A 54,334-nucleotide genomic window follows, 5' to 3' on the forward strand; every position below is an offset into this window, starting at 1 on the left:
CGTCCCACGTGGCGCTGTTGTAGGTGTAGTTGGTGCGCTTCTCGTAGTCGAAGCTGAGCAGGGAGGTGTCGTCGACGTCGAGAACGATCGCGGGCTTCTTGGCCTTCCCGGGCTTCCCGGCCTTCTTGCCGTGCGCGGCTGCGGCCTTCCTGATGTCCTTCTTCGCCTTCGCCTGGATGCGCGCCAGATCCTTGGCGTACGGGCTGTCGGGCGAGGAGCGCCAGACGCCGTCGGCATCCTCGTAGGCGCCGTAGTAGTCGTCGATCTCGCCGACGAGCAGGCCGATGTTCTGGGGTTCGGCGGTGTGCCGCGCCGGGGCGTTGTCGGCGGTGGCCGCGCCGGTGCCGTACAGCGCGGCGCCGGCGACGGCACAGGCGGTGGCGATGCCGGCCACTCGAAGGGACTTGCGCATAGGTCGATATCTCCGGATCAGAGTCTGTGCGAGGGCATGTGTTCAAGCAGGTCAAGGCCTGTCTACGCGCACTGTCTACGCGCATCACACGCCACCCCGCGAGACCCTTTACCCGATCAATACCTGATCCGGGGAAAGCCTGGAGGGGCTGGGGGCTGGGGGCTGGGGTCTGGGGGCCCGAGGGGTCAGGCTCCGGGCGTCCACCCCGGGTCGCGGCCGCTGAGGCCGATCACGCGGTCGAGGAGAGGGGCGTCGTCCGGCACCGGGACCGGGGGCCCGAACGGGCTGTCCTCGGAGGTGTCACCCTCCTGGGGCGTGAGCAACTCCCGCGCCACCGCCAGGCTCGCCTCGTCAGGTGCGTACGCCTGACCCGTCGCACGCGCCAAGTCCCATCCATGGACGACGAGTTCGTCCATGGCCACGGCTCCGGCGACGGCTCCCGGAAGGTCGATGCCGCCCGCCCTCGTCATGCCCTCGTACGCTGCCGGGTCGCGCCATGCCTCCACCAACTCGTCCAGCAGCTTGGGCAGTTCGGCGCGCCAGCCGGGGCCGATGTCAGGAAGGGAATCCCCCGGGTTCTGGTCGAGCTGCGGTCCGAGGTTCTTGCGCCCGGCGTCCCGGAACGCGCCCGCGAGACCGATCAGGTGGCCCAGCAGATGGCGTACTTGATACTCCGGACAGGGGGTGGGCCCCGCGAGCTGCTCGTCGGTGACCCCTTCCGCGACGGCCGCCACCAGCCGGGTCTGCCGCTCGAAGTCGACGATCTTCGTCATGAATCCTCCCGAATCTCGGCGGCCCTGCCCCGCGGACCGTGCTCCTCCCCTGTAGACCGGACGGACCCCCGAAACTCATCGCCGGGAAGGGCCGGACGTACGGACGACGAGGACCACATCGACCGCACCTGCCCTATGCATGACCGGGGCCCTTGGAACCACCATCACCTGCTTCGCCCGCTGGTCCCGGCGTTGCCGCATTCCTGCTCACGCCCGCCCCACGGCGGGCTACTTCACGTCGGCCCAGCGCTTGACGTGCCCGATGGCCTCCGCGAGCTCGGCGGGCGGCAGCTTCTCGATGGCGTTGCCGTGGTGGGCGCCGGGCGCGACATAGCGGTACGAGTCACGCTTGCCGGGCGTGAACCTCTCGGCGCTCCAGGGGTCGTTCTCGGCGTAGATGAAGAGCATCCGCTCGCCCTTGGTCCTCACCCAGCGGTCGACGTCGGCGACGGTCCTGCCCTCGTAGGTTCCGCCGCGCATGGCGGCGGGGAGCGAGGCGTCGGGATGCCGCAGGCCCGGGTACCGGCGCAGACCGTCGAGGTGGCTCAGCTTCAGGTCCGCCCAGCCGAGCTGCGTGGCGGCTTGTCGGTCGTGGGGGCCGCCGCCGTGGGTGCCCAGGACCTCGTCCTGGAACATGCCCATGCCGTTCTTCCTGGACCACGAGTACAGCTCGTCGTCCGTGGCCTTCTTCGCGTCGGGCACGGTGGGACATTTCTCGATCCCGCCGCTCTGCCAGAAGCCCCAGACCTGTTCGAGCACGCCGCGCTCGAAGGCGCGGTCCGCGGTGCCGAGGACCTCCTCGAACGTGGCACCTTCCTTCTGCGCCTCCGCCTCGAACTTGGGGAGCAGCGTGTCCCGCCGCAGGAGCATCTCGCGCTGCACGGCGTTCAGGGCGTCGCGGCACTCGCGCGTCCCGACGGTCCTGAAGAAGCGCTCGTAGGCCCTGTCATCCTTGTTGTCGGTGTCGTTCGGTGCGACGACCGCGACGACCCCGTCCAGGTCGTCGGGGTAGTAGCGCTCGTGGTACGTCGCCGTCATACCGCCCTTGCTGGCGCCGACGCCGATCCACTTGCCCTTCTCGATGCCGCGCAGCGCCTGGGTCAGCCGGTGTTCGTCGGCTGCCTCCTGCTGCACGGTGAGCTTCGACCAGTCTTCGCCCGCGGGCCCGGAGGGGCGTGACTTCTCGAAGTAGCGGTGCTCCACGCTCACTTGGTTGGCGTCGAGGATGTCGGTGAGTGGTGTGACGTCGGAGAAGAGGTCGTAGCCCGGGGTGAAGAGGACCGTCGGCTTGTCCGTGGCCTTGTGCCACAGGGTGAGGCGCTGGGTGAAGGTCCCGGCGCCCGGGTCGCGGTGGTCGACGGGCTGCGCGTAGGTGAGCGCGTACTGGGGGTACCCGCGCACGTCCTGCACGCCGGTGACCGTCATGCCCGGGATGCCCTCCAGGCGTTCGCGGAAGTCCTCGGCCTGGACCTCCGCCCCGCCCGCGGACGTCCGCGCCGCCGCGGGCGCGGCCCCGGCCAGTACGGCCGAGCCCGCCAGCATGCCCGCGCACAGCAGCGCGGTCACCCCTTTGACGCCGTCGATCCCCTTGTTCCGCACGCGCCCCAACCCCCTCTGCATGCCCACCACTTCACAGTGACCCAGCACTTGATCGTAGCGACGGCCTTCGTCTGGTCCGCGGCCGGGAGCCTGGCGCTGGACAGGGTCTATGTGAGGCGCGCCAAGGCAGCCGTCACGTGGGCGAGATCCGCGTCGGACGCCAACCCGGCGTGGTAGAGCCGCAGTTCGTCCGCGCCCAGTGTGAGCGCGTTCTCGGCGTCCGCGGCGAGGGTGGCGGGGCTGCCGCCCATGCCGGAGACGACGGTGAGGTTCGCGGCGAGGGTGGTGCGAGCGGTGCGGTGCGCGTCGAAGGGCGTCAGAGCCTGGGCACCCCCCGTGCAGGGCACGACCACGCCGTCGGCCACGGAGAGGATGTGCCCGGGGTCGACTCCGGCGTTGGCGCCGCAGTGGTACGCCACCGGATCGGCGTGCAGCAGCACTTGGAAGCCGTCCGGGGCGGCGGCGCGCACGGCCTCGATCGCCGCCTCCTGGAGCGTGCGGGCGGTTTCCTCGCGCCACGCGCGCGTGGCGGCCGCCGTCTCCGCACCCAGGAGCTTCTCCACCGCCTCCCAGCCCCCGGCAGGCTCCTCGCCGCGCCACACGGGCTCCAGAGCACTGCGCACGCCGGCCGCCAACTCCTCGGGGGCGAGCCCTTGCCCGGCGTACCCCGCACGGCAGTCCGCGCAGAAGCACAGGGACATCAGGTACTGCCCGGCCTCCCCGAGCGGCACTCCCGCGATCTTGTCGTGGGCGTGCAGATGCGCGAGGCCGTACCAGCCGAGGGACTCCAGCTCGGTGCCGCGCGCGCCCGGCCGGACGGCGGCCTCCGCGGCGAGATCGACGAGGTACGCGCGCGTGGCGGGCCGCGCGATGCAGGGCGCCCAGGGGTAGCGGTCTCCGTAGGCGTTGACCACGGAGGTGTCCGGATGCTCGGCGCCCATACGGGAGTTGTGGGCGAGGACGACCCAGGTGTGCACGTCGAGCCCGGCCGCCGCAAGGGCTTCGGCGGCCTCTCCGTAGGCATCGCCCGGGGCCCAGCTCCCCGCCGCATACGGGCGCAGGGCGCGCCCCTCCCACCGGTCGTCCGGCTCGTACAGGACCGCCGCGTGCTCGGCGGTGACGATGCGGTGGCGCGGGTGGCGGGGGGTGAGCGCGCGGGTGGAGTGGTAGGCGGAGGCCAGGGTGACCTGCTGGACGCCGAGACCGGCGACGCGCGCGGGCGCCGCGGGGTCGCCGACGACGTCCCAGGGGTACAGGAAGGCGGAGGTCCGCACGCGCTCTCCTCCGGTCCTCACGCGCTCCTCTCCGGCCCTCACGCGCTCTCCTCCAGCAGCAGGGCGCGCCCGCGCTCGGTCAGCTCGGCGAGGCGCTTGATGTGCTCGTCGGCGGGTTCGTGCAGCGGCGACCGCACCCCGCCGACGTCCAGCCCGGCCAGGCGTACGCCCGCCTTGACGAGGGAGACCGCGTATCCCCTGCCCTCGGCGCGCAGCTCCACGAAGGGGCGGTAGAAGCCGTCGATGAGGCGGTTCACGGTGGCGTCGCCCTCGGCGGTCCGGGCGTTGAAGGCCCGGTGGAAGGCGAGCGCGATGTCGGGCGCGAAGCAGAAGACGGCCGACGAGTAGAGCGACACGCCGATGCCTCGGTAGGCGAGCCCGGTCAGCTCGGCGGTGGGCAGGCCGTTGAAGTAGAGGAACTCCTCCGGGACTTCCGTGCGTACGGCGCTGACGATGCGCTGCATCAGGTCCATGTCGCCGAGGCCGTCCTTGAACCCGATGATGCCCTCGGTGCGGGCGAGCCCGACCACGGTCTCCGGGGTGAACACGGCGTTGTCGCGCTGGTAGACGATGACTTCGAGGGAGGTGGCCGCGGCCAGTTCGGCGTAGTGCCGAAGCAGGCCCTCCTGCCCGGCCACGACGAGGTAGGGAGGCATCGCGAGCAGCCCGTCGGCACCCGCGTCCTCGGCGAGCCGCGCGTACCTGACGGCGAGCGCGGTGCCGTAGCCCGCGCCCGCGACCACCGGCACGCGGCCCGCCGTCTCCTCGACGGCGGCGGCGACGCACGCCCGGAACTCCTCGGGCGTCAGGGCGTGGAACTCGCCCGTGCCGCAGCACGCGAACACGGCCGCCGCACCTGCCTCGACGCCCGCGCGCACGTGCGCGCGGAAGACGTCGAGGTCGACGGAGCCGTCCGGCGCGTAGGCGGTGACCGGGAAGAACAGCGGCCCGCTGGGGATGTCGAGTCGAGCGGCGAGGGGTGCTGACGTCACGGGCTCTCCCTTAGCGTGCACGTTGTGCGATCCACGTTTCTGATTCACGTCCATATTTCTGAACAGCTCCACGCTAAGGCGCCCGCCGAGCCCCGGTCAAGCGTCAAGGTCGCCAAGAGAACCGCGATTTGAGAGCGATTCGAGAGCGGATGACCCGCCTCCGTACGACACTTGACGCGGCGAGCCGTCGATCTTTAGCGTGTCCACAGATGTGAATGCTGTACGTACACATACACAGGAGACCTCCTCATGCCCGCTCCCCGCACCGTCCTGCTCACCGGCGCCGCAGGCGGCCTCGGCACCCTGATGCGGGGGCTGCTCCCGGCCCACGGCCACGACCTGCGGCTGTTCGACGTGCGGCCCGTCGAGGGCGAGCCGGACGCGATCACGGCGGACCTCGCCGACAAGAAGGCGCTGCGGGAGGCCGTGCGGGGTGTCGACGCGGTCATCCATCTCGCGGGCATCTCCCTGGAGTCCTCCTTCGACAAGATCCTGCGGGCGAACATCGAGGGGACGTACAACCTCTACGAGGCGGCGCGCGAGGAGGGCGTCCGCCGGATCGTCTTCGCCTCGTCGAACCACGCGGTGGGGTTCACGCCGCGGCCCGTCGGCGACGATCCGCTGATCGCGGTGGACACGCCGCGCCGCCCCGACACGTTCTACGGCCTGTCGAAGTCCTTCGGCGAGGATCTCGCCCAGTTCTACTGGGACAAGCACGGCATGGAGACCGTCTCGGTGCGGATCGGCTCGTGCTTCCCGGAGCCGACGAGCGTGCGGATGCTGTCGGTCTGGATGAGCCCCGGGGACGGCGCCCGGCTCTTCGACGCGGCGCTGACCGCTCCCGCGGTGGGGCACACGGTGGTGTACGGCTCGTCCGCCAACACGCGGTTGTGGTGGGACCTTTCGTCGGCGCGTGCGCTGGGCTACTCGCCGGAGGACGACTCCGAGCGGTACGCGGCGAAGCTGGTCGCGGAGCAGGGAGAACTGGACCCCGCGAACCCGGACCACGCGAACCTGGGGGGCCACTTCTGCACGAACCCGCCGGTGTGGCCGTACTGAAGGATTTAGTCCCCAACCCCACCCCTTCCCGAAAACCCGCTGCGCGGGGGCGTCCTCAAACGCCGGACGGCTGAAAGACATGTCCGGACCGGCGTGAGATCTCAGCCCGTCCGGCGTTTGAGGACGAACTCGGCGGAGCCGGTGATGAGGTCCGCCAAGGCCCCCGCGCCAGAGCGGGTTTTCGGGAAGGGGCGGGGTTGGGGAAGAAAGGCCTTGAACCCCCAAGCGGGCAGCGAACGGGCACCCCCGCCCCCCGAACGGGCACCCCTCAAGCCCGAAGCAGAGGCCAGAGCGCCGCCAAGCGGGCAGAGACGGGCACCATCACCCCCGCTCCGAGCCTGTTCACACACCCCGCCCCGCTGTAGAACTTTCCCCCAGGGCCCGAACGGGCACGGCGAGGGAAGGGAGGCGGTGGCCATGACCGCGGAAGAGCGCCAGCGAAAAATCGTCCGGGCCGCGAGGACCTCCGGCTCCGTGGACGTCACCGCCCTCGCCACCGAACTGGGCGTCGCCAAGGAGACCGTCCGCCGTGACCTCCGCGCCCTGGAGGACCACGGCCTGGTCCGCCGCACCCACGGCGGCGCCTACCCCGTGGAGAGCGCCGGTTTCGAGACGACCCTCGCCTTCCGCACGACCATGCACGTCCCGGAGAAGCGCAGGATCGCCACCGCCGCCGCCGACCTCCTCGGCGACGCCGAAACCGTCTTCGTGGACGAGGGCTTCACCCCGCAGCTCATCGCCGAGGCTCTCCCCGAGGCCGCCAAGGGCCGCCCGCTGACCGTGGTCACCGCCTCCCTGGCCACCGCCGGCGCCCTCGCCGAGGCCGACAACATGTCCGTGCTGCTCCTCGGCGGCCGCGTCCGCCCCGGCACCCTCGCGACCGTCGACCACTGGACGACGCGCATGCTGGCCGGGTTCGTGCTCGACCTCGCCTACATCGGGGCGAACGGCATCTCCCGTGAGCACGGCTTGACCACGCCCGACCCCGCGGTCAGCGAGGTCAAGACGCAGGCCATCCGCGCGTCACGGCGCACCGTGTTCGCGGGCGTGCACACCAAGTTCGGGGCGACGAGCTTCTGCCGGTTCGGGCACGTCGGCGAGCTGGAGGCGATCGTCACGAGCACGCAGTTGCCCGCCTCCGAGGCACACCGCTACTCGCTCCAGGGGCCCCAAGTCATCCGCGTCTGACACCCCCGCTCGCTCTCCCCCATTGACCCGCCCCACTCACCTCCCGCACCTTTCGTGATCCCGCACGCCCTCACCCACCCCGACCCACCCCCATAAGTCCCCATAAGTCCAGGAGCATTCATGCGAACCCAGAGCCGACGGAGGTCGCGCGCACTCGCCGCGGCAGCCGCAGGGACGCTGCTTGCCCCGCTGCTGTCCGGCTGCTGGGCCGGGGCGGGCGGGACCGGTTCAGGCGGCGACTCCATCAACGTACTGATGGTGAACAACCCGCAGATGGTCGAACTGCAGAAGCTCACCGCCGCCCACTTCACCAAGGAAACGGGCATCAAGGTGAACTTCACGGTCCTGCCCGAGAACGACGTCCGCGACAAGATCAGCCAGGACTTCGCCAACCAGGCGGGCCAGTACGACGTCGCCACGCTCAGCAACTACGAGATCCCGATCTACGCCAAGAACGACTGGCTGCACGAACTCGGCTCGTACACGCGCAAGGACACGGCGTACGACGAGAAGGACGTACTGCCGTCGATGCGCCAGTCCCTCACCGGGGACGACGGCAAGCTCTACGGACAGCCCTTCTACGGGGAGTCGTCCTTCCTGATGTACCGCAAGGACGTCTTCGAGAAGGCCGGTCTCACCATGCCGAAGAAGCCCACCTGGCAGCAGGTGGCGAAGCTCGCGGGCGACGTAGAGGGCGCCGGCGTCGAGTCCGGGATGAAGGGCATCTGTCTGCGCGGGCTCCCGGGCTGGGGCGAGCTGATCGCGCCCCTGACGACGGTGGTGAACACCTTCGGAGGGACGTGGTTCGACAAGGGGTGGAAGGCGCGCCTCGACTCCCCCGAGTTCAAGAAGGCGACACAGTTCTACGTGGACCTCGTCCGCGAGCACGGCGAGTCCGGGGCCGCCCAGTCCGGCTACGCCGAGTGCCTGAACAATCTCACCCAGGGCAAGACCGCCATGTGGTACGACGCCACGGCCGCCGCCGGGTCGCTGGAATCCGCCAAGTCCCCGGTCAAGGGCAAAATCGGCTACGTACCGGCGCCCGTCGAGAAGACCGAGAGCTCCGGGTGGCTCTACACCTGGGCCTGGGGCCTGCAGAAGGCGTCGCGCAACCCGGACAAGGCCTGGAAGTTCGTCTCCTGGGCGTCCAGCAAGGAGTACGAGGAACTGGTCGGCGAGGAGATCGGCTGGTCCAACGTCCCCGCGGGCAAGCGCGCCTCCACGTACGACAACCCCGAGTACCGCGAGGAAGCCGCCGCCTTCCAGGACGTCACCCGTGCCGCCATCGAGGGCGCGAAACCGCGTGACCCGGGCGTACAGCCCCGGCCCGCGCCCGGCATCCAGTTCGTCGGCATCCCCGAGTTCACCGACCTCGGCACGAAGGTCTCCCAGGAGATCAGCGCGGCCATCGCCGGACGCCAGTCCGTCGAATCGGCCCTCAAGAAGTCACAGAAGCTCGCCGAGAAGATCGCCGAGGAGTACGAGGGACGATGACCGCCACCGCGAGTACCCCCGCCGTCGCGCCCACGAAGGCGCGCGTGTCCCCGCCCAGGAAGCCGGGAGGCAGGCTGCGCGCCTGGGCCACCAGGGCTCCGCTGCTGCCCGCCCTGATCTTCATGGTCGTGGTGACCCAGCTGCCGTTCGTGGCCACGCTGGTGATCTCCTTCTTCGACTGGAACGCGCTCTACCCCGACGCCCGCAGCTTCGCCGGGCTCGACAACTACTCCGAGGTCCTCACCGACCCGGACCTGCGCAAGTCCGTCCTGACGACCATCGTGCTCACGGCCACCGTGGTGCTCGCGAGCCTCGTCATCGGCCTCGGTCTCGCCCTGCTCCTCGACCGGAAGTTCCGGGGGCGCGGTCTGGTGCGTACGTTGCTCATCGCGCCGTTCCTGCTTGTGCCGGTGGCCGCCGCGCTGCTGTGGAAGCACGTGCTCTACAACCCCGAGTACGGCCTCTTCAACGGCCTGCTGCACTGGGTGGGCGGTGACGGCGCGGCGCAGCCCGACTGGGTGTCCAACACCCCGCTGATCGCCATCGAGGCCTCCCTGATCTGGCAGTGGACGCCGTTCATGATGCTGATCCTGCTCGCGGGCCTGCAGAGCCGCGACAGCGAGCTCATCGAGGCGGCCCGGATGGACGGCGCGGGCAACTGGCAGGTGTTCCGGTATCTGACGCTGCCGCATCTGCGGCGCTATCTGGAGCTGGGGGCGCTGCTCGGCTCGATCTACATCGTGCAGAACTTCGACGCCGTCTTCACGATCACCTCGGGCGGTCTGGGCACGGCCAACCTGCCCTACACCGTCTACCAGAGCTTCTACCAGGCCCACGAGAACGGCCTGGCGTCCGCCGCCGGTGTCCTCGTCGTCATCGGTTCCATCATCATCGCGACCTTCGCGCTGCGGGTCGTCTCGTCCCTGTTCCGTGAGGCGTCCCGCGCATGAGCACCGTCGCGACGCAGACACGTCCCCCAGCACAGTCACAGCCCGGCGGCCGGTTCCGTGTCCGGGGCTCCGCGGGCCTCGGCCTCGCCGCCTGGCTGGCCGGCATCCTGTTCTTCCTGCCCATCGCCTGGATGACGCTGACCTCCTTCCACTCGGAGGAGGACGCGGCGACCAATCCGCCCTCGGTCGCCGCCTCCCTCACCCTGGACGGCTACCGCGAGTTCTTCGGCGCGGGCGGCGGCGCGAGCCCCTGGCCCGCGCTCATCAACTCGACGGTCGCTTCGGTGGCCTCGACCCTGCTCGTGCTGATCCTGGCGCTGCCCGCCGCGTACGCCCTGTCCATCAGGCCGGTGAAGAAGTGGACGGACGTCCTGTTCTTCTTCCTGTCGACGAAGATGCTGCCGGTCGTGGCCGGTCTGCTTCCGATCTATCTCTTCGCCAAGAACGCCGAGATGCTCGACAACATCTGGCTCCTCGTCATCCTCTACACGTCGATGAACCTGCCGATCGCGGTGTGGATGATGCAGTCCTTCCTCGCCGAGGTGCCGGTCGCGATCATCGAGGCCGCGCAGATCGACGGGGCGCGGCTGCCCACCATCCTCACGCGCGTGGTGGCCCCCATCGCGCTGCCGGGCATCGCGGCGACCTCCCTGATCTGCTTCATCTTCAGCTGGAACGAACTGCTCTTCGCGCGGGTCCTGACGGGCGTCGTCGCCCAGACCGCACCCGTGTTCCTGACCGGCTTCATCACCAGCCAGGGCCTGTTCCTGGCGAAGGTGTGCGCCGCGTCGCTCGTGATCTCCCTGCCGGTGCTCGCCGCGGGGTTCGCCGCCCAGGACAAGCTGGTCCAGGGCCTGTCGTTGGGAGCCGTCAAGTGAAGGCCGCCATCATCGAGTCCGTCGGCAAGGCCGTCGTCGGCGAGGTGCCCGACCCCACCCCGGGGCCGCGCGAGGTCGTCGTCGAGGTCGCCGCGTGCGGTCTGTGCGGAACCGATCTGCACATCCTGCAGGGCGAGTTCGCGCCCACGCTGCCGGTGGTGCCGGGGCACGAGTTCGCCGGGGAGGTGGTGGGGCTCGGCCGGGAGGTCACGGAGCTCGCGGTCGGCGACCGGGTCGCCGTCGATCCGTCGCTGTACTGCCACGAGTGCCGCTACTGCCGGACCGGCCACAACAACCTCTGCGAGCGCTGGGCCGCGATCGGCGTCACCACGGCGGGCGGCGCGGCCCAGTACGCGGTCGCGCCCGTCGCCAACTGCGTGCGGCTCCCCGAGCACGTACGCACCCAGGACGCGGCCCTCATCGAGCCGCTGTCCTGCGCGGTGCGCGGCTACGACGTGCTGCGTGCCCGGCTCGGCGCCCACGTCCTGATCTACGGCTCCGGGACGATGGGCCTGATGATGCTGGAGCTCGCCAAGCGGACGGGGGCGGCGAGCGTGGACATCGTGGACCTCAACCCGGACCGCCTCGCCACGGCCCGGCAGTTGGGTGTCTCGGGGTCGGCCGCGGGCGCCGACGAACTTGACCGGCCGCAGGGCTGGGACATCGTGGTCGACGCCACGGGCAACGCGAACGCGATCCAGGACGGCATCGGACGTGTCGCGAAGGCCGGGACATTCCTGCAGTTCGGGGTCGCCGATTACGCGACACGGGTCAGCATCGACCCGTACCGCATCTACAACCAGGAAATCACCATCACCGGGTCGATGGCGGTCCTGCACAGCTATGAGCGGGCGGCGGAGCTGTTCGCCGGGGGTGTTCTCGACCCGGACGTCTTCATCAGCGACAGGCTGCCCCTGGACACCTATCCCCAGGCGCTGGAGCGGTTCGCCTCGGGTCTGGGCCGGAAGATCGTGGTGGTCCCCTAGGAAGGGCCGCCGGGGGGCGGAGAGAGAAACTTCCGCGGGTAAGGGAACGGCAAAGCCGGGACGTTCGTTACCCCGGACATGACCGCTATGACACCCGGCTCGAACATCCCTCTCTCCGCCACCCGCGTGGCGGTTGACGTCGCCGCTCCGGTGCGGCTCGACGTGTCGGGCCTGCTGCTCACCGCCGACGGCAAGGTGCGCTCCGACGACGACTTCATCTTCTTCAACCAGCCCTCGGGCCCCGGTGTGACCTACCAGTCGGGCGGCGGCACCACGCCCGACAAGATCACGGTGGACACCAGCGCCGTGCCCGCAGGCATCGAGAAGATCGTCGTCACCGCGAGTCCGGACGCGGCGGGCCAGTCCTTCCAGGGCATCGAGCCCACCGCCACCATCCGCAACGCGGACGACGGAACCGTCCTCGCCTCGTTCACGCCTCCGCAGCTCGGCGGCGAGACCGCCCTGGTGATCGTCGAGGTCTATCTGCGCAACGGCGCGTGGAAGGCGCGCGCCGTCGGCCAGGGGTACTCGAACGGCCTGGCGGGCATCGCGACGGACTTCGGTGTCTCGGTCGAGGAGCCCGCCGCCCCGGCCGCCCCGGCACCCGCCGCGCCGATGGCGCCCCCGTCCGGCGCCCCCGTCCAGGGCCCGCCCCCGCCGGTCGCGGACCCCCGCCTCGCCGCGCCCGCCGCCCCCGCCGCTCCCCCGGCGCCCGCGGCCCCCGCGCCCGGCGCCGGGAAGATCAACCTGGACAAGGGCCGGGTCAGCCTCCAGAAGAACCAGACCGTGTCCCTGGTCAAGGGCGGCAAGCCGCTCCTCTCGCAGGTCAAGATGGGCCTCGGCTGGGAGCCCGCGTACGGCGGCAAGGACATCGACCTGGACGCCTCCGTCATCGCGTACGGCCCGCAGCGCAACCACGTGGACAGCTGCTACTTCGGCAAGCTGTCGATCGTGAACGGCGCGATCAAGCACTCCGGCGACAACCTCACGGGCGAGGGCGGCGGTGACGACGAGGTGATCGTCGTGGACCTGGGCCGGCTGCCGCAGGACGTGACGGGTCTCGTCTTCACGGTGAACTCGTTCTCGGGCCAGAAGTTCACGCAGGTCGCCAAGGCGTACTGCCGCCTGCTCGACGCGGCGACGGGCGAGGAGCTGGTCCGCTTCGACCTCACGAACGCGGAGGCGCAGACGGGTGTGATGATGGCGAAGCTGATCAAGCAGTTCACCGGTGAGTGGGAAATGACCGCCATGGGTGACTTCGTCAAGTCACGCACCGTGCGCGGAATGGTGAAGCCGGCGGCGCAGGCGCTGTAGCCGCCGCGCGTCCTGGGACGGCCGTGAGGGGCCGTCGCGGGACGCGTCAGGCCGCTGAAGGCAAGCGCAGGGGCGGCCGGCGGGAAGGGATGAACCTTCCCCGTCGGCCGCCCCTTGTCGTACATGGGGACGCGCGCGCAGGCGTACGTCAGATCAGAGCTTGGCCAGCTTGGGATAGGGGCTCAGGAACCTTCCCTGGCGGCCTGCGAAGTCGATGACCACTGCTTCCTCGCCTTCCACTCCGACGATCCGTCCGAGTCCGTACTGATCGTGGGAGACCCGGTCGCCCACGGCGAACTGCTCGATGGGCGGGGCGGGGGGCGGCGGAACGTTGAAAGGGCTGTTCGGCAGGTGGCGTCGGGTACCGGGGGGCCTCGTCATGTTCTGAGTATGCGCCCTCCGGACCCCGGCGCACCATGCTCCGAGCTCACACGGTCCTCACATCGGCATCAAACCGACACACAACTGCACGTTCCTCGTAGCGGTACGTAGTTGTTCCGTGGCACCACGCGCACGACGCGCACATACGTGCCCCACGGACCTCGGCCGGGCCCTTGATCCACCGGAGGGGACAGGGGGGATCAGAACAGGGCACTGTAGGCATTCAGGGCGGGCTGCCCGCCGAGGTGGGCGTACAGGACGGTCGCGTCGCGCGCGATCTCTCCCCTGTCCACCAGGTCGATCATCCCGGCCATCGACTTCCCCTCGTAGACCGGGTCGGTCACCATGCCCTCCGTGCGGGCAGCCAGCCGCATCGCGTCGAGGGTGGCCTCGTCGGGGACTCCGTAGGTGCCCGCGTGATAGCGCGCGTCCAGCTCGATGTCGGCGTCCTTGACCTCTGCCTGTACGCCGATGAGTTCGGCGGTCCCGCGGGTGATCCTGGCGATCTGCTCGCGGGTGCGGACGGGATCGGCGGAGGCGTCGATGCCGAGGACGCGCCGGGGGCGCGCGCCCTCCTCGGCGAGCGCGGCGAAACCGGCGACCATGCCCGCCTGCGTGGACCCGGTCACCGAGCAGACCACGACGGTGTCGAAGAACACCCCCAACTCCTCCTCCTGCTCGGCCACTTCGTACGCCCAGCGCGCGAACCCCAGGCCGCCGAGCCGGTGCTCGGAGCAGCCCGCCGGAATCGCGTACGGCTTGCCGCCCGCCTCCTCGACCTCGCGCACCGCCTGTTCCCAGCTCTCCTTGATGCCGATGCCGAACCCGGCGCGCACGAGGCGCACGTCGGCGCCCGCGAGCCTGCTGACGAGGATGTTGCCGACCTTGTCGTAGACGGAATCGGGCCAGTCGACCCAGCTCTCCTGGATCAGCACGCACTTGAGTCCGGCGCGGGCGGCGACGGCCGCGACCTGGCGGGTGTGGTTGGACTGGACGCCGCCGATCGACACGAGGGTGTCGCAGCCCTGCGCGAGCGCGTCGGCCACCAGGAACTCCAGTTTGCGGGTCTTGTTGCCGCCGTAGGCGATCCCGGAGTTGCAGTCCTCGCGCTTGGCCCAGAGCGCGGCGCCGCCGAGGTGGTGGGTGAGACGGTCCAGGGGGTGGACGGGCGAGGGGCCGAAGAGGAGGGGGTAGCGGGAGTACGAGTCGAGAGGTGTGGACACGTGGGCCTCCGGCCGGTTCAGGGCTTCAGGGGTGGGCGAGTTCTTCCAGGACGCGCCAGATCTCCGTGGTGACGGCCGCCGCGGCCTCCGGGGCGCCGTCCGCGCACGCGTCGATGAGACGCTCGTGCAGTGCGGCTGAGCCGCAGGCCACGCCCTCGCCGAAGCGCTGCCTCTCCAGGCGGCGGATGAGGGGGGTGTAGCGGGCGATGGTGGCCGCGGCGGCGCCGTTGCCGCAGGCCTCGACGAGGACGCCGTGCACCTCGTCGTCGGCCCGCAGCGCACCCTCCACGTCGCCGGACGCCACGGCCGCCGCGAACCGCCGGTTGGCCTCCCGCATCGCGTGCAGGTGCGCGGGCTCCAGGCGGGGCACGGCGCTGCGGGCGGCGAGTTCGTGCATGGCGCGGACGACGGCGGCCGCGTCCCGTACGTCGGCCGCGTCCAGCGGCGTCACACGGGTGTGGCTCTGCGGTTTCGTCTCCAGGAGCCCTTCGTCGACGAGCCGCGAGAACGCCTCACGGACGGGCGCGCGCGACAGGCCGAGCGACGCGGCGAGATCGGCGTCCCGCACGACACTGCCCGGCGCGATGTCCCCACCGACGATCGCGTCACGGATCGACACGTACGCCTGATCCCTGAGGAGGGTCCGACGCACCGGTTGCATGGCTCCCATGCACTGAAATGTTAGATGTCAACTCGCCGTACGGGCAATGCCCTTGGGCGCACGCATCCACGGCCAGTCGCTCGAGGCGCCCGTCTCGAGCAACTGCACCAGCCGGAAAGCCGCGTCCGAGAGCCCGCCGAACACATGGCGGTTGCCCGTGCCCGACGCGCCGTGACCCACCTGGTGGCCCGCGAGGTTCCAGGTGTAGACCGGGACGTGCGCCGGGACCTGCTCGGTCGGGTCGCCGTGGTAGTTGTACGTCGCCTGCTCGTCGGTGACGATCAGGACCCGGTCGTGCTTCTTGTAGAAGCGGCGCACCGCCTCGGTGGTGTTCGTGCCGCCGAGGCTGCCGAAGCGCTCGAGCACCTTCAGGACGGACTCGCCCCTGCCGTACGACACCCGTGCGCTGGTCGTGCCGAACTCGACCAGATCCGCCTCGGCCGCCCGCATCGCGAGCGCCGTGCCGAAGACCGCCGCGGCGTCCGCGCGATTGAGCTGCGAGCGGTCCGAGAGCGGCGACCACATCGAGCCCGAGCGGTCGACGAGGATGAGCGAACGTCCGGGCAGCGAGGGCACGTTGGCCAGCGAGTGGCCGAGTGCCTGCTCCAGCGGGTACGCCCAGCGCAGCGACGGCGCGTGCTGGTACGCGGCGAGATAGCGGAAGGGGAACTGCCGCGACCTGGCGACCTGAGCCGGGTCCGCGATCTTCGCCGCGACGACGGCCGCCACCTCGTCCGAGACACCTGCCTCGTCGAAGTTGCGGAGGTTGCGCACCAGCGCCATCGCGCCCATGGACGGGATGACCGCCTCCCAGGCCGCCTTGTCCATCGGCCCCTGCAGCCAGCCCGCGAGCGCCTCCCAGGTCATGCCCGCCGCGGCGAGCCGCTCGGCCCCGCCCGCCCCGGTGAGCACCGCGCGCCGCTCGGCGACCGGCACGGCCATCAGCGCACGGTGCGCGGCCAGGACGCGGGCGGACTCGGGCGGCACGGCGGTCTCGGGGTGGTGGCGACGGTCGAGCGCGTACTGGAAGAGGGCGCCCTGCCACGGCTTGTCCGCGTCGGGCGCGGCGTGCACGAGGTTGAGGATGTCGCCGAAGCGGTATCCCTTGGACGCCGTGTCGTACTTCAGCAGCGCCTTCTCGCCGTACAGGCGGGCCACCGCGTCGGCGATGCCACGCTTGACGGGCTTGGGGACGTTGCGGCCGTACGTCGCCGTCCAGTACCCGAGCAGCTCGCCGGGCTCGTCCGGGCGGCGCAGCACGGAGCCGACGACCCGGCGGTTGGCGGGGCCTTCGGTGACACCCGCGTCGAGGCGCGCCTTGACGTACTCGGCGGCGCCGACGAGCGAGGCCGTGCGCATGTTGCCGTCGCCCCGCAGCCAGCCGAGCAGACCCGCGGTCCACTCCGGGTCCTCGACGGCGAGGCGCCGGACGAGCGCGGAGAAGCGGTCGTCGCGGTCGCCCCCGTCCTCGTAAAAGGTCCGCTGGGTCACGAAATGTGCCACCGCGAGCAGAAAGAGCTCGGAGCGCGGGTCACGCAGGTGACCTCGACCGCCCTCGTGGGTCGGCGCGATGCGCCCGGTCGACTTCACGGCGGAAGTGACGAGCGCCTTCGCGGCCTTGGTGTTGAAGCGTGCCATGTGAATTCCCCCGAATTCGCTTTACTGGGGAAGACGGCACGGCACGTCCGGGTGTCCAGAGATCCCATTCGGCTGAACTGACGATGGTGCTCTAACCCCTGAGCTACTCCGGCCTGTTGGTGCCGGAGACGGGACTCGAACCCGTCCGCTCCCCATTATGAGTGGAAGTAAGTCCTGCCTTCGCACCTGGACGAGTCTCACTTTAGGAGAGTGAACTCAGGGGACGCCAATGCTTTTTCGGCGTGGCAGGTGGCCCGCGGTCAGCCGCGCCGACGCCGCCACGGGCCCGTAATGGCCAGCAGGATGCCGGGGGTCTGAATGCTCGCGTAGAGGGTTTTTCCGTCCGGGGAGAACGTGACGCCGGTGAATTCGCTGTAGGAGGGCTTTTCGGGGGTTCCCGCGTTGAGTTCATTGCGTGCGATCGGGTAGGTGCGGCCGCGCTCGGTCGCCCCGAAGAGGTGCTGGACGCCGTCGCCGTCCTCGGCGATGACGAGGCCGCCGTACGGGGAGACGGTGATGTTGTCCGGCCCGTCGAAGGCGCCGTCCTTGGCAGGGTCGGGATTGACGCCGAGGAGGACCTTCAGGGTGAGGGTGCGGCGCGAGGGGTGGTAGAACCACACCTGCCCGTCGTGCGCCACGGGGCTCTCGTCACGGGCGAACGAGGCCACGATGTAGACGCCGCCGTCACCCCACCACATGCCTTCGAGCTTGCGGGCGCGCGTGATGTCGCCGTCGTCGAACTGCTCGCGCACCGGGACCGTACGGGCGTCGCGGTCGGGGACCTCCACCCAGTCCACGCCGTACACGGTGCCGATCCTGGTGGCGCGGGACAGGTCGTCCACGAAGCGGCCGCCGGAGTCGAAGCACTTGGGCGCCTTCAGGACGCCCGCGTCGTCGGCGAGCTTGCGCAGCTTGCCGCGGCCGTGCTCGAAGCCCTGCGGCGGGGTCCAGCGGTAGAGCAGGCCGTTGGGGCCCGACGCGTCCTCGGTGAGGTAGAGGTGGCCGCGTCTGGGGTCGACGACGACGGCCTCGTGGGCGTAGCGGCCGAGGGCCTTGATCGGCTTGGGGGCGCGGTTGGCACGCCGGTCGTAGGGGTCGACCTCGAAGACGTAGCCGTGGTCCTTGGTCATGCCGTTCTGGCCGGCCCGGTCCTCGGTCTCCTCGCAGGTAAGCCAGGTGCCCCAGGGAGTGCTGCCGCCCGCGCAGTTGGTGGCGGTGCCCGCGATGCCGACCCATTCGGCGACGTGTCCGCCGCGGCGGACCTCGACGACGGTGCAGCCGCCGGCCGCGGCCGGGTCGTAGACGAGGCCCTCGGTCAGCGGGACCGGGTGCGCCCACTTGGAGCGGGGTCCGCCGAGCTCGTGGTTGTTGACGAGCAGCGTGACGCCGCGCGGGCCCTCGAAGGTGGCCGTGCCGTCGTGGTTGGACGGCGTGAACTCGCCGGTCTCCAGCTTCGTCTTCCCGCTGTGCGTGAGGACGCGGTACGAGAATCCGGCGGGCAGCGCGAGCAGGCCCTTCGGGTCGGGGACGAGGGGGCCGTAGCCGGGGTCGCGGCCCAGCCGGTCGGCCCCGCCCTCCGTCGTCTCCTCGGCGGCGAGCGCGCCCGGTGCGGTGGCGAGCGCGCCGACGCTGCCGGTCAGCGCGACCCCCGCTCCGGTGATCGCGGAGCGTCTGGCGAAGTCCCTGCGGGTGAGCGACATGATGTCTCCTGGGGCGGGTTCCGGCCGGGCTGCTGTCGGCGTCACGTTCCCGCTCACGTATAAACGGCGGTTGAACGCCGTCCGACGTCAAGGGGCTTCCTTCCATGAACCTGCCAGGCACCGACCGCCGCGTCCTGATCAGCGGCGCCTCCCGAGGCCTGGGCAGAGCCCTCGCCCGGGCCTTCGCGGCGAACGGCGACCGCGTCGCGGTGCACTTCGGCTCGCGCGAGGACGACGCGCGCGCGACGCTCGCCTCGCTCACGGGCGAGGGCCACGTCCTGGTGGGCGGCGACCTGTCCGATCCGGCGGGCGCGGCGGACGTCGCGGAGCGGGCCGCCGACGCGCTCGGCGGCCTTGACGTGCTGGTCAACAACGCCGCCGTGAACCTGCCGCACCCCCTCGCCGACACGTCGTACGAGGACTGGGCGGCGCTCTGGCAGCGGCACGTGTCGGTGAACCTTCTCGCGACGGCCAACCTCAGTCATCTGGCCGCGCGCCGGATGATCGACCAGGGCACGGGCGGCCGGATCGTGAACATCGGCTCGCGCGGCGCGTTCCGCGGGGAGCCCGACCACCCGGCGTACGGGGCGACCAAGGCGGCCGTGCACGCGCTCGGCCAGTCCCTCGCGGTATCGCTCGCGCCGCACGGGATCGCGGTGGCGTCGGTGGCCCCCGGGTTCTTCGAGACCGAACGGGTGGCCCACCGGCTGAGCGGTGACGAGGGCGCGGCGATCCGCGCGCAGAGTCCGTTCGGCCGCGCGGGCACGGCGGACGAGATCGCCGCGGCGGTGCTGTGGCTGGCCTCTCCGGTCGCGGAGTGGGCATCGGGCACGGTCCTCGACCTGAACGGCGCCTCGCATCTGCGTACGTGAACCGAAGGTTCGCCTGTCCGAGCCAGTGGTCGGAAGAATCTTCGTAAACAAGGTCAACAGGAGCAGATCACCCGGAAAGCCAAGATTTCGTGCGGAACGCCTTGACCCGCCCTCCACACGGCAATAGACATCCCCTACCTGCATCACCCGTTGGGGGAGGCGAGCCGCGTGGACGCATCGCAGGCACGCAGCCTCCATGAGGACCGGCTGATGAAGCTGGCCAATGTCAACGGCGTCGGCATCGGCAAGGACGAGCGCTCGGGAACGGACGTGATCGTCGTGTTCGTGACCCGCAAGGTGCCCCGTGACCGGCTCCGGGACGAAGACGTGGTTCCGGCGGTGCTGGAAGGCGTCCCCGTACGCGTACTCGCCATCGGTGAGCCCGCGGCGCAGTAGGACGACCCGCACGAGCCGACCGGAACTCCACCCTTTGACCAAGGGGAAGAGGTGGTCTGGCGTGGTGAGCCAGCCCGAATTGATGCGAGGACCCACCGGCGGTCAGCTCAGCGACAGCTCACGCCGGCAGGCGGCGGGGGACTTCCTGGGCTCCCAGACGTCCCTGTCCAACGTCGTCGGCTTCGGCCACGGCGTGAAGTGGATCGAGGGAGAGCCCACCGGCGAACCCGCGGTCATCGTGTTCGTGACCCAGAAGGTCCCGGAGTCCATGCTGCCGGAGCGGGACGTCATCCCCTCCCAGATGGACGACGGCACCCCCACCGACGTCGTGGCCGTCGGCCACGTCGCCGCGCAGCGCCAGCAGCGCAAGGCGGGGCGCGCCGACGACCGCTCGGCGGCGTTCGGCCCCGACGGCGGCCTGAGCGGGCAGTTCGCGGGTATTTCGCAGCCCATGCTCGAAGAGCTCTCCGGGCTCGGCGCGTTCGAGCCGCAGCTCCTCAAGCGCCGGATGCGCCCGTGCCCCTCCGGCGCCTCGGTCGGCAACGTACGCGTGACGGCCGGCACGCTCGGCAGCGTGGTCTACGACTTCCTGCCCGGCGCCTCGGTCGACCCGCCGGGCCCCGGCCTCGGCATACCGGCGAAGTTCTACATCCTCTCCAACAACCACGTGCTCGCCGACTCCAACCGCGCCCAGCTGGGCAGCGCGATCGTGCAGCCGGGTGTCTTCGACGGCGGCCAGGACCCGGCCGACCGCATCGCGACACTGGAGCGCTTCATCACGATCCAGTTCGCCCCGCAGATCCCGCTGGAGCGGCACAACAACGTCGTCGACGCGGCGCTCGGCAGCGTCGACTTCCAGGACGCGACCCGCGAGACGTACTTCAGCGGAGCCCCGCGCGCCTGGCGCCGCAAGGCGAACGTCGCGGTCGGCGACCTGGTGAAGAAGACCGGCCGTACGACCAACATCTCCTTCGGCCGGATCATCGCCGTCGACGCCACCATCGACGTCAACTACGGCACGGCGGGCACGGCCCGCTTCAAGGACCAGATCCTGACGACGAACATCTCGGCGGGCGGCGACTCGGGGTCCCTGGTGACCTCGCTCGACAACGTCGCGCTCGGCCTGCTGTTCGCCGGTTCCTCGACCGTCACCGTGCTCAACCACTTCGAGAACGTCCGCACGCTGCTGCGGGTCGAGGTCTCCGAACAGCTGGCCTGACCGGTCGCACCACGAGAGGAGGGCTTCCATGACCACTCAGGCACGCAAGCAGAAGGGCCAGGCCCGCGCGGAGCACCGCTTCCACAATCCGCAGGGCGCCGAGGTCAAGACGCGCGACGAGGCGTTCTCCGCCACCCAGGAGGTGTCCGCCGAGGCGGTTGCCACCACCTCGAAGCTGGAGCTGCACAACGGCGCGGTCACCTTCGCGATGGAGGTGAAGTTCAACCCGAACACCTACCCGCACGTGGTCCTCGGCGGGCAGATCACCTCCGGCATCTGCGGCGCTCCGTGGGACATCACGGGCGGATTCATCGGGGACACCATCCGGCTGGACGCCAAGCGCGCCGGCCAGGGTCCCTGCGCCAACACGATCACGATCGTCGGCGAGTACCAGAACCCTCCGGCGTACCGGGGGACGTACGGCTTCAACGGCGCGACGTCGTCGTTCAAGCACACGACGCTGTATCAGTGCTGAGCTGAACCGGACGGCCGCCGGGCCGGGAGCTCCGGCCCGGCGGCTGCCTGCATCACATCCCTTGCTGCGAACGGGCCTTGAAGGCCGCCTTGCGGGCTTCCTTGGCCACCTTCTTGTCGGGGTGCAGCCGCCCCATCGCCTCCAGGACGTCCGCGGTGGCGGGGTGTTCGACCCGCCAGGCCGCGGCGAAGAAGCCGCTGTGCTGCTCCGAGAGGCCCTCCACGAGGCCCTGCAGCTCGTCCGAGTTGCCCTCGGCCGCGAGCTGCGCGGCGATCGTGTCGATGGTCAGCCAGAAGACCAGCGCCTCGGAGGGCGCGGGCACGTCGGCCGCCCCGTGCTCGGCCAGCCACACCCGGGCGAGCCCGCCGAGCTCGGCGTCGTCGAGCACCTCCCGCAGGGCGGGCTCCGCCTCGCCGCCGACCAGCGAGAGCGCCTGCTGGCACCGGAGCCGCCGCAGCGGCGCACCCTCGTCCCCGCCCCGTGCGGCGGCCAGCAACTCCCGTGCCGCGCCGAGCGGTTCGTGCCGGGCGAGCCACTGCTCGATTTCGGCCTGCGCGGCGGCCTGCGGGAAGCCGGCCGTCCCTTCGAGCAGCGCGTCGGCGCCCTTGTCCGCGAGGTCGCCGACCGCGGGGGCGTCCACGCCCGCCTCCAGCATCCGCGCCCGGATGCCGTACACGCCGAGCGGGGTCAGCTTGACCATGCCGTACCGCGTGACGTCCTCGTCGTCGTCCGGCAGCGGTGCCTCGGCCTCGTCGATGTCCACCATGAGGGCCTCGTCGACCGGCTGGTACTCGACGAGCCCGAGCGGCTCGAAGAGCCGGAACTGGTCGTCGAGCTTCATCATCGCGTCCGACACCTGCTCCAGGATGTCGTCGGTCGGCTCCCCCATGTCGTCGGGCACGATCATCGACGCGGCGAGCGCGGGCAGCGGCACCGGGCCCTCGCCCGCCCCGGCCTCGCCCGCGGTGAGCAGGTAGAGGTTGCCGAGCACGCCGTCCAGGAAGTCCGCCTCGGCCTGCGGGTCCCAGCCGAGCTCCTCGAAGTCGACCTCGCCCTTCTCCTCCAGGACGTCGAGGAGGTTGTCCATGTCGGGCACGGTCGCGTCCGAGTAGACGGTGTCCAGGGCGCCGAGCCAGACGGCCAGGATGTCCTGCGGGCTGCCGGAGGTGAGCGCGGCGAGGTCCTCGCCCGCGGCCACCGTGCCCGGCGCGTCCTCACCCTCCGACTCGTCCGCGTCCGTGACGTCCACCAGGCCGGTGTCGACGGCCACGCGCCAGGCCTCGCTCGCGTACGCGGCGGCGTCCGGGTCGTCCGCGGCGAGGCCCAGCTCGGCCGCGGCGGCCGGCAGCTGCTCCTCGACGAGCTCACCGCCCGCCCCGACACGCGTCTCGGGGCCCGCCCAGCGGGCGAGCCGCGCGGCGCGGGAGAGCAGCGGCGTGGCGAGCGCGGCCCGCGCGAGTTCCGCTTCGGAGTGCAGCAGCACCGGCGGCAGGGTGGCGGGACTTACGGACATCGGCTGGTTCTCCTCCGAAGGATGGGGCGTCCCCTGCTCGGGCGGGGCCGAGCACCCGGGGAAAGGTCTGCTGGACCGAAGCCTAGACGGATTTCGACCCATGCCGCCCGGTTCATGTCCCTGTCAGGAGACATACATGGTGAGAACACCCGCCGAACCTTGACAACTCCCCTGGGCACGCAAGAGATTGACGCGCGTAGAGCGCTGGGTGCCCACCGGCCCGTCCCGCTCGCTCTCACCCTCGTCATACGACCTCACCCTCATCCGGAGTTCCTCGATGCCGCACATATCCCGTGCCACCCGGCCCGCCGTGAGATCCGCCGCCGTCTCCACCGTCGTGGCCACCGCCCTGGCCGCCGGTCTGCTCGCCGTGAGCACCTCCTCCGCGTCCGCCGCCGAGGTGCGCGTCCACGACATCCAGGGCACCACCCGCCTCTCGCCCCTCGCGGGGCAGCAGGTCACGGACGTGACGGGCATCGTGACCGGCGTCCGTACGTACGGCTCGAAGGGCTTCTGGATCCAGGACCCGAAGGCCGACGCCGACCCCGCGACCAGCGAGGGTGTCTTCGTCTACACCGGTTCGGCCGCGCTGACCGTGCGGGCCGGTGACGCGGTCCGCGTCTCCGGGACCGTCGGCGAGTACGTCCCCGGCGGCGAGGCGTCCGGGAACCAGTCCCTGACCCAGCTCACGAAGCCGACGGTGACGGTCGAGTCGTCCGGCAACAAGCTGCCCGCGCCCGTCACGGTGACCGCCAAGTCGGTGCCCTCCGCGTACGCGCCCGACGGCGACCCCGCTGCCGGCGGCGACATCAGCGCGCTGCCCCTGAAGCCCCGGTCGTACGCCCTGGACCTGTACGAGTCCCTGGAGGGCATGAACGTGCGCGTCGGCACCTCGCGCGTGGTCGGCGCCACCGATCCGTACTCGGAGCTGTGGGTCACCGTGAAGCCGCACGAGAACGCCAACCGGCGCGGCGGCACGGTGTACGGGTCCTACGACGACCAGAACACCGGGCGTCTGCAGATCCAGCAGCTGGCTCCGGTCTCCGAGCGTCCCTTCCCGAAGGCGAACGTCGGCGACTCGCTGTCCGGTGGCGCCGAAGGGCCCCTGGACTTCAACCAGTTCGGCGGCTACACACTGGTCGCGCGGACGCTCGGCGAGGTCGAGGACAAGGGGCTCGTACGGGAGAAGACGCGGCGCCAGGCCAAGGGTGAGCTCGCCGTCGCGACGTACAACGTCGAGAATCTCGACCCCTCCGATCCGCAGACGAAGTTCGACGCGCTGGCCGGGGCCGTCGTCACGAATCTCGCCTCGCCCGACATCCTCGCCCTGGAGGAGATCCAGGACGACAACGGCGCGAAGAACGACGGGACCGTCTCGGCGGAGGCGACCCTGAAGAAGTTCACGGACGCGATCGTCGCCGCGGGCGGGCCGCGCTACGCGTGGCGGTCCATCGACCCGGAGAACAACAAGGACGGCGGGGAGCCGGGCGGCAACATCCGCCAGGTGTTCCTCTTCAACCCCGAGCGGGTCTCCTTCACGGACCGCGGCGCGGGTGACGCGACGACGGGCACGGGGGTCGTACGGTCCTCCGGGCGCGCCGCGCTGACGCTCTCCCCCGGGCGCGTCGACCCGGCGAACACCGCGTGGGCGGACAGCCGCAAGCCGCTGGCCGGGGAGTTCCGCTTCCGGGGGCGCAGCGTGATCGTGGTCGCGAACCACTTCGGGTCGAAGGGCGGCGACGAGGGTCTCACCTCTCGGCACCAGCCGCCGGTGCGCTCCTCGGAGGCCAAGCGGCTGCGGCAGGCGCAGTCCGTGAACTCCTTCGTGCGGGACGTGCGCAAGGCCGAGAAGAACGCGGACGTGGTGGCCGTCGGTGACGTGAACGACTTCGAGTTCTCGGCGACGACGGCCGCGCTCGAAGCGGGCGGCGCACTGAGGTCCGCCGCCAAGTCCCTTCCCCGCTCGGAGCGTTACTCGTACGTCTACCAGGGCAACTCGCAGGTCCTCGACCAGATCCTGACCAGCCCGGGAGTGGGGCGTGCGGGGTCGAAGGGCTTCTCCTACGACAGCGTGCACATCAACGCGGAGTTCGCCGAGCAGAACAGTGACCACGACCCGCAGGTGCTGAGGTTCAAGCCGTAGCCAGGGTCACGCGTAGAGCCTGAGCAGCCAGTCCCGCCATGCCATCTCGGTGCCCTTGGCGTCCGCCTGCGGCGCGAAGTCGTGGATGCTGATGCCCACCGGGGCACCGAAGTGGTTGCGGCCGAAGAAGCGGTAGAGCGCGGTGTCCGTGCGCAGGCCGATGAAGTGCCTGCTGCGGAAGTCGACCATCGCGTCGAGGGCTTCGCCGGGGGCGTCCACCCGTACGCGGGCGCCCTCGGACGCGTCGTCGGGCAGACCGAGGCGGCGGCCCAGCTTGACGAAGGCGTGCGGGGCGGTGGAGGGGGCGGGCCCGTCGAGGGTGGTGAAGGTGAGGGGCAGGCCCATGAAGTACGTCAGGTACTGGCGCAGGGTGTGCAGGTAGAAGTCGGTGTGCTTGCTGGCTCCCTCGTACTGGTTGTCCCAGTCGTCGGTGAGGATGCCGCTGTGCACATAGCGGACCCAGGAGCGGCGGCCGCCGTCGCGGGGCTCGATGACGCGGTCGAGCCGGTTGACGGTCTGGCCGGGCGGGAGACCCTCGGGGTCGTCGACGCGGTCGGTGAGGCGGTGCGGTGGCTCCCAGTGGGTGACGATGCCGCCGTGCGGGGCGGCTCCGCCCTCGCGGGGTTCGTACTCCACCAGGGGCCACAACCAGCCGCCGGTGCCGGTGGTGAACGCGTCCCAGACCTCGGCGGGAGAGGCATCGACCTCGAACTCCCGCTCGATCTCAAACTCCTTGCCTGCGGTCATGGCGGCCCCCTGACGTCCCGAATCGCTTCAACATCCCACCGGCACCCCTCCCCGTCCAGGGCACCGGTGGGGCCGGGGAAGGGGCGTGCGACAACCGGGCAGGGAGTGCGTGGTGGGCGAGAAATCGCCATCCTCGGGGCGTACGGCCACGAGGATCAGCGGGGCTCGATCGCGTACGCCAGGCGGTAGGTGCCCTCGTCGGGCAGCTCTTCGCCGCTCTCCCACTCCTCATAGCGGATCACCCGGCCGCCGTCCGTCGTCACGTGGAAGTGGGCGGAGATCAGGCCCGGCGCCGCCTGCGCCCCCGCTTCCCCCTCGGCGATCACGACCACCCGGGCCACCCGGTCGTCACCGGCCGCCCGCGCCGTCCCGTCCCGCAGCCGCGTCTTGTGCAGCCCCAGCCGTTCGATGCCCGGCACCGCCTCGTCGATCTCGCCGTTCCGCTCGTCCCTGCCGTTCGCGAAGAAGTCCTGGTACGCCTCGTCGTCCCGCCAGTGCGAGCGGTGCGCCACCGTCGAGCCGTCCGCCCCGGCGTACACGGTGTACGAGAGCAGGCCCTCGTGCGGCCACGGGCGGCTCCCCCAGGCCGTGGCGATCGCCTCGACGGTCGCCCGCTGCCGCTCCGGCGCACCCGTGCTCCAGGTGCTGAGGAAGACGAGGCCGTCGTTCGCGCGGGCCGGGTCGGGGAGGGTGGTGGCGTCGACGTGTGCCTTCATGGCCTGCTCCTTCAGTGTGTGGCCGGGCCCCGCTCGGCCCGTTGCCCCACAGCCTGTGACCTCAAGCAACCTTGAGGTCAAGCCCGTTCAGGAGAACCGGTGACCGGTCCGAGCTCGGGACGCTTCGCCGCACGCCCGTCGCCCGACGAGCGCCCCCGGACGCGTCGCCACAGCCACGGGCCCATGAACCCCGCGAACCACGCCGTCTCCGCCGCCACCGCACGCAGCGCGGAGACCGGGGGCGGCGGGGGCAGCAGCGGCCGCACCCAGTCCTCGTGGCCGGGGACGCCCAGCGCGTCCGCCATGCCCGCGGCGATCCGGGCGTGCCCCAGCGGGCTCGCGTGCAGCCGGTCGGTGCTCCACAGCCGCGGGTCCGTGGTGACCCGGTGCGGGAACGTGTCGAGGACGACGACTCCGTGGCGGTCAGCGGCCGCGCGGATACGGGCGTTCAGGTCGAGCACGCGGGGCAGCGCCCGGCGCGCGAGCGGCGAGATCCGACCGAGGTCGGGGAAGGTCACGGTGGCCACGCGCGCGCCCGCCGCGGTCAGCGCGGTGAACATGTCCTCGATGTCACCGGCCACCCGCGCCGCGTCGAAGCCGGGGCGCACCAGGTCGTTCATGCCCGCCATGACCGTGACCAGGTCGGGGCGCAGCGCGAGGGCCGGGGCCAGCTGCTCGGCCTTGATGCGGGCCGTCAGCCTGCCCCGCACGGCGAGGTTCGCGTATCCGAACCCCGGGTTCCCCTCGGCCAGGATTTCGGCGAGCCGGTCGGCCCAACCGCGGTACCCGTGCACCTCGTCACCGTCGCCGACCCCTTCCGTCTGGCTGTCACCGATCGCGACGTAACGGGTGTACACATGCGTCGTCATGGCCAGAGCTTCCCCGCGGAGTCGGGGAACGTCAACGCGGCGATGACGCGCCGGTCACAGGAGGTGGCCGCCGCCGTCCACCAGAAGGATCTCGCCGGTGATGTACGAGGCGTTCACCAGGTCGAAGACGGCGTCCGCGATGTCCTGGGGCCGGCCGACGCGGCGCAGCGGGAGCCGCGCCGCCGTCTCCTCCATCGCGGACTCGATGCCCTCCACGCCGTCGAACCACGGGGTGTCGATCATGCCGGGCGCGACCGCGTTGACCCGTACGTCCGGGCCGAGCGTCTTGGCGAGCAGTTTCGTCATGTGGTTCACGGCGGCCTTGCTGACCGAGTACGGGATCGAGCTGCCGCCGGGACGTACGCCCGCCTGCGAGGAGATGGTGACGACGCTGCCCGTGCCGCTCGCCCTGAGGTGGGGGACGGCGGCGGTGATCGTCTGCCAGACGCCGATGACGTTGATGTCGTACAGGTCGCGCCAGACCTGGGGGTTCGCGGACTCGAGGTCGTCGTGGGGGATGAAGCGCGTGGCTCCCGCGCAGTTGACCAGGATGTCCAGACGTCCGTAGGCCTCGACCACGGACCGGACCAGGCGCTTGGCGTCGTCCTCGTCGGCGACGTCCGCCCGGACGTAGCGGGCGTCGGGGAGTTCGGCGGCCAGTTTCTCGCCTGCCTCGACCGAGCGGGCGGAGTTGAGCACCACGCGGATCCCCGCAGCGGCGAGGCGTCTGGCCACCTCGGCTCCGATGCCCGACGAGGAGCCCGTCACCAGCGCCACGCGCGTCTCCGGCGCCGGCCCCGTCCGGTTGTCGTTCGCTGTCCCCGCGTGGTCGTCGTTCTTGTTCATCAAGCCTCATGCCTTCGTCATGTCGGCCTGTCGCACCCCGCGCCGATCATGCCAGAGGCTCTACGGGGGCCTACTCCCGCCCGTCCCCGGCCAGCCGGGCCAGCTCGCCCTGGAACACGTCGAGCCGGGCCTGCAGCAGCGCGGCCTCCGCTATCAGCTCGGGCACCCCCATGGCCTCGGAGGGCGACCCCGGCACGGACTCGGGGCCCTCTGCGGTGACCGTGAGGCCCTCCCCGGCGCGGCGGGCGAACTCCGCGAGGCGCATCGACGTGCGCCTGCCCACGCACACCGCGCACACCCCCTCGACCACCCGCCACCCCGGCCTGCCCCACCCCGCGTCCGCGAGGACCGAGGCGCGCGCCCCGCAGCGGCAGGGCTGCACCGTCACGTCGCGCACCCGTTGGCGCGCGTACCGGAAGCCCCGCTCGAAGCGGATGTACGCGCCGAGCACCGTGACCCGCAGCAGCGCCGCCCCGCGGTGTTCGGCGGTGCACAGGAAGGCCTGGGCCGTGGCGCGTTCGTGGACGCAGTGGAACCCGCAGTCGCAGCGGCGGTGCGGGGCCGCGTGCCGCCGCCCGTAGACGCAGCCTGCCTCGTCGAGCACGCCGTAGGGCAGGGCCGCGCCCAGGGAGACGCCGGTGAAGCCCGCCCGCGCGCCGTCCTGGGACAGCGCGAGGCGGGCGATCTTGTATCCGGTCGGCGGCTCCTTCGGGCGTTCCGCGGGGAGCCGCAGCCTCACCGGGCCGCCGGGACCTCGGCCGCCTGCTCCGTGGCCATCGACGTCGGCGCCGGTTCGGGCTCGGACTCCACGTGCTGCTCAAGGTCTTTCTGCCGCAGCCGCTCCTGCGGGTCTTCCTCGGCGATCCCGGTGGCGAGTGCTTTGCCCAGCCTCATGACGCCTCCTGTGGCCGACCGCCGAGCGGCCGTCCGTCGACTACCGTCGGGGCCCATGGTGGCGCATACGGGGGCGAGTTGGCACTAGGTCCCGCCCCGCTCACCGCCGACGCAAGGCCACCTCGACCGGCCACTCCTCAGCATTGCTGTCGTATACCTCGTAGCAGAATTAAGTGGAGCTTCAGCGTCGGCGTACCGACACTGCCCCTATGACCTCACCCTCATCGACGGCTCCGGCCCCGGCTCCGGCCCCTCCCCTCGGCCGCGCCCTCTGCGCGATGGTCACGCCCTTCACGGACGACGGCGTGCTCGATCTCGACGGCGCCCAGCTGCTCGCCGACCGCCTGGTGGCCGAAGGCTGCGACGGGCTCGTCCTGTCCGGCACCACCGGCGAGTCCCCCACCACGTCCGACGACGAGAAGGCCGCGCTCGTACGCGCCGTCGCCGAGGCGGTCGGCGACCGGGCGTCGATCGTCGCAGGCGTCGGCAGCTACGCCACCCGGCACACGGTCGAGATGGCGCTGCAGGCCGAAAAGGCGGGCGCGGACGCCCTGTTGGTGGTCACGCCCTACTACAGCAAGCCGCCACAGGACGCCGTCGAGGCGCACTTCCTCGAGGTCGCCGACGCGACAGGACTCCCGCTCGCGCTCTACGACATCCCGGGGCGCACCGGGACGCGCATCGAACCGGACACGATGCTGCGGCTCGCGGAACACCCGCGGATCGTCGCCGTCAAGGACTGCGCATACGACTTGATGGCCACTCAGAAGGTGCTGTCGCAGACCGACTTGGCGTACTACACCGGCTGCGACGAGCTCATCCTCGCGCTGTACGCGGTGGGAGGCGTCGGCTACATCAGCACGGTGGCCAACGTCGTACCGCGCCGTCTCCGCTCCATCATCGACGCGTTCGACGCGGGCGACACATCCGGGGCCCGCCGCCTCCAGCAACAGTCCATGGACCTCATCGAGTTGATGATGGGCGCAGGCCTCCCGGGCACGGTCACCTCAAAGGCACTCCTGAACGCCCTCGCCCTGCCCGCCGGCCCGGTCCGAGCCCCCCTGCGCCCCGCCGACCACGAGACGACCGACGGGCTCCTTGCCGCATACGAAGCGCTGTGACGCGGCCGGCGGCGGCGATTCAGCCCGCGGCGGGGAACCCCCCGGCCTTGGTCCACAGGAGCGTTTCGTCGCCCCGGCTGAACGTGACCTTCTTGCCCCCGGTGGCGACGGCGATCTTCTCCCAGCCGTCGAAGTCCTTCGTGAGGTGCGTGGCCCACTTCGTCAGCGGGCCCGTGGCGACCGCGGCGACCGACTCGGTCGGCGGCTCACCGTCGGCGCAGTACACGCCGAAGTCCCCGAAGGCCGCGACGGTGCCGTCCTTGGCCTTGAGCGTGATGCCCTGACAGGCGTCGGTCTCCGTCTTGTACACGACGGCCGACTTGGACCAGCCCTTGGCCTTGGGGCTGTAGTCCTGCACGAAGAGCCCCTTGCCCTTCATGTAGTGCATCGCCACGCGTCGCCCGTCGGCGAGCTTGACCTGCGCGTTGAAGGGGCTGGGGCTGCCGCTCCAGTGGATGTCGCTCTTCTCCAGCGGATACGAGTGGCTGCCCGTCGACACCGGGCTGACCTGCTGCGGAGCGCCCCGGCCGATGTCCTCGGCCCGCCCCTCGCCCTGACCGCATCCGGCCACGAGCCCAAGTGCCGCCACTGACCCGAGGGCCAGGGTCCGGATCCCCGTTCGGCGCATGTCTGTCTCCTGTCGTCCCGCGCAGCATACGCAGCCGCGCGGGACGACAGGGATACGCGGTACGTCAGTTGTGGCTGTGCAGCACGTCGTTCAGGCCGCCCCACACCGCGTTGTTCGGGCGGGCCTCGACGGCGCCGGTGACCGAGTTGCGGCGGAAGAGGATGTTCGAGGCGCCGGAGAGCTCGCGGGCCTTCACGATCTGCCCGTCGGGCATGGTCACGCGGGACCCGGCGGTGACGTAGAGCCCGGCCTCGACGACGCACTCGTCGCCGAGCGCGATGCCCACGCCCGCCTCGGCGCCGATCAGGCAGCGCTCGCCGATGACGATGCGGACGTTGCCGCCGCCGGAGAGGGTGCCCATCGTGGAGGCGCCGCCGCCGATGTCGGAGCCGTCACCGACGACGACACCGGCGGAGATGCGGCCCTCGACCATGGAGGTGCCGAGCGTGCCCGCGTTGAAGTTCACGAAGCCCTCGTGCATGACGGTCGTGCCCTCGGCGAGGTGCGCGCCGAGCCGCACTCGGTCGGCGTCGGCGATGCGGACGCCCTTCGGGGTGACGTAGTCCGTCATGCGCGGGAACTTGTCGACGGAGGTCACCGCGAGGTGCAGGCCCTCGGCGCGGGCGTTGAGCCGGACCTTCTCGACGTCGTCGACGGCGACCGGGCCGAGCGAGGTCCACGCGACGTTCGCGAGGAAGGCGAACTGGCCGTCGAGGTTCACGCCGTGCGGCTTGACCAGGCGGTGCGAGAGCAGGTGCAGGCGCAGGTAGACGTCGTGAGCGTCCACCGGCTTCTCGTCGAGGGACGCGATGACCGTACGCACGGCGATGGTCTCCACGCCACGGCGGGCGTCCAGGCCGATGGCCTTGGCCGCGCCCTCACCGAGCAGCTGCACGGCACGCTCGGCGGTGAGCCGCTCGGTGCCTGCGGGGCCCGCTTCGGCGACGAGCTCGGGCGCGGGGAACCAGGTGTCGAGGACGGTGCCGTCGGCGGTGAGGGTGGCGAGGCCTGCGGCGACGGCGCCGGTGGTGCGGGAAGCGTTCGTGTCGGTCATGGGGAAAACCTAACGGTCACCGCACCACCCGGGCGAACCGGTCTCAGCCTCCGGGCCGGAGAGCTTCGGGGGTGGCGGCCGGCCCCCGGTGGCGGTCAGCCGTCGTGCGGGATCAGCCGGCCCAGCATCTCGCGGGCGTAGGCCTCGTCGTACACGCCGTCCGTGAGCAGTACCTGGAGGCAGATTCCGTCCATCAGGGCGACCAGCGCCCGCGCGGTGGCCTGGTCGGTGCGTTCGGCGAAGACCTCCGCGAGTCCGTCGCACCAGCAGGCGGCGACCGGCCGCAGGGCGGGCCTGCGCAGGGCGGCCAGATACAGCTCGTACTCGAGCTCGATCCCCGTGCGTTCCTGGCCGAGCCACATCCCGAGCACCTCGGCGATCTCAGCGGCGAGGTCCACCCGGGGGTCCTGGAAGCCGCCCCGGCTCGCGACGACCTTCGCGAAGCCCTCGTTGGCCTTCTCCAGCGCGGCCAGGAGCAGCTCGTCGAGTGTCTTGAAATGGTAGGTGGTGGACCCGAGCGGCACATCGGCCTCGGCGGCCACCGAGCGATGGCTGAGCCCGCCTATCCCCTTCTCCCCCACCACCCGGATCGCGGCGTCGATGATCCGCGTACGCCGCTCGGGGTCGTAACGGCGGGCCATCAATGCGCACCGCCCAGGTTCAGCAGGACGACGCCCGCGATCACCAGGGCGATCCCCGCGATCTTGGCCAGGCCCGCGGACTCACCCATGAAGATCATGCCGATGGCGGCGACCGCGGCGGTCCCGATCCCGGCCCAGATCGCGTAGGCGGTGCCGACGGAGAGCGTCTTCAGGGTCTGTGCGAGCAGCGTGAAGGCGATCAGATATCCCGCGACGGTGATCAGCGAGGGCCAGAGCTTGCTGAACCCCTCGCTGTACTTCATGGCCGTGGTCCCGGCCACCTCCGCCACGATCGCCCCGGCCAGCAGTCCGTATCCCATGCGTACGAGTGTACACATCGTTGCGTACGGCCGTACATAACGACGGTGACCGGAGCGGGCTAAGGTGACGCGATCACTGTGGGGGGCCACAGGAGCGACGCGGCGGGAAACCGCACGAGAACCACGAGAACACGGAGCACAAGAGCGATGTCAGACACATCGGGGTGGGGACCACAGGCGCCTTACGGCGGACCGCCGGGGCCGTACGGAGCGCCACCCGGCTGGGGCTGGAACGGCTACGGCTGGACCCCGCCACCGCCGCCGCCCAAGCCCGGTGTCATACCCCTCGCGCCGCTGGGCGCCAACCACGTCATCGGCGGCGCGTTCGCGACGATGCGGCGCTACGCCAGGCCGCTGTTCGGCACCGCGGCCGCCGCCTACGGTCTGCTCGCCCTCGTCGCCGTGGCCGGCGGGACGCTCGCCTACCTCGCGACCCGCGAGCACCTCAGCGTCATGAACGAACCCGGATCGGACTTCTCCTGGGACGAGGGCAGGCCGATCCTGATCGCGTTCGGCCTGGTGTGGCTGGTGTTCATGCTCGCCACGCTGACCGTCAACTCGTTCATCCAGGCAGCGTGCGCCGCCACGCTGCACGAGGCGGTGCTCGGCCGCCCGGCGACGTTCGGCGCGGTCTGGCGCAGGGCCTGGTCGCGGACACCGTCCGTGCTGGTGGTGACCCTGCTGCTCTCGATCGTCCTGATGCTGCCGGTGGCCGCGTTCGCGCTGCTCTTCCTCTCGCTCCTCTTCCTGATGATGACCCAGTCGATCATCCCCATCGGCCTGGTCTTCCCGCTGTTCCTGGTGACGCTGCCGCTCGCGGCCTGGCTGTACGTCCTGTTCGCCTTCGCCCCGGCCGCCGCGGCCCTGGAGACGGCGGGCCCGTTCACGGCGTTGCGGCGCTCCGTACGCCTGGTCCGGGGCGCCTGGTGGCGCACCTTCGGCATTTCACTGCTCGCGGGTCTCATCGTGATGGGCATCTCCCTCGCCCTGCGCATCCCCCTGCAATTCGCCGCGCCGAGCCCGCCCCCGATCGACCCGGACGACTCCGCGTCGGCCTATTTCCTGGATCAACTGCGCTCCCAGTTCGGCCTGTTCGCCCTGTTCTCCCTGGTCGCCACGTTCGTCACGCAACTGGCGGCCAGCGTGTTCCTGCCCCTGGTGACCGCCTTGCTCTACATCGACCGGCGCATCCGCAAGGAGGGTCTCGCGCACACCCTGGCGCAGGCCGACTCCCCGCAAGGGAGCTGAACGCGGTTCGGCCCCCTGCGCACCAGCGCAGGGGGCCGAACCGGAAAACGACCTGTCGAACCTCAGACGTTGAACCCGAGCGCCCGAAGCTGCTCGCGGCCGTCGTCCGTGATCTTGTCCGGGCCCCACGGCGGCATCCAGACCCAGTTGATCCGGAGCTCGTTGACGATGCCGTCGGTGGCGGACTTCGCCTGGTCCTCGATGACGTCCGTCAGCGGGCAGGCCGCCGAGGTGAGCGTCATGTCGATCGTCGCGATGTTCGCGTCGTCGACGTGGATGCCGTAGATCAGGCCGAGGTTGACGACGTCGATGCCCAGCTCGGGGTCGACCACGTCGTACAGCGCCTCGCGGACCTCTTCTTCCGAGGCCGGCTTGGTCAGCGTTTCGTTCTCGCTCATGCGGTCTTCCTCTCAGCGACGTCTTCGGTACCCAGTGCCTGCGCCGTCGCGTCCTTCCACGCCATCCAGCTCAGCAGAGCACACTTCACCCGCGCCGGGTACTTCGAGACCCCGGCGAACGCGACGGCGTCCTCCAGGACCTCCTCCATCTCGTCGTCGGGCTCCAGCTTGCCCTTGGACTGCATCAGCTCCAGGAAGACCTCCTGGACCTTCTGCGCCTCGGCGAGTTCCTTGCCGACCAGGAGGTCGTTCAGGACGGACGCGCTGGCCTGGCTGATGGAGCAGCCCTGCCCCTCGTACGACACGTCGGCGATCGTCGACCCGTCGTACTTGACGCGCAGCGTGATCTCGTCGCCGCACGTCGGGTTGACGTGGTGCACCTCGGCGTCGCCATCACGAAGACCGCGCCCGTGCGGGTGCTTGTAGTGGTCCAGGATGACTTCCTGGTACATCGAATCCAGCTTCACGTTCCCAGCCAGCCCCTCAGCCGAAGAAGTTCCGTACGTGCTCCAGGCCGTCGACGAGAGCGTCGATCTCGCCGGGCGTGGAGTACAGATAGAACGACGCTCGCGTGGTCGCAGGAATTCCGTAACGGAGGCAGACGGGGCGGGCGCAGTGGTGACCCACGCGGACCGCGATGCCTTCCTCGTCCAGGACCTGGCCCACGTCGTGCGGGTGGATGTCGCCGAGCGTGAAGGAGATCGCGGCGCCGCGGTCCTCGGCCGATGCCGGGCCGATGATCCGGAGGTCGGGGACCTCCAGGAGGCGCTTGACCGCGTACTCGGTGATCGCGTGCTCATGAGCGGCGATCTTGTCCATGCCGATGGCCGAGAGGTAGTCCACGGCCGCGCCCAGGCCGACGGCCTGGGAGACCGGGGGCGTGCCCGCCTCGAACTTGTGCGGCGCGGGAGCGTAGGTCGACGAGTTCATCGACACGGTCTCGATCATCTCGCCGCCGCCGAGGAAGGGCGGGAGGTCCTCCAGGAGCTCCTGCCGTCCCCACAGCACGCCGATGCCCGTCGGGCCGAGCATCTTGTGGCCGGTGAAGGCCACGAAGTCGGCCTGCAGCGCCTGCACGTCGAGCACCATGTGCGGTGCCGCCTGCGAGGCGTCGATGAGGACGAGCGCGCCGACCTCCTGCGCACGGCGGACGATCGCCTCGACGGGGTTCTGCGTGCCCAGGATGTTCGAGACCAGGACGAAGGAGACGATCTTCGTCTTCTCCGTGATGATCTCGTTCATGTTGGACAGGTCGAGCCGGCCGTCGTCCGTGAGACCGAACCACTTCAGCTTCGCGCCCGTGCGCTGCGAGAGCAGCTGCCACGGCACGATGTTGGAGTGGTGCTCCATCTCCGTGATGACGATCTCGGTCTCGTGGTCCACGCGGTAGGGCTCGTCGGCCCAGCCCAGCATGTTGGCCACGAGGTTGAGCGACTCCGAGGCGTTCTTGGTGAAGATCACCTCGTCGCGGCTCGGCGCGTTGATGAACGCCGCGACCTTGTCACGGGCGCCCTCGTAGAGCGCCGTGGCCTCCTCCGCGAGGACGTGCACGCCGCGGTGGACGTTGGCGTTGTGCTTCTCGTAGTACTCGTTGAGTACGTCGAGCACCTGGCGCGGCGTCTGGGACGTCGCCGCGTTGTCCAGGTAGACGAGCTTCTTGCCGTCGTGGATCGTGCGATCCAGGATCGGGAAGTCCTTGCGGATCGCCTCGGTGTCGAGGAGGCCGGAGAGCCCCTGGTGGGCCACTGTCACGCTGATACGCCACCCTTCGTGTAGGCCTCGTAGCCCTCGGCCTCCAGCTTGTCGGCGAGCTCGGCGCCGCCGGATTCGGCGATGCGGCCGTTCGCGAAGACGTGCACGAAGTCGGGCTTGATGTAGCGCAGGATGCGCGTGTAGTGCGTGATCAGCAGGGTGCCGACCTCACCGGTCTCACGGACGCGGTTGACGCCGTCGGAGACCTGGCGCAGGGCGTCGACGTCCAGGCCGGAGTCGGTCTCGTCGAGGATTGCGATCCTCGGCTTGAGGAGCTCCATCTGGAGGATCTCGTGGCGCTTCTTCTCGCCGCCGGAGAAGCCCTCGTTCACGTTGCGCTCGGCGAAGGCCGGGTCCATCTGGAGGGTCTCCATCGCGCCCTTGACCTCCTTCACCCAGGTGCGCAGCTTGGGGGCCTCGCCGCGGATCGCCGTCGCCGACGTGCGCAGGAAGTTGGAGACCGAGACGCCGGGGACCTCGACCGGGTACTGCATGGCGAGGAACATGCCGGCGCGGGCACGCTCGTCGACGGACATCTCAAGGACGTCCTCGCCGTCGAGGGTGACGGTGCCCTGGGTGATCGTGTACTTGGGGTGACCCGCGATGGAGTAGGCGAGCGTCGACTTGCCGGAGCCGTTCGGGCCCATGATGGCGTGCGTCTCGCCCTGCTTCACGGTGAGGTCGACGCCCTTGAGGATCTCCTTCGTGGCGTTGTCGGCCTCGACGGTGACGTGCAGGTCTCGGATTTCAAGCGTTGCCATGTGCCTCAGGACTCCTGGGTGAGGGAGACGAGCACATCGTCCCCTTCGATCTTTACGGGGTATACGGGGACGGGGCGCGTCGCGGGAAGACCGGACGGCTTGCCGGTGCGGAGGTCGAAGGCGGAGCCGTGCAGCCAGCACTCGATCTGGCAGTCCTCCACCTCGCCCTCGGAGAGGGAGACGTTCGCGTGCGAGCAGATGTCGTTGATCGCGAACACCTCGCCCTCGGTGTGGACGACCGAGACCGGCGTGCCGTCGAGTTCCACCCGCTTCGGGGTGTCCTCCGACAGCTCGCTCAGGCCGCAGGCGCGTACGAAGGTCATGCGACCGTCGCCTCCAGCTCCTCTTCGATCTTCGCGATGAGGCGCTCCTCGACGTCCGGCAGACCGATCTGCTGGACCAGCTCGGCGAAGAAGCCGCGGACGACCAGGCGACGGGCCTCGTCCTCCGGGATACCGCGCGACTGGAGGTAGAAGAGCTGCTCGTCGTCGAAGCGGCCGGTCGCCGAGGCGTGGCCCGCTCCGACGATCTCGCCGGTCTCGATCTCGAGGTTCGGCACGGAGTCGACGCGGGCGCCGTCGGTCAGAACCAGGTTGCGGTTCATCTCGTACGTGTCGGTGCCCTCGGCGGCGGCCTCGATGAGGACGTCGCCGATCCACACCGCGTGGGCGTCGTCGCCCTGGAGCGCGCCCTTGTAGACGACGTTCGACTTGCAGTGCGGCTGGTTGTGGTCGACCAGGAGGCGGTGCTCCTGGTGCTGGCCGGCGTCGGTGACGTACAGGCCGAGGAGCTCGGCCTCGCCGCCCGTGCCCGCGTACTCGACGCGGGGGTGCAGGCGCACGACGTCGCCGCCGAAGGTCACGACGACCGACTTGAAGGAGGCGTCCCGGCCGATCAGCGCGTTGTGCTGCGCGATGTGCACGGCCTTGTCGTCCCAGTCCTGGACGGAGACGACGGTGAGCTTGGCGCCGTCGCCCAGGAGGTAGTCGACGTTGGCGGCGAGCACGGCGTCACCGGTGTGGTCGATGACGACGAGGGCCTCGGCGAACGCGCCCACCTCGATGACCTGGTGCGCGAAGGCGGTGCCGCCCTCGCCGTGCACGGCGATCCGGATCGGCTCGGTCAGGACCGTCTCCTTGGGGACGGTCACGACCGAGGCCTTCTCGAAGGACGAGTAGGCCTGCGCGGCCACGCGGTCGACGGGCTTGCCCGCCTTGCCCACGCGCGCGTCGTCACGGCCGACGGTCTCCTGGGTCACGCCCGCCGGAGCCGTCACGTCGACGCGGATGCCGCCGGTGGCGACCGCGGTGCCGTCGTGCAGCCCGCGAAGGCGCTCCAGCGGCGTGAACCGCCACTCCTCCTCGCGGCCGTGGGGGACGGGGAAGTCCGCCACGTCGAAGGACGGGGGAGCGCTCATGCGGGTCGCGACGGTGGACTCGGCGGCCACCGCGATCGATCCGGCGGTGGTGGAGCCCACCGGGATGTTCTGAGCCTCAGCCATGGCTGTCGTCGTGCTCTCTCTCTGGGTAAAGAAGTCGGTCGCTGCGGGGACGGTGTCCGGTCTTAACCGACCGAACCCTCCATCTGCAGCTCGATCAGCCGGTTCAGCTCCAGGGCGTACTCCATGGGCAGCTCCTTGGCGATCGGCTCGACGAAGCCGCGCACGATCATCGCCATGGCCTCGAACTCCGTCAGACCGCGGCTCATCAGGTAGAAGAGCTGGTCGTCGGAGACCTTGGAGACGGTCGCCTCGTGACCCATGGACACGTCGTCCTCGCGCACGTCCACGTAGGGGTACGTGTCCGAGCGGGAGATCGTGTCGACGAGCAGCGCGTCACACAGGACGTTCGACTTCGATCCGGCGGCGCCTTCGCCGATCTCGACGAGACCGCGGTAGGAGGTGCGGCCGCCGCCACGCGCCACGGACTTCGAGACGATGTTGGAGGACGTGTTGGGCGCCATGTGGACCATCTTCGATCCGGCGTCCTGGTGCTGGCCCTCGCCCGCGAAGGCGATGGACAGCGTCTCGCCCTTGGCGTGCTCGCCCATCAGGTAGACGGCGGGGTACTTCATCGTCACCTTGGAGCCGATGTTGCCGTCGATCCACTCCATGGTCGCGCCCTCGTACGCCACGGCGCGCTTGGTGACCAGGTTGTAGACGTTGTTCGACCAGTTCTGGATCGTCGTGTAGCGGCAGCGGCCGCCCTTCTTCACGATGATCTCGACGACCGCGGAGTGCAGCGAGTCCGACTTGTAGATCGGCGCCGTGCAGCCCTCGACGTAGTGGACGTACGCGTCCTCGTCGACGATGATCAGCGTCCGCTCGAACTGGCCCATGTTCTCCGTGTTGATGCGGAAGTAGGCCTGGAGCGGGATCTCGACGTGCACGCCCTTGGGGACGTAGATGAACGAGCCACCGGACCACACGGCGGAGTTCAGCGACGCGAACTTGTTGTCGCCGACGGGGATGACCGTGCCGAAGTACTCCTTGAAGAGCTCCGGGTGCTCCTTCAGGGCGGTGTCCGTGTCGAGGAAGATGACGCCCTGCTCCTCCAGGTCCTCACGGATCTGGTGGTAAACGACCTCGGACTCGTACTGGGCCGCGACACCGGCGACGAGGCGCTGCTTCTCCGCCTCGGGGATGCCGAGCTTGTCGTACGTGTTCTTGATGTCCTCGGGCAGGTCCTCCCAGGACTCCGCCTGCTTCTCCGTGGACCGCACGAAGTACTTGATGTTGTCGAAGTCGATGCCGGAGAGGTCGGAGCCCCAGTTCGGCATGGGCTTCTTGTCGAAGAGGCGCAGGCCCTTGAGACGGAGCTTGGTCATCCACTCCGGCTCGTTCTTCTTGGCCGAGATGTCCTTCACGACGTCTTCGTTGATGCCGCGCTTGGCGGACGCCCCGGCCACGTCGGAGTCGGCCCAGCCGTATTCGTACGTGCCCAGACCCTCGAGTTCGGGGTGGGCAGTCTCCGTGGGGAGCGTCATGCGGGGTTCCTCCCGGCCTTGCTTGCGGATGCTTTGTCAGTGGTCTGTGACGACTGTGGGGTGTTGCGCGGGATGAACGTCGTGCAGACGCCGTCGCCGTGGGCGATGGTGGCGAGCCGCTGGACGTGCGTCCCGAGGAGGGCGGAGAACATCTCTGTCTCCGCCTCGCAAAGTTGTGGGTACTGCTCGGCGACGTGGGCGACCGGGCAGTGGTGCTGGCACAGCTGCTCGCCTACGGGGGCCGTGCGGGCCGTAGCAGCGTACCCGTCGGCGGTCAACGCCTTCGCGAGAGCCTCCGTGCGCTGCTCGGGGGGCGCCGCGTCCATCGCCTTGCGGTAGACCTCGGCCTGGGCCGTGATCCGCTCGCGGGCGAAGTCGACGACCGCTCCCTCGCCGTGCCGCTCACTGATCCAGCGCAGGGCGTCGGCTGCGAGCTTGTCGTACGACTGGTCGAAGGCGTCCCGGCCGCAGTCGGTGAGCGCGAAGACCTTGGCGGGGCGTCCGCGCGTACGTGCGCCGTAGATCCGCTGCTCCCGGGGCTCGACCACGTTCTCGTGGGCGAGGGTGTCGAGGTGCCGGCGCACGGCGGCCTGGGTCAGCTTGAGGCGGCCCGCGAGGTCGGCCACCGTGGAGGGGCCGTGGTCCAGGATGGACCGCGCGACCCGGTTGCGCGTAGACCGCTCCCCGGTCGCGAGTTCCTCCTGCGGAGCCTCGCCGACGTTTTTCACAACGCCATTGTTGCGTAATTCCTCAGAGCCTGACAACCCGCGTCAGGATCACGGTCCGGTGCGCTGCATCACTTAGGCATACCTAAGCTGACCTGCGGAAATGATCACTGATCGATCAAATCGGTGGCGCGGGACGGCGGGGGCGTACAGACTCCCTGACCATGTCGACACCCCCTCCCACCGGGCCTTTGTGTACGCGCGCGTCCCTCGCGGCCGACCTCCGCGAGCTCGGCGTGAGCCCCGGCGAGACCCTCCTGGTGCACTCCTCGCTGAGCGCGCTCGGCTGGGTCGTCGGAGGCCAGATCTCCGTCGTCCAGGCGCTCCTCGACACGCTGGGCCAAAAGGGCACGCTCGTGGTCCCCACCCAGTCCAGCGACAACTCCGACCCGGCCGAGTGGGAGAACCCGCCCGTGCCCGAGTCCTGGTGGCCCGAGATCCGCGCGTCCATCCCCGCCTACGACCCGCGCACCGCCCCCACCCGGGGCGTCGGCGTGATCCCCGAGACCGTACGCACCTGGCCCGGCGCCCTGCGCAGCGCCCACCCCCAGACCTCCTTCGCGGCGGTCGGCCCCCGCGCGCAGGCGCTCCTGGAGGAGCACGCCCTTGACTGCCGCCTCGGCGAGCGCAGCCCGCTGGCCCGCCTGGAGGCATCGGGCGCCCGGGTCCTGCTGCTCGGCGCGGGCTACGACTCCTGCACCTCCTTCCACCTGGCCGAGTACCGCCTCCCGGCCCCAGAGGCCGAGAACTCCTTCGCGGTCATGACCCCGCAGGGCCGCCGCTGGATGACGGTGCGCGAGACCTCGATCTCCGAGGAGCGCTTCGACGAACTCGGCGCGGATTTCGAGCGGGACCGCCCCGTGGTGCGCAGGAAGGTGGGCGCCGCCACGGCCCGCCTCTTCCCGGTGGCCGACGCGGTCGCGTACGCCGAGCGCTGGCTCGACACCCACCGCTCGCGCGCCGAGTGGGCGGGCTGACAGCCCCCTGCCCACGCCCCTCCTCCCCCTCTCTAGACTTCCCGGCATGGGAATTGAGTCCGTCGTCCAGGTCACCGGCCTGGTCAAGCGGTACGGCAAGAAGACCGCGGTGGACGGCCTCGACCTCCGGGTCCGCGCGGGCACCGTCACCGCGGTCCTCGGGCCGAACGGCGCCGGGAAGACCACCACGATCGAGACCTGCGAGGGCTATCGCAGGCCGGACGCGGGCACGGTCCGCGTCCTCGGCCTCGACCCGGTCCGCGAGGCCGGCGCGCTGCGCCCCCGCATCGGCGTGATGCTCCAGTCCGGCGGCGTCTACTCCGGCGCCCGCGCCGACGAGATGCTGCGCCACATGGCGAAGCTGCACGCGCACCCCCTGGACGTGGGCGCGCTGATCGAGCGCCTGGGTCTGGAGAGCTGCGGCCGCACCACCTACCGGCGCCTGTCCGGCGGCCAGCAGCAGCGCCTCGCGCTCGCCATGGCCGTGGTCGGACGGCCCGAGCTGGTCTTCCTGGACGAGCCGACCGCGGGCCTCGACCCGCAGGCACGCCGCGCCACCTGGGATCTCGTACGCGATCTGCGCACCGACGGCGTCAGCGTCATCCTCACCACGCACCACATGGACGAGGCCGAGCAGCTCGCCGACGAGGTCGCCATCATCGACGCGGGCAAGGTCATCGCCGAGGGCACGCCGGAGGAGCTGTGCCGTGGCGGTGCCGAGAACACCCTGCGCTTCTCCGGACGCCCGGGACTCGACGTCGGCTCCCTCCTCAAGGCGCTCCCGCCGGACTCCGCGGCGGCCGAACTCACCCCGGGCGCCTACCGCGTGAGCGGCACGGTCGACCCGCAGCTGCTCGCCACGGTCACCTCCTGGTGCGCCCAGCACGGCGTGATGCCGGAAAAGATCGCCGTCGAACGCCACACCCTGGAAGACGTCTTCCTGGAGCTCACAGGCAAGGAGCTGCGCGGATGAGCGCCGCCGGTACGTACACGCCGAAGCCGGGCGCCGCCCCGCTCCCCCGCATGATCGCCGCGCAGGCGGCGCTCGAGACGAAGATGCTGCTGCGCAACGGCGAGCAGCTGCTGCTGACCGTCGTCATCCCCACGCTGCTGCTCGTGCTGTTCAGCGCGGTCGACATCGTGGACACCGGCGAGGGCAAGGCCGTGGACTTCCTCGCGCCCGGCATCCTCGCCCTCGCCGTGATGTCGACGGCGTTCACCGGGCAGGCCATCGCCACGGGCTTCGAGCGCCGCTACGGCGTCCTCAAGCGGCTCGGTGCCTCACCCCTGCCCCGCTGGGGCCTGATGGCGGCGAAGACCCTGTCGGTCCTGGTCACCGAGGTCCTGCAGATCGTGCTCCTGACGGTGATCGCCTTCGCGCTGGGCTGGTCACCGCACGGCAACCCCTTCGCCGTACTCCTTCTCCTGATCCTCGGCACGGCGGCCTTCTCGGGCCTCGGCCTGCTGATGGCGGGCACCCTGAAGGCCGAGGCGACGCTCGCCGCCGCGAACCTGGTCTTCCTGCTCCTGCTGGTGGGCGGCGGCGTCATCGTGCCGCTGGACAAGTTCCCCGACGCGGCCCAGTCGGTGCTCGGCCTGCTGCCGATCTCCGCCCTCTCCGACGGCCTGCGGGACGTGCTCCAGGACGGCGCGGGGATGCCGTGGGGGAACCTGGCGATCCTGGCGGTCTGGGCGGTCGTCGGGCTCGGCGCCGCGGGCAGGTTCTTCCGCTGGGAGTAGCCGCCGGACCCCCGCGTCCGGCGTAAGCCGCGTCACAGAAGCACCGGATACGTCCCCCTCGTGAAAGCTTGCACAAGCGGCCCCCTACGATGGTCCCCGTGCCAAACGTGACCCGAGCCGACGCCGTCTCCGCCGTGCGCAACCCGCTCGCCTTCATCGCCGAACGCTGGACCCCGCAGCAGCGGACCGTCCAGCGTGCCGCCCTCATCTCGCTCGCGATGACGGTGTGCATCGTGGTCACCGGCGGCGCCGTCCGGCTGACCGGATCAGGCCTCGGCTGCCCGACCTGGCCCAAGTGCACGGACGACTCCCTGACGGCCACCCACGAGATGGGCCTCCACGGAGCCATCGAGTTCGGCAACCGCATGCTGGCGTACGTGCTCTGCGCGGCCGTCGGCTGGGCGATCATCGCGGCGCGCTCGCAGAAGCCGATGCGGCGCAGCCTCACCCGGCTCGGCTGGGCCCAGTTCTGGCTGGTCATGGGCAATGCGATCCTCGGCGGCATCGTGGTGCTCGTCGGCCTCAACCCGTGGACGGTCGCGGCGCACTTCCTGCTCTCCACCGCCCTGATCGCGGTCGCCGTCACGATGTGGCAGCGCACCCGCGAGGGCGACGGTGAGGTACGTCCGCTGGTCGGCAAGGCCGTGGCGCAGCTTGTGTGGTTCCTGGTCGCGGCGTCCGCGCTGCTCATCGCGGTCGGCACCGTCGTGACGGGCTCCGGGCCGCACGCCGGTGACTCCAGCGAGGTGCCGCGGATGGGCTTCGACTGGGAGACCGTCAGCAAGCTGCACGCCGTGCTCGCCTGGATCGTGGTGACACTGACGTTCGCCCTGTGGTTCGTCCTCAAGGCGGTCGACGCCCCCAAGGGCCCGCTGCACCGCACCCGCGACCTCTTCCTGATCCTGCTCGCCCAGGGCGCGATCGGTTACGTCCAGTACTTCACGGATCTGCCCGAGGTCCTGGTCGGCCTGCACATGTTCGGCTCGTGCGTGGTCTGGATCGCCGTGCTGCGCGTCCTGCTGTCGCTGCGCGAACGGCCCTACCCCTCCGCCGGTCTGCCGGCCCAGGCCGACGACTCGCGGCTCTCGGCGGTCTGACCTCAGTCGTCGGTCAGGCCGTACACGCGGCGGGCGTTGCCCGCCGCGATGAGCCCCGCCACCCGCTGCGCGTCCGGCAGCGACCACGCGCCCTCCGCGACCCACCCCCCGAGCACCCGCCCCAGCGCCTCCCCGAAGAGCCGTGCACCCACCACGTGCAGCTCGGGAAGCCCGTGCGCGCCGCTGGAGAACAACAGCTTGCCGAAGGGCGCGAGCTCCAGGATCTCCGCGAGCACGGCGGCCGCGCGAGCGCCCGTGCGCACCAGGGCGGGCCCCAGATCCGCGTACACGTGCGGGAAGAGACCGGCCAGGTCAGCGGCGTTGCGGTGGTACGGATAGCCGTGCAGCAGGACCAGATCGGTGCCGAGCCCCGCGGTCGCCCGCGCGAACCCGCCGAAGTACCCCTGCGGGTCGCCGGACCCCGCGTGCAGTTGCAGCGGACGCCCCGACGCGACGGCGATCCAGAGCAGATGCCGGAGCAGCACCGGGTCCTGGAGCGCCCCGCCCACCTGCCGCCGGGCCAGCCAGCGTCCCGCCGCCCCTCGCACCTCCCCGGGACCCGGCGGCTCGGGTGCCAGGGCGAGGCTGCGCCGGACGCCCGCCACGGAGGTGAAGGCGACGGCGTTCGCGGCGGCCGCGTGCACGGACTCGGCGAGGTTGGCGAGGAACGAGTCGACGGTGCCGGAGGTGTCGGCGACCTGTTCGGCCAGTAATTCCAGGCGGACGATCTCACGGGCGTCGGCGTCACCGGCCGACGCCATCTCGCCGGGCCCCGTCAGATCGCCGGGCAGCCCCGTGTCGACCAGATACGTCGTGATGCCGCTCCCCCGCAGCAGCCGTCGTCCCGCCTCCAGAACGCCCAGGTCACGGCGGCGGGCGAGGTAGCGGGCGGGCGGGCAGTGCGGTTCGAGGCCGAGCAGCGGCGGGCACCAGCGGCGCACGGCGAAGCCCGTCTGGGTGTCGAAGAAGGTGGTGCCGGGCGCGGGCGGGCCCTCACCGCGGCCGAGATGGGCCTCGAAGGTGCCGAGGCCCAGCTCCGTACGCAGCACACCGTGGCAGTACTGGTCCACCAGGGACGGCGTTTCGATCATCCGGGCTCCCGGTAGACGGACGTGCTCCTACCGTCCTAACGGGTGACCCGGGTGTCAGGTGTTGCTCACGGCCGTTCTGTCCGCCACGGCCTCGATGCCGTCAGCCGTTGCTCTTGCCGCCGAGCTGGATGCCGGCCATCCGCGACCACTCGTACGGGCCGGTCTCCACCTTGGCGGCGAAGTCACCGTCGAAGTCCTCGTGGACGGTGATCCCGGCCTTCTCGACGGCGCTCTGCGCGATCTCGTAGGTGGGGGCCACCAGGTCGCCCCAGCCGCCGTCGTCGCCGACCAGGACGATGCGGGTGCCCTCGTGCCCGATGTACGCGACCTGCCCCTCGGCACCGCCGTGCGCCTGGGCGAAGGCACCGATCTGCTTGGCAAGCTTGGCCGCCTTCTTGTCCGCGCGGGCTGCCTGCTTGCTGTCCTCGACCTGCTGCGTCTCTGCCATGAGCAGGATGCTACCGACGGGTAGATCAACTGGCGACGGGCGGGGCACGTGGCGTTCAACACCACGTGCCCCGCCCGCCGGGAAAGTCCTGGGCTCAGCGAAGGAAGGGGTCCACCGCGACCGCCACGAACAGCAGCGAGACGTAGGTGATCGACCAGTGGAAGAGCCGCATCTCCTTGAGCTTGCCGCCCGTGACCTCGGCCTTGGCGCGGTTCTGCAGGCCGTGCGCCTCCCACAGCCACCAGCCGCCGGTCACGAAGGCGACCACGGTGTAGAACCAGCCGGTGTAGCCGAGCGGCTGAAGCAGCAGCGAGACGGCGACCATCACCCAGCTGTAGAGGACGATCTGCCGCGCGACCACCTTGTTCGACGCGACGACCGGCAGCATGGGCACGCCCACGCGCGCGTAGTCGTCCTTGACCTTCATCGACAGCGGCCAGTAGTGCGGCGGCGTCCAGAAGAACATCACGAGGAAGAGGATGACCGGCGCCCAGGAGAGCGAGTTGGTCACCGAGGACCAGCCGATGAGCACGGGCATGCAGCCCGCGATGCCGCCCCAGACGATGTTCTGCGAGGTGCGGCGCTTAAGGATCATCGTGTAGACGACCACGTAGAAGAGCAGGGCGCCCAGGGCGAGCCAGGCGGACAGCCAGTTGACGGCGAGGCCGAAGAGCAGCGTCGAGCCGACCGCGAGGGCGATGCCGAAGGCGAGGCACTCCCGGGGGCTGACCATTCCCGTGACCAGGGGCCGCTGGGACGTACGGTCCATCAGGGCGTCGATGTCACGGTCGATGTACATGTTGAGCGCGTTCGCGCCGCCCGCCGAGAGGTAGCCGCCCAGGCAGGTCACGAAGACCAGCCAGAGGTCGGGCACCCCCTGCTCGGCGAGGAACATCACCGGAACGGTGGTGATCAGGAGGAGTTCGATGATTCGCGGCTTGGTCAGCGCCACGAACGCCATGACACGGGCCCCGAGCGGCCGGTGGCTTGGGCTAGAGCTCGTCCCAATTGCTCCCGCTGGACGGGATTCAACGGCCGTCACGCACACCCCTGACAGAGACTTCCCAGCAAGCCGCGTCGGACGTTCAGACATGAAGATCCGGTAAAGGCTCGCGCGTACCACGCCACTGTAGACGTTGCCCATACCTCGCCCATCGCGGGGGTGGGGTCGTGTTGAGCGGCGTGTTGGTGCGCCCGAAACGCGGCCCGACACCCGTTCAGATGAGCGGTCCCGCACTCGTTGTGGGAGTCCAGATGAGCGGCTTGCGGATCACATGGTGAACACCGTGGATCCCTTTCGGGAGGCGGATGGCGGCGCACCCCGGCACTCTGGAATGACTCGAAAAAATGCACGTCTTTACAGCGGTAGGCTCGACATCGGCCGGTGGGATCTACATCGCCGGCATTCGACATGTGGAGAGGAGCCCTGACTCAGGGTGAGCACCAAGCCGACCACCACAGACCTCGAGTGGACCGAACTGGACCAGCGGGCTGTTGATACTGCCCGCGTCCTGGCCATGGACTCCGTACAGAAGGTCGGCAACGGCCATCCTGGTACGGCCATGAGCCTCGCGCCCGCCGCGTACACCCTCTTCCAGAAGGTGATGCGGCACGACCCCGCGGACGCCGAGTGGACCGGGCGCGACCGGTTCGTCCTTTCCGCGGGCCACTCGTCCCTGACCCTCTACATCCAGCTCTACCTGGCCGGCTTCGGCCTGGAGCTCGATGACCTGAAGGCGTTCCGCACCTGGGGCTCGAAGACCCCGGGCCACCCGGAGTACGGGCACACCACGGGCGTGGAGACGACGACCGGCCCCCTCGGCCAGGGCGTCGCCAACGCCGTGGGCATGGCGATGGCCGCCCGCTACGAGCGTGGACTGTTCGACCCGCAGACCGCTGCCGGCGAGTCGCCGTTCGACCACCACATCTTCGCGATCGCGGGCGACGGCTGTCTCCAGGAGGGCATCTCCGGCGAGGCGTCGTCGCTGGCCGGGCACCAGAAGCTCGGCAACCTCGTGCTGCTGTGGGACGACAACCACATCTCCATCGAGGGCGACACGGAGACCGCGGTGTCCGAGGACACCATGAAGCGGTACGAGGCCTACGGCTGGCACGTCCAGCGCGTGGAGCCCAAGGAGAACGGCGACCTCGACCCGGCCGCCCTCTACCGGGCGATCCTGGCCGCGAAGGCGGAGACGGAGCGCCCCTCCTTCATCGCCATGCGCTCGATCATCGCCTGGCCCGCTCCGAACGCGCAGAACACCGAGGCCGCGCACGGCTCGGCGCTCGGCGACGAAGAGGTCGCGGCCACCAAGCGTGTCCTCGGCTTCGACCCGGAGAAGAACTTCGAGGTCTCGGACGAGGTCCTCGCGCACACCCGCGCCGCCCTCGACCGCGGCCGTGACGCCAAGGCCGAGTGGGAGAAGGGCTTCGCCGCCTGGCGCACCGCCGACTCCGCGCGCGCCGCCGAGTTCGACCGCGTCGCCGCGGGCGAGCTCCCCCAGGGCTGGGAGGAGAAGCTCCCGGTCTTCGAGGCGGGCAAGGGCGTCGCGACGCGTGCCGCGTCCGGCAAGGTCCTGCAGGCGCTCGGCGCGGTGATCCCCGAGCTGTGGGGCGGCTCCGCCGACCTCGCGGGCTCGAACAACACCACGATCGACAAGACGTCGTCGTTCCTCCCGGCGGGCAACCCGCTGCCGGAGGCGGACCCGTACGGCCGCACGATCCACTTCGGCATCCGCGAGCACTCCATGGCCGCGGAGATGAACGGCATCGCGCTGCACGGCAACACCCGCATCTTCGGCGGCACCTTCCTGGTGTTCTCCGACTACATGCGCAACGCCGTCCGTCTCTCCGCGCTGATGCACCTCCCGGTGACGTACGTGTGGACGCACGACTCCATCGGTCTCGGCGAGGACGGCCCGACGCACCAGCCGGTCGAGCACCTGGCCTCGCTGCGCGCCATCCCGGGCCTGAACGTGGTCCGCCCGGCGGACGCGAACGAGACCGCCGTCGTGTGGCGCGAGATCCTCAAGCGCTACACCAAGGAGTTCGGCAAGGGCGCCCCGCACGGCCTCGCGCTGACCCGTCAGGGCGTGCCGACGTACGACCGTGAGGTCACCGAGGGCGCCGTCAAGGGTGGCTACGTACTCTTCGAGGCCGACGGCGGCACCCCCGAGGTCGTCCTCATCGGCACGGGCTCCGAGGTGCAGCTCGCCGTCGAGGCGCGCGAGCAGCTGCAGGCCGCGGGTGTTCCCACGCGCGTCGTCTCGATGCCGTGCGTCGAGTGGTTCGAGGCGCAGGACCAGGGGTACCGCGACAGCGTCCTTCCGCCGTCCGTCAAGGCGCGCGTGGCGGTCGAGGCGGGCATCGGCCTGACCTGGCACCGCTTCGTGGGTGACGCCGGGCGCATCGTCTCGCTGGAGCACTTCGGTGCCTCGGCCGACGGCAAGGTGCTGTTCCGCGAGTTCGGCTTCACCGCCGACGCGGTCGCATCGGCCGCCCGGGAATCGATCGACGCCGCTCAGCGCTGACGCCGACATACGACCAAGTAGGAGATGTAATCCTCATGACAGACGCACTCAAGCGCCTTTCCGACGAAGGCGTCGCGATCTGGCTGGACGACCTGTCGCGCAAGCGGATCACGTCCGGCAACCTCGCCGAGCTGATCGACCAGAGCCACGTCGTGGGCGTCACGACCAACCCGTCGATCTTCCAGAAGGCGATCTCGCAGGGCGACGGTTACGACCAGCAGCTCTCCGACCTCGCATCCCGCGGTGTCACCGTCGAAGAAGCCATCCGCATGATCACGACGGCGGACGTCCGTGACGCCGCCGACATCCTGCGCCCGGTCTTCGACGCGACGGGCGGCCAGGACGGCCGCGTGTCGATCGAGGTCGACCCGCGCCTGGCGCACAACACGAAGTCGACGGTCGCCGAGGCCAAGCAGCTCGCCTGGCTGGTGGACCGCCCGAACACGCTCATCAAGATCCCGGCGACGAAGGCGGGCCTGCCCGCGATCACCGAGGTCATCGGCCTGGGCATCAGCGTCAACGTCACGCTGATCTTCTCGCTGGAGCGTTACCGCCTGGTCATGGACGCGTACCTGGCCGGCCTGGAGAAGGCCAAGGAGCGCGGCCTGGACCTCTCCAAGATCCACTCGGTGGCGTCCTTCTTCGTGTCCCGCGTGGACACCGAGATCGACAAGCGCCTGGACGCCCTGGGCACCGACGAGGCCAAGTCCGCCAAGGGCAAGGTCGCGCTCGCCAACGCCCGCCTGGCGTACGAGGCCTACGAAGAGGTCTTCTCGTCCGACCGCTGGGCCGCGCTGGACAAGGCGCAGGCCAACAAGCAGCGTCCGCTGTGGGCCTCGACCGGCGTCAAGGACCCGGCGTACAAGGACACCCTGTACGTCGACGACCTGGTCGCGCCGAACACGGTGAACACGATGCCGGAGGCGACCCTCGAGGCCACCGCCGACCACGGCCAGATCACGGGCAACACCGTGGCCGGTACGTACGACACCGCGCGCGCTGAGATCGCGGCCGTCGAAAAGCTCGGCATCAGCTACGACGAGGTCGTGCAGCTGCTCGAGGACGAAGGCGTCGAGAAGTTCGAGGCGTCCTGGAACGACCTGCTCAAGTCCACCGAGGCGGAGCTCAAGCGCCTCACCCCTTCGGAGGGCTGACCATCTTGTCAAGCAGCAATCCGCTGCGTGACGCCGCAGACCGACGGCTCCCGCGTATCGCGGGGCCGTCGGGCCTGGTCATCTTTGGCGTCACGGGCGATTTGTCCCGTAAAAAGCTGATGCCCGCTGTCTATGACCTCGCCAACCGTGGCCTGCTGCCGCCGGGCTTCTCGCTCATCGGCTTCGCGCGCCGCGACTGGGAGGACGAAGACTTCGCCCAGGTCGTCCACGACGCCGTCAAGCAGCACTCCCGTACGCCGTTCCGCGAAGAGGTCTGGCAGCAGCTCATCCAGGGGATGCGCTTCGTCCAGGGCAACTTCGACGACGACGACGCCTTCGAGCAGCTCAAGGCCACCATCCAGGACCTCGACAAGGCACAGGGCACGGGCGGCAACTTCGCCTTCTACCTGTCGGTGCCCCCGAAGTTCTTCCCGCAGGTCGTCCAGCAGCTCAAGAAGCACGAGCTCGCGGACGCCCCGCAGGGTTCCTGGCGCCGCGCGGTCATCGAGAAGCCCTTCGGACACGACCTGGCGTCCGCCAAGGAGCTCAACTCGATCGTGCACGAGGTGTTCGACCCGGACCAGGTGTTCCGGATCGACCACTACCTCGGCAAGGAGACCGTCCAGAACATCCTGGCGCTCCGCTTCGCCAACCAGATGTTCGAGCCGATCTGGAACCGGTCGTACGTGGACCACGTCCAGATCACGATGGCCGAGGACATCGGCATCGGCGGCCGCGCCGGCTACTACGACGGCATCGGCGCCGCCCGTGACGTCATCCAGAACCACCTGCTCCAGCTGATGGCGCTGACCGCGATGGAGGAGCCCGCCTCCTTCGACGCGAACGCGCTGGTCGCCGAGAAGGCGAAGGTCCTCGGCGCCGTGCGGCTGCCCAAGGACCTCGGCAAGAGCACGGTCCGCGGCCAGTACGCCGCAGGGTGGCAGGGCGGCGAGAAGGCCGTCGGCTACCTCCAGGAAGAGGGCATCGACCCCAAGTCGAAGACGGACACCTACGCGGCCATCAAGCTGGAGGTGGACAACCGCCGCTGGGCGGGTGTCCCCTTCTATCTCCGTACGGGCAAGCGCCTGGGCCGCCGCGTCACCGAGATCGCGGTCGTCTTCCAGCGCGCGCCCCACTCCCCCTTCGACCACACGGCGACGGAGGAGCTGGGCCAGAACGCGATCGTCATCCGTGTCCAGCCCGACGAGGGCATCACGGTCCGGTTCGGCTCCAAGGTGCCCGGCACCTCGATGGAGATCCGCGACGTGTCGATGGACTTCGCCTACGGAGAGTCCTTCACCGAGTCCAGCCCGGAGGCGTACGAGCGCCTGATCCTGGACGTCCTGCTCGGCGACGCCAACCTCTTCCCGCGCACGGAGGAGGTCGAGCTCTCCTGGAACATCCTCGACCCGATCGAGGAGTACTGGGACAAGCACGGCAAGCCCGCGCAGTATTCGTCCGGGACCTGGGGCCCGTCCGAGGCGGACGAAATGCTCGCACGAGACGGACGGAGCTGGCGTCGCCCATGAAGATCGACCTTACGGACACCACGTCCAGCAAGATCAACAAGGCGCTCGTGAAGGGGCGCAGGGCGATCGGCACCCCGGCCGTCGGCATGGTGCTCACCCTCGTCATCGTGACCGACGAGGAGAACGCCTACGACGCCCTGAAGGCCGCCAACGAAGCGTCCCGCGAGCACCCCTCGCGCAAGCTGGTCGTCATCAAGCGTGCCGCGCGCTCACCCCGTGACCGCACGACGTCACGCCTCGACGCCGAGGTGCGGGTCGGCGCGGACGCGGGCACCGGCGAGACGGTGGTCCTGCGGCTCTACGGCGAGGTCATCAACCACGCCCAGTCGGTCGTCCTGCCGCTGCTGCTTCCCGACGCCCCCGTGGTCGTGTGGTGGCCGGTCAACGCGCCGCTCAACCCGGCCAAGGACCCGCTCGGCGCGCTCGGCCAGCGCCGCGTCACGGACACGTACGCCGCCGAGCAGCCGATCCACGAGCTGACCGCGCGCGCCGATGCCTACCACCCCGGCGACACGGACCTCTCCTGGACCCGGATCACCCCGTGGCGCTCGATGCTCGCGGCCGCTCTCGACCAGATCGCCTGCAAGGTGACGTCGGTCGAGGTGGAGGGCGAGGAGTTCAACCCGAGCTGCGAGCTGCTCGCCATGTGGCTCGCGGACCGGCTCTCCGTCCCCGTGAAGCGCTCGCTGTCCGCGGGCCCCGGCCTCACCGGCGTACGCATGGACACCGACTGCGGTCCCATCGTGCTCGGCCGGGCCGACGGCTCGCTGGCCACGCTCTCCATCCAGGGGCAGCCCGACCGCGCGGTGGCGCTCAAGCGCCGCGAGACGGCCGAACTGATCGCCGAGGAACTGCGCCGTCTCGACCCGGACGACACCTACGCGTCCGCGCTGAGGTACGGCGTGGACCGCCTGGGCGAGTACGAGGCGACCGCGGTCCCCGCAGTGGAGGAGCCCGCGGAGGCGGCGAAGAAGAGCGCTCCCGCGAAGAAGACCGCGGCCAAGAAGGCGGCGACCAAGTGAGCGCGGCCCCGCAGCTGGTGGTGCACCGCGACAAGGAGCTGATGGCGCAGGCCGCCGCGGCCCGCCTCATCACGAAGATCGTCGACGCGCAGGCCGCCCGCGGCTTCGCGTCGGTGGTCCTCACCGGCGGACGCAACGGCAACGGCCTGCTCGCGGCGCTGAGTTCGTCCCCGGCGAAGGACGCGATCGACTGGTCGCGCCTGGACCTGTGGTGGGGCGACGAGCGCTTCCTGCCGGACGGCGACCCGGAGCGCAACTACACCCAGGCCAAGGAGGCACTGCTCGACTCGGTGCCCCTGAACCCGGCCCGGGTGCATCCGATGCCCGCGTCGGACGGCGCGTACGAGGTGGACGCGGCGGCCGGGATGTACGCGGCCGAGCTCACCGCGGCCGCGGGGCCCGAGGACCATGGTCCGGTGCCGACGTTCGACGTGCTGATGCTGGGCGTCGGTCCGGACACCCATGTCGCCTCGCTCTTCCCGGAGTTGCCCGCGGTCCGTGAGACGGAGCGGACGGTGGTGGGCGTGCACGGCGCGCCCAAGCCGCCGCCCGTGCGCATCACGCTCACGCTCCCGGCGATCCGGTCGGCGCGTGAGGTGTGGCTGCTCGCCGCCGGCGAGGACAAGGCCAACGCCGCGGCGATGGCCCTGTCGGGCGCGGGCGAGGTGCAGGCGCCCGCCGCGGGCGCGTACGGCAGGTCACGGACGCTGTGGCTGCTCGACAAGGCGGCGGCCTCACAGCTGCCGCGCGACCTGTATCCGCCGGCTTCTCCCTGAGCGACACTGAACGCGAGGCGGGGGGGGGGGGGGGGCGCGCGGGGGGGGGGGGGGGCGGGGGGGGGGGCGCCCCCCGCCCGCCGGGCGCGGGGAGTGGTGATAATTGGCCCGCGACCCGGCCCGCG

General features: G+C 70.5%; 55 protein-coding genes (1 of these 55 running past the window's edge). 23 read left to right on the forward strand and 32 right to left on the reverse strand.

All coding sequences use genetic code 11. The features are described 5' to 3' along the window. The 5 genes from AB0I66_RS13595 to AB0I66_RS13615 form a co-directional block, all read right to left on the reverse strand. Positions 1–412: the 5' portion of an HAD family acid phosphatase gene (locus AB0I66_RS13595; RefSeq protein WP_363208002.1), read on the reverse strand. Its footprint begins 401 nt before the window's first position; 412 of the gene's 813 nt are visible here — the first part of the coding sequence; its start codon is at positions 410–412; its stop codon lies beyond the left edge, outside the window. A gap of 185 nt (positions 413–597) precedes the next feature. Next, positions 598–1,185, reverse strand: a complete 588-nt coding sequence (locus AB0I66_RS13600) for a TIGR03086 family metal-binding protein (RefSeq protein WP_363208003.1) — start codon at positions 1,183–1,185, stop codon at positions 598–600. A 228-nt stretch (positions 1,186–1,413) separates the two neighbouring features. Continuing rightward, complete coding sequence (locus tag AB0I66_RS13605) at positions 1,414–2,784, reverse strand: S28 family serine protease (RefSeq protein ID WP_363208004.1); 1,371 nt, start codon at positions 2,782–2,784, stop codon at positions 1,414–1,416. A 107-nt stretch (positions 2,785–2,891) separates the two neighbouring features. After that, positions 2,892–4,058 carry a hypothetical protein gene (locus AB0I66_RS13610; protein WP_363208005.1) on the reverse strand — a complete coding sequence of 389 codons (1,167 nt, stop codon included), beginning with the start codon at positions 4,056–4,058 and terminating at the stop codon, positions 2,892–2,894. Between the two features lie 38 nt (positions 4,059–4,096). Further along, a complete protein-coding gene (locus AB0I66_RS13615; RefSeq protein ID WP_363208006.1) occupies positions 4,097–5,050 on the reverse strand; it encodes a 5-dehydro-4-deoxyglucarate dehydratase in 954 nt (317 codons plus the stop codon). A gap of 249 nt (positions 5,051–5,299) precedes the next feature. Between AB0I66_RS13615 and AB0I66_RS13620 the strand changes: the two genes are divergently transcribed. The 7 genes from AB0I66_RS13620 to AB0I66_RS13650 all read left to right on the forward strand — a co-directional run bounded on the left by AB0I66_RS13620 (position 5,300) and on the right by AB0I66_RS13650 (position 12,919). Further along, positions 5,300–6,109: an NAD(P)-dependent oxidoreductase gene (locus AB0I66_RS13620; protein ID WP_363208007.1), complete on the forward strand. Its 810-nt coding sequence runs from the start codon at positions 5,300–5,302 to the stop codon at positions 6,107–6,109. 417 nt (positions 6,110–6,526) lie between these two features. Next, on the forward strand, positions 6,527–7,297 hold the full coding sequence (locus AB0I66_RS13625) for a DeoR/GlpR family DNA-binding transcription regulator (protein ID WP_363208008.1): 771 nt from the start codon (positions 6,527–6,529) through the stop codon (positions 7,295–7,297). A 120-nt stretch (positions 7,298–7,417) separates the two neighbouring features. Further along, the gene (locus tag AB0I66_RS13630) at positions 7,418–8,791 is read left to right on the forward strand and encodes a sugar ABC transporter substrate-binding protein (RefSeq protein WP_363208009.1); all 1,374 of its coding nucleotides are present in this window, start codon (positions 7,418–7,420) and stop codon (positions 8,789–8,791) included. Beyond that, positions 8,788–9,741, forward strand: coding sequence for a sugar ABC transporter permease (locus AB0I66_RS13635; RefSeq protein WP_363208010.1), 954 nt, complete (start codon positions 8,788–8,790; stop codon positions 9,739–9,741). The genes AB0I66_RS13630 and AB0I66_RS13635 overlap by 4 nt, the downstream gene beginning before the upstream one ends. Then, complete coding sequence (locus AB0I66_RS13640) at positions 9,738–10,619, forward strand: carbohydrate ABC transporter permease (protein WP_363208011.1); 882 nt, start codon at positions 9,738–9,740, stop codon at positions 10,617–10,619. Before AB0I66_RS13635 ends, AB0I66_RS13640 begins: the two co-directional genes overlap by 4 nt. Then, positions 10,616–11,605, forward strand: a complete 990-nt coding sequence (locus AB0I66_RS13645; protein ID WP_363208012.1) for a zinc-dependent alcohol dehydrogenase family protein — start codon at positions 10,616–10,618, stop codon at positions 11,603–11,605. The genes AB0I66_RS13640 and AB0I66_RS13645 overlap by 4 nt, the downstream gene beginning before the upstream one ends. 87 nt (positions 11,606–11,692) lie before the next feature. Continuing rightward, entirely contained in the window at positions 11,693–12,919 is a 1,227-nt protein-coding gene (locus tag AB0I66_RS13650) for a TerD family protein (protein WP_363208663.1), read from the forward strand. Between the two features lie 153 nt (positions 12,920–13,072). Here the strand turns inward: AB0I66_RS13650 and AB0I66_RS13655 are convergent, their stop codons facing one another. The 5 genes from AB0I66_RS13655 to AB0I66_RS13675 form a co-directional block, all read right to left on the reverse strand. After that, positions 13,073–13,300 carry a CarD family transcriptional regulator gene (locus AB0I66_RS13655; protein WP_135329399.1) on the reverse strand — a complete coding sequence of 76 codons (228 nt, stop codon included), beginning with the start codon at positions 13,298–13,300 and terminating at the stop codon, positions 13,073–13,075. A gap of 200 nt (positions 13,301–13,500) precedes the next feature. After that, complete coding sequence (locus AB0I66_RS13660; protein ID WP_363208013.1) at positions 13,501–14,523, reverse strand: 1-aminocyclopropane-1-carboxylate deaminase; 1,023 nt, start codon at positions 14,521–14,523, stop codon at positions 13,501–13,503. 25 nt (positions 14,524–14,548) lie between these two features. Next, positions 14,549–15,193 (reverse strand): GntR family transcriptional regulator, encoded by a 645-nt coding sequence (locus AB0I66_RS13665; protein ID WP_363208014.1) that lies wholly within the window; start codon positions 15,191–15,193, stop codon positions 14,549–14,551. Positions 15,194–15,211: 18 nt separating this feature from the next. Next, on the reverse strand, positions 15,212–16,822 hold the full coding sequence (locus tag AB0I66_RS13670; protein WP_363208015.1) for a TROVE domain-containing protein: 1,611 nt from the start codon (positions 16,820–16,822) through the stop codon (positions 15,212–15,214). A 260-nt stretch (positions 16,823–17,082) separates the two neighbouring features. Beyond that, positions 17,083–18,522, reverse strand: a complete 1,440-nt coding sequence (locus AB0I66_RS13675) for an alkaline phosphatase PhoX (RefSeq protein WP_363208016.1) — start codon at positions 18,520–18,522, stop codon at positions 17,083–17,085. 104 nt (positions 18,523–18,626) lie between these two features. On the opposite strand from AB0I66_RS13675, the gene AB0I66_RS13680 reads away from it, so the two are divergent. The 4 genes from AB0I66_RS13680 to AB0I66_RS13695 all read left to right on the forward strand — a co-directional run bounded on the left by AB0I66_RS13680 (position 18,627) and on the right by AB0I66_RS13695 (position 21,484). Beyond that, positions 18,627–19,394: an SDR family oxidoreductase gene (locus AB0I66_RS13680; RefSeq protein ID WP_363208017.1), complete on the forward strand. Its 768-nt coding sequence runs from the start codon at positions 18,627–18,629 to the stop codon at positions 19,392–19,394. A 168-nt stretch (positions 19,395–19,562) separates the two neighbouring features. Beyond that, entirely contained in the window at positions 19,563–19,790 is a 228-nt protein-coding gene (locus AB0I66_RS13685) for a hypothetical protein (protein ID WP_363208018.1), read from the forward strand. 64 nt (positions 19,791–19,854) lie between these two features. Beyond that, complete coding sequence (locus tag AB0I66_RS13690) at positions 19,855–21,009, forward strand: hypothetical protein (RefSeq protein ID WP_363208019.1); 1,155 nt, start codon at positions 19,855–19,857, stop codon at positions 21,007–21,009. A 28-nt stretch (positions 21,010–21,037) separates the two neighbouring features. Further along, on the forward strand, positions 21,038–21,484 hold the full coding sequence (locus AB0I66_RS13695; protein WP_363208020.1) for a hypothetical protein: 447 nt from the start codon (positions 21,038–21,040) through the stop codon (positions 21,482–21,484). A gap of 52 nt (positions 21,485–21,536) precedes the next feature. Here AB0I66_RS13695 and AB0I66_RS13700 read toward each other — a convergent pair whose 3' ends face one another. Beyond that, positions 21,537–22,997 carry a hypothetical protein gene (locus tag AB0I66_RS13700; RefSeq protein WP_363208021.1) on the reverse strand — a complete coding sequence of 487 codons (1,461 nt, stop codon included), beginning with the start codon at positions 22,995–22,997 and terminating at the stop codon, positions 21,537–21,539. Between the two features lie 277 nt (positions 22,998–23,274). Between AB0I66_RS13700 and AB0I66_RS13705 the strand changes: the two genes are divergently transcribed. After that, a complete protein-coding gene (locus AB0I66_RS13705; protein ID WP_363208022.1) occupies positions 23,275–25,140 on the forward strand; it encodes an endonuclease/exonuclease/phosphatase family protein in 1,866 nt (621 codons plus the stop codon). Positions 25,141–25,146: 6 nt separating this feature from the next. Here AB0I66_RS13705 and AB0I66_RS13710 read toward each other — a convergent pair whose 3' ends face one another. The 6 genes from AB0I66_RS13710 to AB0I66_RS13735 all read right to left on the reverse strand — a co-directional run bounded on the left by AB0I66_RS13710 (position 25,147) and on the right by AB0I66_RS13735 (position 29,212). Continuing rightward, positions 25,147–25,887, reverse strand: coding sequence for an SRPBCC domain-containing protein (locus AB0I66_RS13710; protein ID WP_363208023.1), 741 nt, complete (start codon positions 25,885–25,887; stop codon positions 25,147–25,149). A gap of 155 nt (positions 25,888–26,042) precedes the next feature. Next, a complete protein-coding gene (locus AB0I66_RS13715) occupies positions 26,043–26,603 on the reverse strand; it encodes an antibiotic biosynthesis monooxygenase (RefSeq protein WP_363208024.1) in 561 nt (186 codons plus the stop codon). 77 nt (positions 26,604–26,680) lie between these two features. Next, positions 26,681–27,472 (reverse strand): SGNH/GDSL hydrolase family protein, encoded by a 792-nt coding sequence (locus tag AB0I66_RS13720; protein WP_363208025.1) that lies wholly within the window; start codon positions 27,470–27,472, stop codon positions 26,681–26,683. A 54-nt stretch (positions 27,473–27,526) separates the two neighbouring features. After that, the gene (locus AB0I66_RS13725; RefSeq protein ID WP_363208026.1) at positions 27,527–28,318 is read right to left on the reverse strand and encodes a glucose 1-dehydrogenase; all 792 of its coding nucleotides are present in this window, start codon (positions 28,316–28,318) and stop codon (positions 27,527–27,529) included. Positions 28,319–28,388: 70 nt separating this feature from the next. Then, positions 28,389–29,057, reverse strand: a complete 669-nt coding sequence (locus tag AB0I66_RS13730; RefSeq protein ID WP_363208027.1) for a hypothetical protein — start codon at positions 29,055–29,057, stop codon at positions 28,389–28,391. Beyond that, a complete protein-coding gene (locus AB0I66_RS13735) occupies positions 29,054–29,212 on the reverse strand; it encodes a hypothetical protein (RefSeq protein ID WP_363208028.1) in 159 nt (52 codons plus the stop codon). The genes AB0I66_RS13730 and AB0I66_RS13735 overlap by 4 nt, the downstream gene beginning before the upstream one ends. 209 nt (positions 29,213–29,421) lie before the next feature. On the opposite strand from AB0I66_RS13735, the gene dapA reads away from it, so the two are divergent. Next, positions 29,422–30,333, forward strand: coding sequence for a 4-hydroxy-tetrahydrodipicolinate synthase (gene dapA / locus AB0I66_RS13740; protein ID WP_363208029.1), 912 nt, complete (start codon positions 29,422–29,424; stop codon positions 30,331–30,333). A 19-nt stretch (positions 30,334–30,352) separates the two neighbouring features. Here the strand turns inward: dapA and AB0I66_RS13745 are convergent, their stop codons facing one another. From AB0I66_RS13745 to AB0I66_RS13760, 4 genes are all read right to left on the reverse strand, one after another. Next, the gene (locus AB0I66_RS13745; RefSeq protein WP_363208030.1) at positions 30,353–30,961 is read right to left on the reverse strand and encodes a hypothetical protein; all 609 of its coding nucleotides are present in this window, start codon (positions 30,959–30,961) and stop codon (positions 30,353–30,355) included. 64 nt (positions 30,962–31,025) lie between these two features. Next, positions 31,026–32,015: a 2,3,4,5-tetrahydropyridine-2,6-dicarboxylate N-succinyltransferase gene (gene dapD / locus AB0I66_RS13750; protein WP_363208031.1), complete on the reverse strand. Its 990-nt coding sequence runs from the start codon at positions 32,013–32,015 to the stop codon at positions 31,026–31,028. 95 nt (positions 32,016–32,110) lie between these two features. Beyond that, positions 32,111–32,656: a TetR family transcriptional regulator gene (locus tag AB0I66_RS13755; protein WP_363208032.1), complete on the reverse strand. Its 546-nt coding sequence runs from the start codon at positions 32,654–32,656 to the stop codon at positions 32,111–32,113. Further along, entirely contained in the window at positions 32,656–32,994 is a 339-nt protein-coding gene (locus AB0I66_RS13760; protein ID WP_363208033.1) for a multidrug efflux SMR transporter, read from the reverse strand. The genes AB0I66_RS13755 and AB0I66_RS13760 overlap by 1 nt, the downstream gene beginning before the upstream one ends. A gap of 129 nt (positions 32,995–33,123) precedes the next feature. Here AB0I66_RS13760 and AB0I66_RS13765 point away from each other — a divergent pair, with 129 nt between their 5' ends. Then, positions 33,124–34,224, forward strand: coding sequence for a hypothetical protein (locus AB0I66_RS13765; RefSeq protein WP_363208034.1), 1,101 nt, complete (start codon positions 33,124–33,126; stop codon positions 34,222–34,224). A 62-nt stretch (positions 34,225–34,286) separates the two neighbouring features. Here the strand turns inward: AB0I66_RS13765 and AB0I66_RS13770 are convergent, their stop codons facing one another. The 8 genes from AB0I66_RS13770 to AB0I66_RS13805 form a co-directional block, all read right to left on the reverse strand. Next, complete coding sequence (locus AB0I66_RS13770; RefSeq protein WP_160504340.1) at positions 34,287–34,622, reverse strand: metal-sulfur cluster assembly factor; 336 nt, start codon at positions 34,620–34,622, stop codon at positions 34,287–34,289. After that, positions 34,619–35,089, reverse strand: a complete 471-nt coding sequence (sufU, locus tag AB0I66_RS13775) for a Fe-S cluster assembly sulfur transfer protein SufU (RefSeq protein ID WP_363208035.1) — start codon at positions 35,087–35,089, stop codon at positions 34,619–34,621. Before sufU ends, AB0I66_RS13770 begins: the two co-directional genes overlap by 4 nt. A 16-nt stretch (positions 35,090–35,105) precedes the next feature. After that, positions 35,106–36,374, reverse strand: a complete 1,269-nt coding sequence (locus tag AB0I66_RS13780) for a cysteine desulfurase (RefSeq protein ID WP_363208036.1) — start codon at positions 36,372–36,374, stop codon at positions 35,106–35,108. Then, positions 36,371–37,135 (reverse strand): Fe-S cluster assembly ATPase SufC, encoded by a 765-nt coding sequence (gene sufC / locus AB0I66_RS13785; RefSeq protein WP_363208037.1) that lies wholly within the window; start codon positions 37,133–37,135, stop codon positions 36,371–36,373. Before sufC ends, AB0I66_RS13780 begins: the two co-directional genes overlap by 4 nt. Before the next feature lie 5 nt (positions 37,136–37,140). Further along, on the reverse strand, positions 37,141–37,458 hold the full coding sequence (locus AB0I66_RS13790) for a bifunctional 3-phenylpropionate/cinnamic acid dioxygenase ferredoxin subunit (RefSeq protein ID WP_190083272.1): 318 nt from the start codon (positions 37,456–37,458) through the stop codon (positions 37,141–37,143). Next, positions 37,455–38,636, reverse strand: coding sequence for a Fe-S cluster assembly protein SufD (sufD, locus tag AB0I66_RS13795; RefSeq protein ID WP_363208038.1), 1,182 nt, complete (start codon positions 38,634–38,636; stop codon positions 37,455–37,457). The genes AB0I66_RS13790 and sufD overlap by 4 nt, the downstream gene beginning before the upstream one ends. 62 nt (positions 38,637–38,698) lie before the next feature. After that, positions 38,699–40,120, reverse strand: a complete 1,422-nt coding sequence (gene sufB, locus AB0I66_RS13800; protein ID WP_190083270.1) for a Fe-S cluster assembly protein SufB — start codon at positions 40,118–40,120, stop codon at positions 38,699–38,701. Then, complete coding sequence (locus AB0I66_RS13805) at positions 40,117–40,848, reverse strand: metalloregulator ArsR/SmtB family transcription factor (RefSeq protein WP_363208039.1); 732 nt, start codon at positions 40,846–40,848, stop codon at positions 40,117–40,119. Before AB0I66_RS13805 ends, sufB begins: the two co-directional genes overlap by 4 nt. Before the next feature lie 161 nt (positions 40,849–41,009). Between AB0I66_RS13805 and AB0I66_RS13810 the strand changes: the two genes are divergently transcribed. The 4 genes from AB0I66_RS13810 (at position 41,010) to AB0I66_RS13825 (ending at position 44,659) form a co-directional block, all read left to right on the forward strand. Then, complete coding sequence (locus AB0I66_RS13810) at positions 41,010–41,822, forward strand: AAC(3) family N-acetyltransferase (RefSeq protein ID WP_363208040.1); 813 nt, start codon at positions 41,010–41,012, stop codon at positions 41,820–41,822. 46 nt (positions 41,823–41,868) lie between these two features. Beyond that, positions 41,869–42,795 (forward strand): ABC transporter ATP-binding protein, encoded by a 927-nt coding sequence (locus AB0I66_RS13815; RefSeq protein ID WP_363208041.1) that lies wholly within the window; start codon positions 41,869–41,871, stop codon positions 42,793–42,795. Next, positions 42,792–43,562: an ABC transporter permease gene (locus AB0I66_RS13820; protein WP_363208042.1), complete on the forward strand. Its 771-nt coding sequence runs from the start codon at positions 42,792–42,794 to the stop codon at positions 43,560–43,562. Before AB0I66_RS13815 ends, AB0I66_RS13820 begins: the two co-directional genes overlap by 4 nt. A gap of 89 nt (positions 43,563–43,651) precedes the next feature. After that, positions 43,652–44,659, forward strand: a complete 1,008-nt coding sequence (locus tag AB0I66_RS13825; RefSeq protein ID WP_363208043.1) for a COX15/CtaA family protein — start codon at positions 43,652–43,654, stop codon at positions 44,657–44,659. Positions 44,660–44,661: 2 nt separating this feature from the next. Here AB0I66_RS13825 and AB0I66_RS13830 read toward each other — a convergent pair whose 3' ends face one another. The 3 genes from AB0I66_RS13830 to AB0I66_RS13840 form a co-directional block, all read right to left on the reverse strand. Next, complete coding sequence (locus AB0I66_RS13830; protein WP_363208044.1) at positions 44,662–45,750, reverse strand: amidohydrolase; 1,089 nt, start codon at positions 45,748–45,750, stop codon at positions 44,662–44,664. Positions 45,751–45,850: 100 nt separating this feature from the next. Next, positions 45,851–46,198, reverse strand: coding sequence for a hypothetical protein (locus AB0I66_RS13835; RefSeq protein ID WP_363208045.1), 348 nt, complete (start codon positions 46,196–46,198; stop codon positions 45,851–45,853). 94 nt (positions 46,199–46,292) lie between these two features. Beyond that, on the reverse strand, positions 46,293–47,246 hold the full coding sequence (locus tag AB0I66_RS13840) for a heme o synthase (protein ID WP_363208664.1): 954 nt from the start codon (positions 47,244–47,246) through the stop codon (positions 46,293–46,295). 388 nt (positions 47,247–47,634) lie between these two features. Between AB0I66_RS13840 and tkt the strand changes: the two genes are divergently transcribed. From tkt to pgl, 5 genes are read left to right on the forward strand one after another with little or no spacing between them, the layout of a single operon-like run. After that, complete coding sequence (gene tkt / locus AB0I66_RS13845) at positions 47,635–49,728, forward strand: transketolase (RefSeq protein WP_363208046.1); 2,094 nt, start codon at positions 47,635–47,637, stop codon at positions 49,726–49,728. A 35-nt stretch (positions 49,729–49,763) separates the two neighbouring features. Next, positions 49,764–50,882, forward strand: coding sequence for a transaldolase (gene tal, locus AB0I66_RS13850; protein WP_363208047.1), 1,119 nt, complete (start codon positions 49,764–49,766; stop codon positions 50,880–50,882). Continuing rightward, positions 50,879–52,411: a glucose-6-phosphate dehydrogenase gene (zwf, locus tag AB0I66_RS13855; protein WP_363208665.1), complete on the forward strand. Its 1,533-nt coding sequence runs from the start codon at positions 50,879–50,881 to the stop codon at positions 52,409–52,411. Before tal ends, zwf begins: the two co-directional genes overlap by 4 nt. After that, positions 52,408–53,433 (forward strand): glucose-6-phosphate dehydrogenase assembly protein OpcA, encoded by a 1,026-nt coding sequence (gene opcA, locus AB0I66_RS13860; RefSeq protein ID WP_363208048.1) that lies wholly within the window; start codon positions 52,408–52,410, stop codon positions 53,431–53,433. The genes zwf and opcA overlap by 4 nt, the downstream gene beginning before the upstream one ends. Further along, positions 53,430–54,209 (forward strand): 6-phosphogluconolactonase, encoded by a 780-nt coding sequence (gene pgl / locus AB0I66_RS13865; RefSeq protein WP_363208049.1) that lies wholly within the window; start codon positions 53,430–53,432, stop codon positions 54,207–54,209. Before opcA ends, pgl begins: the two co-directional genes overlap by 4 nt. The last annotated feature ends 125 nt before the right edge of the window (positions 54,210–54,334 follow it).

The organism is Streptomyces sp. NPDC050439 (genome assembly GCF_040655335.1).
GTDB lineage: Bacteria > Actinomycetota > Actinomycetes > Streptomycetales > Streptomycetaceae > Streptomyces.

What these genes read in the sequence shown, in the direction of transcription:
- sufD (WP_363208038.1), bottom strand. Translation starts at nt 38,636, where the DNA reads ATGGCTGAGGCTCAGAACATCCCGGTGGGCTCCACCACCGCCGGATCG.
- AB0I66_RS13620 (WP_363208007.1), top strand. Translation starts at nt 5,300, where the DNA reads ATGCCCGCTCCCCGCACCGTCCTGCTCACCGGCGCCGCAGGCGGCCTC.
- sufB (WP_190083270.1), bottom strand. Translation starts at nt 40,120, where the DNA reads ATGACGCTCCCCACGGAGACTGCCCACCCCGAACTCGAGGGTCTGGGC.
- AB0I66_RS13720 (WP_363208025.1), bottom strand. Translation starts at nt 27,472, where the DNA reads ATGACGACGCATGTGTACACCCGTTACGTCGCGATCGGTGACAGCCAG.
- AB0I66_RS13705 (WP_363208022.1), top strand. Translation starts at nt 23,275, where the DNA reads ATGCCGCACATATCCCGTGCCACCCGGCCCGCCGTGAGATCCGCCGCC.
- AB0I66_RS13835 (WP_363208045.1), bottom strand. Translation starts at nt 46,198, where the DNA reads ATGGCAGAGACGCAGCAGGTCGAGGACAGCAAGCAGGCAGCCCGCGCG.
- AB0I66_RS13600 (WP_363208003.1), bottom strand. Translation starts at nt 1,185, where the DNA reads ATGACGAAGATCGTCGACTTCGAGCGGCAGACCCGGCTGGTGGCGGCC.
- AB0I66_RS13700 (WP_363208021.1), bottom strand. Translation starts at nt 22,997, where the DNA reads ATGTCCGTAAGTCCCGCCACCCTGCCGCCGGTGCTGCTGCACTCCGAA.
- AB0I66_RS13825 (WP_363208043.1), top strand. Translation starts at nt 43,652, where the DNA reads ATGGTCCCCGTGCCAAACGTGACCCGAGCCGACGCCGTCTCCGCCGTG.
- AB0I66_RS13820 (WP_363208042.1), top strand. Translation starts at nt 42,792, where the DNA reads ATGAGCGCCGCCGGTACGTACACGCCGAAGCCGGGCGCCGCCCCGCTC.
- AB0I66_RS13695 (WP_363208020.1), top strand. Translation starts at nt 21,038, where the DNA reads ATGACCACTCAGGCACGCAAGCAGAAGGGCCAGGCCCGCGCGGAGCAC.
- AB0I66_RS13630 (WP_363208009.1), top strand. Translation starts at nt 7,418, where the DNA reads ATGCGAACCCAGAGCCGACGGAGGTCGCGCGCACTCGCCGCGGCAGCC.
- AB0I66_RS13715 (WP_363208024.1), bottom strand. Translation starts at nt 26,603, where the DNA reads ATGAAGGCACACGTCGACGCCACCACCCTCCCCGACCCGGCCCGCGCG.
- AB0I66_RS13670 (WP_363208015.1), bottom strand. Translation starts at nt 16,822, where the DNA reads ATGGCACGCTTCAACACCAAGGCCGCGAAGGCGCTCGTCACTTCCGCC.
- dapA (WP_363208029.1), top strand. Translation starts at nt 29,422, where the DNA reads ATGACCTCACCCTCATCGACGGCTCCGGCCCCGGCTCCGGCCCCTCCC.
- AB0I66_RS13725 (WP_363208026.1), bottom strand. Translation starts at nt 28,318, where the DNA reads ATGAACAAGAACGACGACCACGCGGGGACAGCGAACGACAACCGGACG.
- AB0I66_RS13745 (WP_363208030.1), bottom strand. Translation starts at nt 30,961, where the DNA reads ATGCGCCGAACGGGGATCCGGACCCTGGCCCTCGGGTCAGTGGCGGCA.
- AB0I66_RS13640 (WP_363208011.1), top strand. Translation starts at nt 9,738, where the DNA reads ATGAGCACCGTCGCGACGCAGACACGTCCCCCAGCACAGTCACAGCCC.
- AB0I66_RS13760 (WP_363208033.1), bottom strand. Translation starts at nt 32,994, where the DNA reads ATGTGTACACTCGTACGCATGGGATACGGACTGCTGGCCGGGGCGATC.
- AB0I66_RS13755 (WP_363208032.1), bottom strand. Translation starts at nt 32,656, where the DNA reads ATGGCCCGCCGTTACGACCCCGAGCGGCGTACGCGGATCATCGACGCC.
- AB0I66_RS13635 (WP_363208010.1), top strand. Translation starts at nt 8,788, where the DNA reads ATGACCGCCACCGCGAGTACCCCCGCCGTCGCGCCCACGAAGGCGCGC.
- AB0I66_RS13625 (WP_363208008.1), top strand. Translation starts at nt 6,527, where the DNA reads ATGACCGCGGAAGAGCGCCAGCGAAAAATCGTCCGGGCCGCGAGGACC.
- AB0I66_RS13770 (WP_160504340.1), bottom strand. Translation starts at nt 34,622, where the DNA reads ATGAGCGAGAACGAAACGCTGACCAAGCCGGCCTCGGAAGAAGAGGTC.
- sufC (WP_363208037.1), bottom strand. Translation starts at nt 37,135, where the DNA reads ATGGCAACGCTTGAAATCCGAGACCTGCACGTCACCGTCGAGGCCGAC.
- AB0I66_RS13765 (WP_363208034.1), top strand. Translation starts at nt 33,124, where the DNA reads ATGTCAGACACATCGGGGTGGGGACCACAGGCGCCTTACGGCGGACCG.
- AB0I66_RS13830 (WP_363208044.1), bottom strand. Translation starts at nt 45,750, where the DNA reads ATGATCGAAACGCCGTCCCTGGTGGACCAGTACTGCCACGGTGTGCTG.
- AB0I66_RS13655 (WP_135329399.1), bottom strand. Translation starts at nt 13,300, where the DNA reads ATGACGAGGCCCCCCGGTACCCGACGCCACCTGCCGAACAGCCCTTTC.
- AB0I66_RS13810 (WP_363208040.1), top strand. Translation starts at nt 41,010, where the DNA reads ATGTCGACACCCCCTCCCACCGGGCCTTTGTGTACGCGCGCGTCCCTC.
- AB0I66_RS13650 (WP_363208663.1), top strand. Translation starts at nt 11,693, where the DNA reads ATGACACCCGGCTCGAACATCCCTCTCTCCGCCACCCGCGTGGCGGTT.
- AB0I66_RS13790 (WP_190083272.1), bottom strand. Translation starts at nt 37,458, where the DNA reads ATGACCTTCGTACGCGCCTGCGGCCTGAGCGAGCTGTCGGAGGACACC.
- dapD (WP_363208031.1), bottom strand. Translation starts at nt 32,015, where the DNA reads ATGACCGACACGAACGCTTCCCGCACCACCGGCGCCGTCGCCGCAGGC.
- AB0I66_RS13735 (WP_363208028.1), bottom strand. Translation starts at nt 29,212, where the DNA reads ATGAGGCTGGGCAAAGCACTCGCCACCGGGATCGCCGAGGAAGACCCG.
- AB0I66_RS13815 (WP_363208041.1), top strand. Translation starts at nt 41,869, where the DNA reads ATGGGAATTGAGTCCGTCGTCCAGGTCACCGGCCTGGTCAAGCGGTAC.
- AB0I66_RS13665 (WP_363208014.1), bottom strand. Translation starts at nt 15,193, where the DNA reads ATGGGAGCCATGCAACCGGTGCGTCGGACCCTCCTCAGGGATCAGGCG.
- AB0I66_RS13680 (WP_363208017.1), top strand. Translation starts at nt 18,627, where the DNA reads ATGAACCTGCCAGGCACCGACCGCCGCGTCCTGATCAGCGGCGCCTCC.
- opcA (WP_363208048.1), top strand. Translation starts at nt 52,408, where the DNA reads ATGAAGATCGACCTTACGGACACCACGTCCAGCAAGATCAACAAGGCG.
- AB0I66_RS13675 (WP_363208016.1), bottom strand. Translation starts at nt 18,522, where the DNA reads ATGTCGCTCACCCGCAGGGACTTCGCCAGACGCTCCGCGATCACCGGA.
- tal (WP_363208047.1), top strand. Translation starts at nt 49,764, where the DNA reads ATGACAGACGCACTCAAGCGCCTTTCCGACGAAGGCGTCGCGATCTGG.
- AB0I66_RS13710 (WP_363208023.1), bottom strand. Translation starts at nt 25,887, where the DNA reads ATGACCGCAGGCAAGGAGTTTGAGATCGAGCGGGAGTTCGAGGTCGAT.